We start from the raw sequence: 55,181 nt of genomic DNA on the forward strand, positions 1-55,181 counted from the left end.
ATCCGGTGCAGGTGCTGCGCGTCGGAGAATCGCAGGCCGAACGGCTCGGGCCGATCCTCGATGAACTCGCCACACTCACCGGCGAAGACCAATCGCCGCGCGGCTACTTCCGTGCGTATGCGCTGCTGTTCACGGTGCTCGCCGCCATCGCGCCGCTGGTTCGTCACGCGCCGGTGGAGGTGCCGCCGCTGACCTCTCGGCAGCGGGCCGTGCGGGTCGCGCCTCCCCGGTGGCGGGAGTTCAAGCCGGTGCGCCGCGAGATTATGCGCACGGCGGCGCTCATGCAGAGCAACATCGCCAGGCAGTGGCCGCTCACCGAACTGGACGCGCACGCCTGCCTGTCGCCGAGTCAGCTCAATCGGGTGTTCAAGGACTCGTTCGGGGTGACGCCGCCGGTGTACCTGTCGATCCTGCGCGTACAGGAGATGGCGCGCCTGATCCGCGAAACCGATCTGCTCATCGGCACGATCACCGAACGGGTCGGCTGGTGCCACCACTGCGGGCAAGCCTCGCGCATCTTCCGCCGCTACATGGGCGTGACCCCCATCGAGTACCGGCGCTACGGCCCACCGTCCGCGAGCCGGGCGGGGCCGGGCGTCGGCATCGCCACCGCACGCGCCGACGACTCCCGTGGGAACGGGTGCGCACCTACCTACTGACACCTGCCCACACGACCGGAGGAACCCGACGATGAGCACCGCCACCACGCGACCGCGATACGCTCCGGCGCGCCTGCATGTCGGGGTGGGGGTGACGGTTCCGGCAAATTGCCGGAACCGTGCGACCAGGGCTTTTACTCCCGGCCGGGGTGGTTCCGTCGAATCGGCGGCACCACACTCGCGGGGCGACGGTCGGGGAAAATTTCCCACACCGTCCAGCCTGCGACCTCGGCCCGCTGTGCTGCTCGTTGTGGTTCTCGTGACGGTGGTGGCAAATTGGCACCACCGTCCGACCAGGAGTTTCGCCGTTGCCCCCGCGAACCAAGCCGCATCCGCTGCGACCTCACCGCGACCGTTCACGGTGGTGTCGAATCGCCACCACCGTCGGACCTGCGCTTTCGCTCCGCTCGGCTGGCCGTCACGGGCGCGAACGGTGCCGCAAAATTTGCGGCACCGTTGAGCCGGTTCACGAGGGTACCGAATCGGCACCCCCGTGACATACCCCGTTTGGGGTCGGTCGCAGGTAGCTCCCTGTGGATAAGTCTGCATATAGTACCTCAACTCGATGCCAGGTACTAGATGTACCCGGCCATGAGGTTGGTGGCGTTTCCGGTCTTGTGAAAGGGGAGAACCTCCGGGCTTAGTGGAGATGTCTGACGTCTTCACGAACTCGGAGGTTCTCGTGTCCCACCGTAATGCCCGCTTGACCGTGCACGGCAGGCTGCTCATCGTCCATCGTGCCGGTGCCGGGTGGAAGCAGGCGCATATCGCCGCGGCAATGGGCGTGTCCCGACGCTGCGTGAAGCGGTGGCTGGACCGCTACCGCGCCGAGGGTGAAGCCGGTCTCTACGATCGCTCCTCGCGGCCTCACCACGTCGCCAACCGCACCCCCGATGCCAGGGCCGCGGCGGTGGTCGCGATCCGGAAGAAGGAACGAGTCGGCCGTGACGAGGTCGCGGCCCGCACCGGGGTGCCGGCGCGGACGGTGTCGCGCATCATCGCCCGGTCCGGGCTGCCTCGTCTGGTCGATCTGGACCCGATGACCGGGGAGCGGATCCGCGCGTCGAAGACCACAGCGGTCCGCTATGAACGCGAGCAGCCCGGCGAGCTGGTGCACATGGACGTGAAGAAGCTCGGTCGCATCCCCGACGGCGGCGGGTGGAAGGCGCACGGCAGAGCGATGGGCTCCACAGCCGCCCGGAAACAGACCGTCGTCGGCTACGACTACGTGCACTCCGTCGTCGACGACCACTCCCGGCTCGCATACTCCGAGGTCCTCCCCGACGAGAAGGGCCCGACCTGCGCCGCGTTCCTCGAACGCGCCATCGGCTACTTCGCCGCGCACGGCATCCCCCGCATCGAGCGGCTGATCACCGACAACGCCTGGGCCTACCGATGGTCGCTGCGCGGCGTCTGCGGCGCGCACGGCATCCGGCAGAAGTTCATCAAACCGCACTGCCCGTGGCAGAACGGCAAGGTGGAGAGGTTCAACCGGACCCTGCAAACCGAATGGGCCTACCGGCAACCGTTCACCTCGAACGACGACCGCACCGCAGCACTTGACCCCTGGCTCGAGCACTACAACACTGGACGACGCCACTCAGCCCTCGGAGGCAACCCCCCGATCAGCCGACTGCAACCAACGTCCTGACCCCGTACAACTAGATGTTGTGGTTTGCCTGTCGTACCTGTCTACATGGATACCTCGACGCAGACCACCACAACCACGCCCGAACCAGCCTCGACCGATGCCCCCGAACCACTCGGCGCACGCCTCGCGCGGGAGAGCCGCGCAGCGCAGGGCCTGCCTCCGGTCATCGCTGACCCACGGGTGCGTGAGCAACTGCAAGCCCTCTGCGGCCTGCCGAAGGCGCGGGGGCGTTAGGCGCGCCAGACGAACTCGACCCGATGTGCGAGAATCCCCGCCCGGTACACCTCACGGCGGGCATGAAACGCTTCGACGGTCTCATTGCGCCGCCTCGCCGGTGTCGCGCCGTTCATCCCCCTGGGCAGGGCGTGAACGAGGACGGCTTCAAGGACGAGACTGGCGGCCTGGTGCTGCCACATCGGGGTACGGTCGGCCCACTCCTGTGCGACGGTCGTCATATCAATCGACGGGCCAGTGTGCTCCGGCACCGTGGCGGCGTACTCGCGGCGGGTGCGTTCGATGCGTTCGGCGATCCGTGAGCGTTGCCGCACCCACATCGACTTGTCGATCAACCCGTCGTAGTAGTCATCATCGAGCCGGGCGAGGCGTTCCCGGTCGGCATCGAGCGTCGCGGCAAGCCCCACTCGTGCGGCCTGATCCGCGCCCGGAGACTGGCGCTTGGCGGGGTTGAGGGTGATCTGCTCGAACGTCGCGAGCACGGCTTCCTCCACGAGTTTGGTGAGGTCGCCGGAACGGATCGAGCGGTTGCACCCGCCCGGCACCTGTTGCACACACTGATACACCTGGCCGCGATGCAGCATGGCGCGTCCGCAGGTCGAGCAGCGGATCAGACCCGAGAACGGATACAGCCGTTTCGCCGCCCCACTGCCGGGCTGATGGAAGTTTCGGGCCTGCTTGCGGGCATCGAGCACATCGGAGACCTGCTGCCAGGTGTCCTCGTCCAAGATCGCGGGCCACGCGGCGGTCGTCTGCATCAGGGAGGTTTTCGACCGGGTGCCGTCCGGCAACAACGGTCGATACTCCCGTACCCCCTTGATCGAGGGGTTGCGCAGCACCAGTTTGAGTGTCCGATCCGACCACCGGCACCCGTGCGTCGTACGGATACCCCGCCGGTTCCAGTCGGTGAGAATCCGGTACAACGTCTCTCCGGCCAGCACCCGCCGCGCGGCTTCCCGCACCAACTCGGCAGCCTCGGGGTCGATCACGAGCGTGTGGTTCTCGGCGCGGTAGCCGAACGGCACCTGCCCACCATGCCAAGTGCCCTCGATGGCCTGCTGCTTCGCCGCCCGAGCGACACGGCGGGCGGTGTCGGCTGAGGACTTGTTCGCCATCGCGACCAGCACCCGCGCCATCGCCACATCAGAATCCGTATCCAACCTCAGCGAGCCGGTCACGGAGCGGACGCTGAAGCCGTTGAGTACCTTGGCGTCGATCAGGTCTTCCAAGTCTCTCGGGTCGCGCACCGCCCGATCCAGGTCGTAGGCGATCATCACCCCGGCGCGCTGCTCGCTGAGGTGCTTCAACATCGCGCGGAACTCCGGGCGCACCACGCGCCGCACCCGCTCACCCGTCGGGAGTGTGATCGTGCGCTGCTTGAACGCCGACGTGTCGTTCTCCCGGTACACCTGGGCGACTTCCCACCCGTGCGCTGCCGCATACGCCCGGCAGTCAGCTTCCTGCCGGTCAACACCGCGCTCGGTGCCCTCGGGATCATCACTGATCCGCACATACACCACCGCCCGCAACGACGGCGACGCCTGCGCCGTCGCCTGGTCGTTCGGCTCATTGCCTGCGGTTCGTTCCTGCTGATCGTGGCTCATCTCAGCCACCGCCTTCCTAGCTCTCATCGAGAGGTAGGTGCGTTTACAGAACCTCGGCTACGCCGTGACCGCCTATCGGGCGCAAGGGATCACGGCCGACACCGCCCACGCCGTCATCGAGCCAGGAACAACGCGCGAGAACCTGTACGTCGCGATGACGCGGGGGAGAGCGTCGAACACCGCGTACGTGGTCGTGTCGCGCCCCGACGACAATCACTCCGCTCGACATCCAGGGGAGCGTCCGAATGCCACGGCCCGCGACATCCTCGCGGGCGTGCTCGGGCACGTCGGCGCCGAGCTGTCGGCGCATGAGACGATCGTCGCCGAGCAGGAGAGCTGGGGATCGATCGCGCAGCTCGCGGCCGAGTACGACACGATCGCGTCGTCCGCCCAGCGGCCACGGTGGACGAACCTCGTGTACGCGTGCGGACTGCCCGCCGAAGTGGCCGATGCAACGATCACGTCGGACGCATTCGGTGTCCTCACCGCGGGTCTCCGGCGCGCCGAAGCGCTCGGATACGACGTCGATTCCCTTCTCGCTCGGCTCGCCGCTTCGCGCGGATTCGAAGACGCGCAGGATGCCGCGGCTGTGCTCCACGAGCGCCTCGAGCGTGTCCTCGCTCAGCCATCGAGCGGCAGCTCGCGGGGGAGTGGACGCCGGATGATCGCCGGTCTCATTCCCGCGGCGATGGGGGAGATGGATGCCGAGATGCGGCGCGCGCTCGATGAACGCGCACTTCTGATCGAGGAGCGCGCGGCGGCGCTCGTCGACTCCGCTCTGGCGTCGGGCGCGATGTGGATCAGTTCGCTCGGGCACATGCCGGCCGACCCGGTGCGCGCGGATGTTTGGCGTCGCCATGCGCACATCGTCGCTGCCTACCGAGACCGGTACGGCGTGTTCGAGGATGACGCACTTGGTGCGCCTGCCGCCTCGCCAAACCAGCGGATGGATGCCGCGACCGCAGCCGTGGCGCGGGATCGCGCGATCAGGCTGTCGCGAGCCGACGCTCCTGCACAGCCGCGACAAGCGCCCAACCGCAGTCGGTCTGTCCACAGCCTGTGACCGACGGTCCTACCCGCTCGCGCGACGCGGGCGTACCCTGAGCGCAACCGCAAGCCCCACGCCTGAAGGAGAGGCATGGTCGATGTTCCAACTGCTGATCGTCTTCGTGAGTCGCATCTACGCCTTCTTCCAGCGGACGATGCCGACGAACATCCTGATCCGCGCCACGCACACCCGCCGCGGACTCAAGTGGGGCGTCCCCGTGATGCTCCTCGCCGTCGTTTACCTCGTGATCGCCGCCGGCCTCGCGCAGCGGGTCGCCGGCGGTGCGCCGGGATGGATCAACCTGCTCGTGTTGGTGTGCCTGTGGAACGCGCTCAAGTTCGTGGTAAACGGGCCGATCACGGTCGGGCGGCTCTTGCGGGTGCGAGCGTTTGAGCGGCGCAATCGCGATGCGGCTACAGACGAATCGATGTCGGTGGGCTAAGGCCACGACGTCCAGCCGCGAGCGGCCGCCTTTCCGTTTGAAAGCTTCGAGCGCCATCCGCTCACCGCGCATCCGTGTGCACCGGTCATGCAAGCGTCGTCGCGGTCGCCGCAATGGCGACTGTCGAGGTCTTCGCTACTGTGCGCTCGAGGACCGGCTAGATCGCGCTGGGACCAGTTCGCCAGCTACATGAACGGCAGCGTCCGCGGGATCCTCGACGACAGATCAAGACCGTTGGAGCACGGCGAGCAGGTCTGACAGCCGAATCGCGCGTTCGCGATCTTTGATCACCCGAGGGACTACTTCCACCCCAGCGCGTAGCGAATGTAGTCGTACGCCACGACGCCCTTCGAGTAGTAGCTCTGCCAGTAGGCGGGTTCGGTTTCCAGCTTTCCGGCGTTGTCTATCAGGTAGGAGCGCAGGTCGCTCGCGAGTTCGATGTGAGACGGCACTTCCAGGAAGTTCAGGAACATCCAACGCCAGTCGTGCTTAGCCTCCAACGCGGCTATCGTGGAGCGGCGGCGGTAGCGGAACTTGGTGATTACCTCGGTCCGGTTCCGCTGGGCGAGCTTGACCACCTGAGATGGCAGTACCGTCTCGTCGATGATGTTGCCGCCGGCGTCCAGATGCCCGGCTTCACGCAGATACTTGAAGACGGGGTACCACCAGTTGCTCGGAATCTTCGAGATGTGCAACTGAAGGATGTCGTCGGCAGGAAGCCCACCAGGAGGGTTTTCGAGAACATCAGCGATGATGTCGCTTCGATTCATGCCAACGATTCCAGTCGCCGCGATCTTCGCACCCACGCCGAAGACAATCGAGATGTCCTCCGCCTTGGCTGAGTCAATGTCGGCGTAGGCGAAGAGCCGGTCCTTCGGATCGTTGGACTTGACGATCTCGTAGACCTGCTCTTTCAGGACACGCAGAGTCCGAGCGGGGAGCGCGTGCTTCCGGGAGCCCAGGGCCTCGAAGACCTCGGTCCAGTCCGGCGTCCTGATGCGAGTGATCGGCAGCAGGTGGCCGCTGATGTTGACGTCAGTCACTTCAACCGTGGCGTCGCCGTCGGCGCGCCACTCGACAAAGATAAGTCGGTCGCGCAACTTGTCAATACTGTGGTTCTCGAGTCCCTGCACGATGGCAGTCAGCATCCGCTGAACGTTAGCGTCATTGAAGCTGTATCCGAGGAACACCACCGGGTGCTCCACGAAGATCGTGATCAGCTTCGCCGCGAGGTAAGCGTTTCGGGCGTCAAATCTTTCGTAATCGGACTGCGTAAGCACCAGCGACATTGGGTCGCGCGTCGAACCGTGGATCGCGTAGGTTTCGGCGATGCCCTGGGTGTCCGAGAACAGCATGCCGTCCTGCCCGACGTATTCGAGGTAAGAAGGGAAGGCCTCGGCCAGGACGCGGTCGTAGTTCGTCGTCACGATGCCGTCGACGGTCGCGGCCTTAAGCAGCTCCCACTCGCCCTCAAGGGTCTGCGGAATCGTCATCGCCGCCACGCGCTCCTCGAGGAGCTTCGCGATCTCGATCTTCAGCGGGCCAGCCTGGTCGACCACCTTCGACTGCCACGTCGTGCGACTGTCCTCGTACTCGGGGGCGCTGAACCAGACACCGTGAAACGCCTCGGCGATCTTGGTTGCTGCCAAGGGCAGGTCGCCGTCCGCCGCCGACAGGTAGAACTCGTAGGGCTGGCCTGTCTTGTCCGCAAACAAGCGCAGCAGCTCGGACCACGAGGGGAGCGCCGCGTACCGGCGTGAGAGTCCAGCTCCGACGAATAGATACGGCGTCGCGAGCGGCGCAAGGTGCGGAATCAAGAAGTCTTTGACTGCACCCATGGTTGAAGAATATTGCCAATGCTCGAGCGCACCTCGACACTCCGTGAGCGAGTCTTCGCCAGTAGACAGTGAGGACGAGGGTGGCAATGGTGGCGAGTCAGATACCGGCGGCTGCGAGCAGGTTGGTCTCTCCGATCGGACGGAAGCACACCACGCTGGCAAGGCGTTGAGCACGGTTCCGACGACGCGAATCGCCATTGCGCGCTCGGCGAAACGCGTGGCGCAACTACCTGGCAAAACCTGCGTATGCTATTCTCACTTGCGGAGGTGAGAGATGGCGGATGCGACGGTCTCGATCATCGCGCTGCTGCGCGAGGCGCGCGGGTGGAATCAGACGGAGTTGGCGAAGGAGGCCCACATGTCGCAGGCCGTCGTTTCGCGCCTGGAGTCCCACAGCCTCGAGCTGACCGACGAGCGCATCGACGCCCTTGCGGACGCGCTCGATTGCCCGCCGGGCCTTCTGCGCGCAGATCCCTCGGTTACCGGCCTGTCGATCAGCTGCCTGCATCACCGTCGTCGGTCAAGCACGATGACCGTGCGCACGATGCGCCGTGTCGAAGCCGTCACCCACCTCACCCGACTGTCGCTGGAGGGCTTGCTCACGGGGCTGGACCCGCAGCCGCAGCGCTCTCTGCAGCGAGACCCGATCGATCTGGACGGCGACGCGGGTGTGGTTGCGAAGCGGTTGCGGGAACGGTGGGGGCTGGGCGATGGTCCGCTGCCCAACTTGGTCGGCGTGGTCGAGTCCGCGGGGATCATCGTGGTTCGACGCCCGCTGTCCACCCCCGGGCAGGATGCAGTGTCGACGTGGCCCGAGGACCGGTCACGGTTCCCGATGATGCTGGTCAGCGAAGGCCTGCCCGCCGACCGGCAGCGTTTCACGATTGCCCACGAGCTCGGTCACCTGCTGATGCACGATGCGCCCGGGCCGCAGCAGGAAGCGCAGGCGAACGCGTTCGCGAGCGAACTGCTCGCCCCCGCCGTCACCATCCGCCCCGACCTGGAGGGGCTGCGCACCGGGGATTTCCGGCGCCTGCTGCAGCTGAAGGAAAAGTGGGGACTGTCGATCTCGGCATTGATCCGCCGCGCCTTCGACCTCGATCAGATCACCGACCGGCAGTATCGCGAGTTCAACATGCGTCTGGGCCAGCTCGGCTGGCGCAAGAGCGAGCCCGGAGACGTCGCAGCCGAGACCCCCACCACGATCTCCCAGATCCTGGACATCCACCAGCACGTCCGCAATCTCTCGATCGCCGATATCGCCGACCTCGCCAGGATGACCGAATCGGCCTTCCGTCACCACTACCTCGGCGAGAACCCGCAACCCGAGGCGCTCGTCCCGCTCACGATGGGAGCACCACTTCATGACTGACCTCGACCTGACTACGCCGACGCCCCGCCGCCATGAGCCCCAGACCCGGGTTCTGGGGGGCATCGACAATGCCATCCTCATCCACGCGCCGCACACCGATGTGCGGCGCGTCGCCGCATTCAGCGGCAGCAGCACCCTCAACACCGTCTACACGATCGGCAAAGGCAACCTCACCGCCGCCGCGGACCGGCTGCTCACCCGACACCGTGAAGTCGCCGGCGACCAGTCCCGCATCCTGTTCGACGCGAACCGCTACGCCGGAAAGAACCGCAAGACCGCCGCCGAACCCCTCAACGCGGACTGGGTGACGTGGCAGCTCGACCACGGCGTACCGATCGCGCTCACCGACAGCGGCTACCTCAGCCTGGAACGCTTCGACGACGTCTACGGCCTGCTCGCCGGCGCAGCACAGCTCGCCGCCCGCGCCCGCGGCCCGGTGATGGCGGTGCTGCCTATCGACTACCTCATCCTGAAGAACCGCGCCGCGGACCTGCTCGCCGCCATCACCACTGCTGGGATTCCTGTCGCCCTCGCTGTCGGTCACACCACCGACCCGTTCGGGTCCGCGGCTGCTGTTGCGGGTCTGCTCACGGTCCTCACCGCGCCGGTCCCGATCGCGCTGCTGCGCTCGGACCTGTCCGCTGTCGGCGCGGTCGCCGGCGGTGCCATCTTCGGCGCGGTCGGAACCGCCAGCTCGCTGCGACACATCTGGACCTCCACCGGGGGCGGCGGAGGTCGCGGCGGCCGCGTCGTGTCCGTATATGTGCCGCGGCTGATGTCCTACCACCACCTCGAGCGGTTGCCGCTGGTGGCCGCGCAGATGCCCGCCGACTACTTCTGGTGCTTCTGCGAGATCTGCCAGGGCGATCCGGTATTCGACCGGGTGGGTGATCACGCCGCGTTCGCGCACAGCATCGGCAGCATCGCAGCCGCAGCTCGCGAAGTGCTCGACGGTCCCCGCGAAGACCGCCTCGTCTCGTTCCGGTCGCGAGCAGTAAGCGCGCAGATGATGCACATGGACATCGCCCTGCAGATGGAGGATGCGCACTGGGACGCGCCCAGCTCGCTCAACGCGTGGGTGAAGGCCGTCGTTCCGCGCTGAACGCGACCGGGAGTGCGTTGGACCGCAGCGCCCAGTCGAAGAGCCGCTCCTCGTACACGCGCCGCCACAGGGGACTCAGCGCGGCGCCGGACATCGGGCCTGGATCGCCAGGGGCATAAACGACGACACCATCGCCGCCACTGACGACCAGGGCGGTTCCCTGGGCATCGAACTCCTCGACCACGAGCGGCGAGCGAGCCGGGAACTGGGCGAACGCGGCAACTGTTCGGCACAGCGAACGCAATGGTTTCAGCGACCTTCGGACCGCGGTCGGACGGCCCACACCGATCATCCCGGCGGCCCGCAACGGGGACTCGACATCCAGGTAGATCAGCCGACTGACCGCGTCCGGTGAGGTCGCCGGTGCGACCGACGCGTGCAGACGGTTCGCGAGCACCCTGCGGTCCCACACCACGACCGGGTGCACATGCGCCCGGCAAAAGGTCGTCAACGGCAGTCCTGCCGCGCCCGGGAACAACTGCGCCGTGATCGCTGCGACTGCGGCTTGCCTGCCGGCCGGTCCCGCCCACGGTGCGTCGAGGTCACGGTGGAGAGGTGCGCTGAGCGACACGTCCAAGCTCATGCGTTCTCCATCCCCTCGACCCTAACCCGCCCTGCGGGGAGCAGTTCTACCGCGTCATCATGCCGGCGCACATACAGGGGATCACCCGCCGCAGCGCCAAGCTCCGACACCACCCACGACGGCGCGATCACCTGCGCCTGCGCGGACATCATCCGGAAAGCCTCATCCTCCGCCCGCGCAGCCCGCAACACCACTCGCCCTTGCGTTCGTTCGAAGCTCACCCGGCCAGGCACCGCGATCCCCGCAGCCGCCAGCAGTGCCCGCGGCACCGAAAACTGACGGCGGCGATCCAATTTCCGTGGCCCATGCACATCGCTCAACATCCCTTCATCTTACTTTTAAGATGCACGTGCGAACAGAGGTCCGCGCGCTGACCGCGCTCCTGGACTCACCTTGTGCTCTCAGAGCGCAAGACCTGTCGCTCGTCGGCAGCGGGTGAACTGCGGCGAGTGATCGAACGCGCGCCGAGGATTCGGTGCCGTTGACTCGAGCAGCTCACGGATCTCGTTGGCGTTGGTGACGACGGTTGCGATGCGCTCGCGCAAGAGTCGGTGGCATCCTGTGCTCGCGGCGCTCGTGACCGGGCCGGGCACTGCACCGACAGGTCGTCCGAGCGTGTGGGCTCGAACGCGAGCCAGCTTCAACGACGACGGTCGCCCCGGCGAGGGTGGCCAATAGCCGGTTGCGTTGAATGAAACGCCACTTAGTCGGTGCCGCGCCAGGAGGTAGCTCACTGATTAGGGCGCCGCAGCTCTCAACGATGCGGTCGAACAGACTCGCGTTGCCGGCCGGATACGGACGGTCGAGCCCTCCAGCGAGAACCGCGACGGTGGCTGCCGGGTGTGCGCTTATCGCGGCGCGGTGTGCGGCACCGTCGATGCCGTACGCACCGCCCGAGACGAGGCTCACTCCGCTGCCCGCGAGCTCGCTCGCAAGCTCAGTTGCGACATGCTCGCCGTAGCTGGTCGCGGCGCGCGCACCGACGATCGCGACCCGCCGTGGCGTATGCGCTGCAAGTACACTGCAATTGCCGGCGATCCAGAGAGCGATGGGTTCGTGGATGCCGAGCTCCCTGAGCTCAGTCGGCCACCGCGAATCGCCTGGAGTGAGGATGGTGAAGCCACGTCGCTCCGTGTCGGCGAGCACCCGATCGACGTCGGCATCCCGCAGTCGTGCACGCAATCGGTCTCGCCATAGGGCCCCGTCGGTGTTGTCGATCGCGTCGGGCACCGGCTCTCGCGTCTTGATCAATCGGACTGTTTCGGACGCGCCCAGCGAGCGGAGCAACGTGCCCGTGACCCCGTCTCCTGGTTCTGAGACTGCGGCAAGCACAACACGAGCGATCTGTTCGTCCGTGAGATGTGGAGTCATCGTCGCTCCTTCCTCGTGATGGCGGATGGGGGAGTTTGGCCGGTGATCGGCAGCTCGCACCACACGGGTCGGATCAGAGCGTGAGGCCGCGTCGACGCGGCGCGGTGGCACGCCCGGCGAGTGCGAACCACGGAGTCTGCGGTGATGTTGGGCGGTCCGCGTCCTCCGCCTGCGGTGTGAAGGTGCGCAAGAGGGAGACGTAGCCGAACTGGCGGTTGTACGTCAGCGCGTACACGGCGTTGTCGTCGTGGACGACGCCGTCGGTCGGACTCTGGGGAACCTCGTTGTACACGTAGCCGTTGACGAGGGCGGAGTCTCGGGTCTCATCGCCGAAGTCCCATTGCGACAGGTGACGGATTACCCGCTGGGGACCGCTCCTGTCGATCATGTCGAGCACGCGATCGGCTTCGTCGCCCTGCAGGAAGACAACGCTCATCCAGCGATGTTCGGGGACCGGCGGTGAGACCGGCGACTCCGACGAGATGGACGACGTCGTGGTGGTGGTGGTGCTGCTGTGGTTCATGCTGAGCTCCCTTCTCTAACTGGAGGTGCGCTGCGACTCACCTGCGCGAGTGGGAGAGGGCATTGATTGATCGCGGCCGAGCGAGCCCCACTACCCTCGGGTGAATCCCGGCTGTGTGCATCGACGTCGGTGGCGATCTCGCCCACATCCGCCCGACCGAGACTTTGGAGCGCCCCGAGCACTCGATTGCTGCCGAGCAACGGCAGGGGGCAGGTCTACTGAGCTGCGGCCGCGGCTGCTCCAGAAGCGGCGCTGCGCGCCGCGCTCGTAGACTCGGCGCGGAGGATGGCGACGATGGCGGTGGAGTTCGATTGCCCGGAGTGCGGTCGGCGTGCGCGGATCGTCACCGGCGGATACGTCGAGGCGCACGAGGCTAGTGCTGGCGTCGTGTGCTCGTTCACGCGGACGGCGCGCTCGGGGGAGCGCCCGACGTTTGTGGAGCCGACCCCCGAGACGGTGGCGCGAATAGCAGCGTTGCGGGAGCAGCGGGAGGCGGCCAAGCTCGAGCGGGCCGAGCGCAGACGGCGCGCGCAGGCGAAGGAGCAGGGGTCGACCTCTCCGCGCGGCAAGATGGTCTGCCCGAGGTGCGACGCTTTGGTCGCTCGGTCGCAAGCGTCGCCGACGCGACTCGTAGCGCACAAGCGCCCCTCGGGACATTGGTGCAAGGGCGGCGCCGAGCCGACGGCGAAGCAACGGACGAAGACGCAGAAGCGGCGGAGTGTGCGGACGGTCTCGGGGGGTTTGCCCTCGCTCGGGAAGCGTGGGTAGCGGGGTAGCGGGCCGAAAGCCCCCGCCCCCGAGCGCGAGGGGTTGGGGCGGCATCACTGGATCGTCAGTGGCGGCCGCGGGGGGAGCGGCCATCACTTTGCCACCTCAATCACCCAGGGACGACCCGAGTCGACCGGATACAATCGGAGCATTCGAACCGTCCGGTTCCCTGTCAACACAAGGGAACGCGAGGGTTCTCAAGACATCCGGTGGGATTCGGAAATCGCCCGAACTCTCCAAGGGGTCGCAGGTTCAAATCCTGTCATCCCGACGGTCTGAAGCCCTGATGAGGAATTGTTTCTCGTCGGGGCTTCGTCGTGTCTGAGGGTGAGCACTGGGTTGTCCAACCGCTCGATCTGCTCGATCCGTCCGCGGATGGAATACACCGCTCCGCTTCCGTGTCGTCGGCCACGAAGCGCACCAGAATGCGTTGAACGGGTGTCGCGCTTCTGCCTGGAAGGGGAGATTTGGGGCCTCCTCCAATCTGACGTATGGTTTTCGCGGCAACACCCGGTACGCAAATCTCCACGTGATCCACCCGAGGATGTTCTGACATGGAACTAACGAATAGCTTCTGGGGTCATCAGGGCCGAATAGGGCGCGTGACATCCGGCCCTTGGGTCGGCCGCCTTCTGTTCGTCTACCCGGACACCATGATCGAGTGGTGGACGTTGGTGGTGGACCCACCGCCCGTGGCCGGAGTTCCGGGTGACATGTATTTCAAAGGCAACGATGAGGTCGCATCGCTGCTCGATGAGTGGGGTGTCGAGTGGCTGCCCCGCGACTCCGACGAAGTTGAGTTGGAGCGAGCTCGGTTCGGGTGGAGGCCTCTCCGCGGCGGGGTGGAATGGCTACCCAGCTGAACGCGGCTCGCTGCGCATGAGTGCGGCTGATTCGGCTTGCCTTCCGGGACACCTCCGTCGAACGTGCCTGGAATGGACGAGCGCTCCCAGCCTGCCACCGGTACAGGCGGCGGCGTCGTCGTGATGCCGGAATCCGCTCACCGTTGCCGCGTACCGAGATCGATCTCCCTCCCGGTGGTGATTCACCACAATCGTGAGAATCCACGAGACCCTCGGGCTAGAACGGCTTGCTCGAAACTGCGTCACCTGTCCGGGCACGCGTGGGCAGTCACGGCCGGCAGGTTCGCCGAGTGATTCACCTGGAGCCAACCGCTTCCGACTCTGGTCCAGTCGACAGCGCTCCAATACACCGTCCGCTCGGACTGCCCGTCGACGAGAAGGGTGTACTCCTGACCGCTTTGGGCGGAGAGCTGCGCGCTATGGGTCAGCTGCATGCCGGCGACTGGTTCGCCGAGGTCAACCTCCTCTCCACGTGTGAACGTGTGCTTCCCTTCGTACTCCGCGACGGTCGTCCACTCCTTCGACGTGGTGAGGTCGCGGACGCTGAAACTCAATCTGCTTGCGTCTGTCGGGGCACATATGGCGACTCGGATTGAGCCGCCGCTCGCCTGGCGCAGAGCAGCGACTCCATAACCCGCACCCGTCTCGCACCCTGTCAGGACAATTGCTCCAGCGGTACAGACCACCGCCGCGGCCAGGAATCTGTTCAGCATCGGTAGCTTCCGTACTCGACGTTCGCGGCCACCTCGAGGTCGTTGAGACACTGCCTTCCTCCATCCAGAGGGTAGTTTGCCCGAGGAGGTCACCTCTGCCCAGGGCTGTACGGCACGGTGTCGGTATCATGGCGCATCTCACTGACGCGATGGGCGACCGGCGCCGCGCGAACTGAGCGGCCTGAAACGTGTTCCGTGGATAGCGATGCGCGGGTGAGTGGGGGGAGGATGCCGGTGCCACGCCCCAGTCTGTGGTTGATCGCGGTGGTCGCGTTCGTGGTCTTCGCGGCGATCTTCGTGCTCCAAGGAGTTCCCGATCAGTTCCTCGTCCTTCGCAATGCAGCGACCTTCTCCGCCAGCCAGCGGGAGTACCTGGCCGGGCAGGTTGCGCTCGTCGCCGTCTTCCAGGCTTCCGTCATCGGTGTTCTGCACTGGCATCTGCACGTTCTCGACCGACGCGTGCGCGGGGATCACGTGACCTTTCTCGTGCTCTTCGTGTGGGGCTCGTTGGTGTGGCCGGTGACGGCGTTTGCTGATGCGTACTGGGACTACGAGTATTGGGGGCAGGGGAGCTGGCGAGCTTCCTTCGATCTCGCGTTCTTTTCGGTGCCGCTGAGTCTCGTGGCGCTCATCGTGATGATCGTACGAGGGTCCCTGATCGGAAGAAGGGCCCGTGCGTGACTCCTGTCCTTTGGAGGATGGGAGTCACGGTCGCCTACGCGCGGACGCCGCCCTGTCTTCCCTCACAGAGGAGCACCAGATGACCACCTACGCCCAGAACCTGAACGAGATCCTCGACCGCGAGGCTCTTCCCGCGGGCGGGGTCGTCTCCGGCGACGTCGACTACGTCGCGCACGGTGTCGCTTTTCGTGGGTACCAGGCCCGTCCCGCCGGGGGCGGCCCCTACCCAGGCATTCTCGTCGTACACGATTGGCTCGGTGTGACCGACTACGTCCGGATGCGCTGCGACATGCTGGCCCGTCTCGGCTACGCGGCGTTCGCCGCGGACGTCTACGGGGCGGACGTCCGCCCCGCACCTCAGGATGCCGCCGCCGTCGCAAGTGGCTTCTACCAGGATCGCGCGCTGTGGCGACAGCGGCTCGCGGCCGCGTTCGAGCGGCTGCTCGCCGAGCCGTCCGTCGACCCCGCGCGCACCGCGGCGATCGGCTACTGCTTCGGCGGAACCTCCGTGATGGAGCTGGCCCGGACAGGCGCCCCCGTCGACGCCGTCGTGAGCTTCCACGGCGGCCTGCTCACCGGTCCGGAGGGGGAGGCGAAGCGAATCACAGCCAAGGTGCTCGTCCTCCACGGGGCGGCCGACCCCGTCGCCCCGGACGATGCGCTGCTCGCCTTCGAGAACGACCTGCGGACGGCTCCCGAGATCGACTGGCAGGTCGTCACGTACGCCAATGCGATGCACGCCTTCACCCTCCCCGACGCGAACGCACCCGAGCACGGCGCCCTCTTCGACGCCACCGCCGAGCGCCGCAGTTGGACGGCGATGAAGACCTTCCTGAACGAGGTCTTCGACTGAGAGGCCCGGGTCGCGTCACTCCCGGGCGTCTTCACGTCGATCCGGCGTGACGACTGAGGTGACCATGGACCCCGGCCGCATCCGATCCTCGGCGCCCGCGATCGAGTTCATGACGGCGGTCAACGAGGCGGTGAGCACAGACCGGTCCTTGCCGGCGACCCATGCGGTACGTGAGCCGCGGCGGTATTCGATGAGGGTGAGGGCTTCGCTGTCTGCTCCGGTGCCGATGCTGGTCTGGGAGAGGCTCAGGATCTCGATCGCGAACCCGTGTCGTGCAAGCGCCGTGGTGAGTGCGTCGACGGGTCCGTTGCCGTCGTGGGTGGTGGTGTCCTCGATGCCGCCGGCGCGGAGGGTGATGCGGGTGTTCGTGTCGGTCGTCACGACGTCGACGAGCTCGATCGGAGCGTCGACGGGGGTGGTGAGGTAGGTGGAGCAGAAGACATCCCAGAGCTGTTCGGCGGTGACCTCGCCGCCGGTGGTGTCGGTGTGATGCTGCACATGGCGGGCGAAGTCGATCTGGAGCCGGCGGGGGAGCTCGATGCCGAACTCGGTCTGGAGCAGGTAGGCGATGCCGCCCTTGCCCGACTGGGAGTTCACGCGGATGACGGCGTCGTAGCTACGGCCGATGTCGGCCGGGTCGATGGGCAGGTAGGGAACCCGCCAGGCGATCTCGCTCTCGTCGCGCCCTTCCGCTGCAGCGCGGGCGCGATGCTCGGCGAAGCCCTTCTTGATGGCGTCCTGATGGGTGCCGCTGAACGCGGTGTGCACGAGATCGCCGACATAGGGGTGTCGAGGGTGCACGTCGATGCGGTTGCAGTACTCGACGGTACGGCGGATCTCGTCGATGTCGGAGAAGTCGATCATCGGGTCGACGCCCTGCGCGTGCAGGTTGAGGGCGAGGGTGGCGAGGTCGACATTGCCGGTGCGTTCGCCGTTGCCGAAGATGCAGCCCTCGACCCGCTGGGCGCCGGCGAGGACGGCGAGCTCGGCGCAGACGATCCCCGTGCCGCGGTCGTTGTGAGGATGGACGGAGAGGATGACGCCGTCGCGGCGGGCGAGGTGGGTGTGCATGTACTCGATCTGGTCGGCGTACACGTTGGGGGTGGCGATCTCGACGGTGGCGGGGAGATTCAGGATCACGGGGCGCTCGGGCCTGGCATCCCACAACTCCGTCATCGCGTCACAGATCTCGATGACGTAGTCGGGCTCGGTCAGGTTGAACACCTCGGGGCTGAACTCGAACCGCACGTTCGGCAGGTCGCCGGCGAACTGGAGCACGTCCCGTCCGCCGGCGAGGATCAGCTCCCGCAGCTCGTCGCGGTCCTTGCCGAGCACGGTGTCGCGCCAGGTCGGGGCGGTCGCGGTGTACATGTGGATGACGACGTCGTTGCGGATGCCGCGGATCGATTCCACGGTCCGCTCGATCAGGTCGCGGCGCGCAGGGGTGAACACGACGATCGTGACGTCGTCGGGGGCGATGTCGGTCTCGGCGATGAGGCGGACGAAGTCGTAGTCGGTCTGCGACGCGGAGGGGTAGCCGACCTCGATCTCGGTGTAGCCCATCCGCACCATCAACTCGAAGAACCGGCGCTTGCGGGTGGGGTCCATGGGCTCCGCGAGGGCCTGGTTGCCGTCGCGCAGATCGACGGGGACCCACAACGGCGCCTGGGTGAGCCGTCGGTTCGGCCATTGCCGGTCTGCGCCCAGGGGCACGTCGACACGGGAGTAGGCGTCGGTGTAGCGGTGCGAGGGCATGCCGGAGGGGCGCTGCCGATTCCAGGAGGGGGCGATCGTGGTGGTCATGACAAGGAGTCCTTCAGGGTCTCGTGGGGAAGACCGGGGCAGTGTTCAGCCCCACGGCGGGGAGCCGGTCCGGCTACGCCCCGCCGTGGCGGCGAAGAAGAAGGAGGTTTGCGGTGAGCACGGGTAGAATCTAGCAGAAGTCCTCAGACAAGTAGAGGAGACGAGATGACTCAACTCAGACGTGTCCCCTTGGCGGACCAGGCCGCCGACGCGCTGTTCGCGCGCATCCGCGCGGGGGAGTGGGCGCTCGGCGCCAAGCTCCCCGGCGAGACGACGCTGGCGCCGCAGCTCGGAGTCGGACGGTCAACCGTGCGGGAGGCGATTCGCCAGCTCGCCGGCCGCGGCATCCTCGATTCCCGTCATGGGTCGGGGGTGTATGTGACGGCGTTGGAGGCGCCCGACGACTGGGAGCAGGTGCTGCGCCGCACCGACATCGTCACCGTGCTCGAGGCCCGCACCGCGATCGAGGTCGAGGCGGCGAGCCTCGCAGCGACGCGCCGCACGCCGTCCGATCTGCGCGCGATCCGACGGGCACTGGACCTGCGCACGGTTCCTGGGCAGAGCGTCGAGGAGCATGTGGATGCCGATATGGCGCTGCACCGCGCGATCGTGGTCGCCGCGCACAACGAGGTGCTGACCGAGCTGTTCGACGGGTTCGTGCCGCGGGTGCGGCGCGCGATGGTCGACATGCTCCGCCTCCGCACCGTGCCCGACGCGCACGCGGATCACGACGCGCACGTCGTCGTGGTCGACGCGGTCGCCGACCGGATGCCGGATGTCGCGGCCCGCGCCAGCCGCGCCCATCTCGATGCCCTCAAGGCGGGTTTCGCGTGAGTGCGGCGGTCGTCGAGCCCGTCGTGGTGCTTGACGAGGTGACGTTCCGCAGGGCCGGGAGAAGCATCCTGAACCGCGTCTCGCTGCGGATCGCGCCGGGCGAGCACTGGGTGCTGATCGGCCCGAACGGGGCAGGCAAGAGCACGATCCTCGGCCTTCTCGGCGCGCGCTCCTTCCCCACCACCGGCACCGTCGATGTGCTCGGCCATCGTGTGGGTCGTGTCGAACTGCTCGCATTGCGTCGCCGCATCGGGCACGTCGACCCGCGGCATCCGCTCGACTCGCCGCTCACGATCACCGACGTCGTCCTCACCGGGGTCACCGGCACCACCGAGCTCATGATGCGCTGGCAGCCCACCGCCGCCGAGCGCCGCCGAGCCGCCGAGCTGATCGACCTGCTCGGCCTCGGCGGGAAGGCCGAAGAACGATGGCCGACCCTCTCCCAGGGCGAGCGGGGGCGGGCGCTCATCGCCCGCGCGCTGATGAGCGAGCCCGCGCTCCTGCTGCTCGACGAGCCGTCGACCGGACTCGATGTCGCCGCCAGGGAGCAGCTGCTGGAGACGGTCGACCGACTCGCCGCGAGCGATCCCGATCTCGCGTCCGTGCTGGTCACCCACCACCTCGAAGAGATCCCCGAAGCCGCCACCCACGCCCTCCTGATCGCCCGTGGCGCCGTCGTCGCCGCCGGTCCCGTGCACGACACGCTCACCACCGACCTCGTGAGTCAGACCTTCGAGCACCCCATCGCCGTCGACCACAGTGACGGGCGATGGCGTGCCCGCAGCCTCCGCACGGTTCGCAGCGACTCGCGACGGCCGGCGACGCGCACGACGCGGGAGCGCCTCACAGAGAGCGGCGACGGATGGATACTCCCTCGTGATCGATGACGACGAGCAGCCGACTGTTCTCGCCAGTGCGATGTGGTGGTCGGAAGACCACGCTGTCGTCGCCGTCGTCTCCGATGCGCTCGCCGGCAGAGTGCTCACGCGGGGTTCGTGGCAGGGGGTCGTCGTGAGGTCGGCGCGCATCGTCGAAGACGACGCGGTCGCGCGGCAGGCTGCGTTCGAAGCCTTCCTCCGCGGCGTCGCGAGTGCCCTGACCCGCATCCGGGTGCCAGGGCGCCCGGGAGGCGTGCTCGGCGTCGGAGAACTTCGCCTCCATCTGGCGCTCTCGGGCCCAGAACTCGCGCGGGGAGTGCTCTTCGATCCGGACTCGCTCGCCGTGCTCCTGCCGTTCGGACTGTCGCTCTACGTGGATTGAGGCTTCGTCACGGTGAGGACGAGGCGATCGGTGATGGTGAGTCGGTTGCCGCTCATCGCCCGCTCGCCTTCTCCGGGAGGAGGCTTCCGCCGCGGCACGGGTGGTTGACCGCTCGTCCGGGAGCGGTGCGGGCGACGGACGGCGGAACCGGTCGGAGGCGACGAGGACGATCACGAGGGCGAGGGGCACGATCCAGCCGCTCCAGCCGAGGACGGTCGCCTGCGTGGTGTCGATGCGCTCACCGGCCATCGCGAACAGGAGGTAGGTGCCGCCGGCGCCGTTGAATGCGGCGTGGGCGAGAGCGGCGGGCCAGACGGAATCGGATCGGAGGCGAAGCCAGCCGAAGATCGCGCCGAAGACGATGCACATCTCGGTCATCGCGGTGAGACCGAGCCACCCCGGAACGCCCGGGTAGTTGTATCCGAGAAGGATGAGCGGCGCGTGCCACAGTCCCCAGATGACGCCCGAGATGAGGATCGCGGGGATCGCCCCGAGAGGCATGAGCTTCGGAAGAAGCCATCCGCGCCAGCCGAGCTCTTCGCCGAGCGCCGGGACCAGGTTGATGAACGCTGCCATCGGCAGTGCGAGGAGCTGCAGCAAGACGAGCACGCCGATCGGGAGCGGCAGCTCGTTTCTGCCGAGCGCCTGCAGTTGCGCGGTGATGGTCTGCTGGCCCGAGGGCTCGGGCTTTGCACGGCGGCCGTTCGACGAAGACCACCACGGTGAGCGCCGCGAGGGTGGCTGTCGCCATCATGGCGACCGCGATGATCGGGAACGCCGGGCTTGCGAGTCCGTCGCCGAGCCAGAGCGGAAGCGCCACGAGCCAGGCGAGGGCGAAGGCGATCACGACGAAGATCACGATGGAACGGATGTCGGTTCCACGGAGCCGGCCCGTTCCGCCCGCGTCGGTCACGAGATCGCTTCGGGAGGTTCGGCCGGTCATGGCGTGGGCTCGGTGAGGATGTGGAGTCCCGCGATGGTCCGGTCGTCGCGGAACGCGATGCGGGCGGTGTAATCGCCGGCTTCCATCGAGAGAGGGGTGTTCGTGATCGTGACGTCGGCGGCTCGCGTCACGACGGGATCGCCGTGGCTTTCGAAGGCGCCCGAGGTGGCCGCGATCTGCGCCCAGGCTGCCGCGAGCGCGTCGTCTGACAGGTTCTTGCGCATCGTCGGATCGAAGCGCGCGGACACGAGCTGCCATCGGCCCGCGACGAGGTCGTCGATGACGGATCGAGCCAGCTCCGCGCCGTCGCTCAAAGGTGTCGTGTTCATGAGTTCTCCCGTCCTGGGGTCGATGGGCTTGCCGAACCGCTGGAACGCCGCCTGCCGGCTCACGCCCAAGGCGCCGCCGATCGCCTGCCAGGTCGCGCCGCGCTCGCGTTGCGCGACCGCGACATCCTCAGCATCCGGCCGGCTCCGACAGCGTTTTACATCACGGAAACACGGCGGTCATTGTTGCGAAAGCGCACCCGGTATACAGTGTGCTTACTCAGCGTAAACATGCTGTTTAGTGACGAGAGGATCGCCGTGGACGACAGCAATCTCGGTGCCCGGGTGCGTGAACTGCGCATGCTGCGCCAGATGTCGACGCGCGAGCTGGCGCGGCGCGCGTCGATCAGCGCGGGCTATGTCAGTCAGATCGAGAACGGCCAGGCCAACACGAGCCTGGACGTCGTCCGACGGATCGCCGCCGCGTTCGGCGTTCCGTGGACCGAGCTCTTCAGCGCGCAACCCGCGCTGGGCACCGTCCTCCGTCGCGCCGAGCGACCGATGCTCGCGGCAGGCAACTCCGTGCGGCACTTCCGCATCACCCAACCGCCGCTCGGCAACGTCGAAGTGCTCGTGTCGGAGTATGAACCCGGTCACGGCGAGGGGAGCGAGAGCTACACCCACGGCGACTCGCAGGAAGTCTGCGTGATCCTGCGCGGTCGCTTCCGCTTCCACCTCGGCGACCAGGACTACATCCTCGAGACGGGCGACAGCCTGGACTACCGATCCTCGACGCCGCACAGCATCGTCAACATCGGCGACGTTCCCGGCGAGGCCCTGTGGGTGGTCACCCCGCCCTCTGACGCCCCCCTTCCCGCCGTGGACTGAACCACGTCCTCAGACTCCCGGCGCCGACGCGATGTTCGCACGGCACCGGTGATCGGCGATGCCGAAAACAGCACCGCCACCCGCTTCACCTGCTCCACTACGCACCGCCCCGTCCGAGTTCCATTCCCTCCCCGGATTCCCGGATCCGCGCACCACCCGTCCCGCGCTAGGAGAACATCATGCACGTCCGCCGTACCGCCGCCCTGCTCGCCACCGCAGCCCTCGCCGCCGCCCTCGCCGGGTGTGCGAGTGCATCGCCCGGCGCCGAAAGCGCCTCCACGACGATCCAGTTCGGCCTACCCACCAACATGGGGGCCAACAACTCGCCGATGGCCGTCGCCGAGGCGATGGGATACTTCGCCGACGAGGGGCTCAAGGTCGAGATCGTCGTCACCGGCGACTCGACGTCGATCGTCCAGGGGATCGACGCCGGGTCGCTCGACGTCGGCAGCACGCCTCCCGAGCCGATCCTGCAGGCCATGACCAAGGGCAGTGACCTGCAGCTGGTCTACAACTACATCCGCAAGCAGACCGGATCACTCGCGGTGCTCGACGACAGCCCCATCCAGTCGCTCGAGGACTTCCGCGGGGCCGTGATCGGCCAGGCCAGCCTCGGCACCTCGAACATGCTCCTGTCGGAGGGCATCCTCGCCTCGGTCGGGCTCGCTCCCGACGTCGACTACTCGCACCTCGCGGTCGGCACCGGCGCGGCGGCCCTGCAGGCCCTGAAGACGGGACAGGTCGACGCGCTGTCGCTCTGGGACACCGAGTACGCCGCCTTCGAGGCCCAGGGGACGCCGCTGCGCTACTTCACGACGGATGAGGTGGCCTCGCTCTTCTCGACGACCTACTTCACGAGCACCGACTATGCGGGAAAGAACGCTGCGGCGATCGAAGGGTTCGGTCGCGCCATGGCCAAGGCCACCCTGTTCACCGCGACGAACCCCGAAGCAGCGCTGCGCATCATGTACGACAAGTACCCCGACACCCTCGTGGCCGGCAACTCCATCGATGACCAGCTCGCGATCGACCTGGTGGCGCTGAAGCGTCGCATCGAACTGCTCACGGCCGGCGACCCGGAGGGCTCTCGCACCTGGGGCGCCTACGACGAGTCGGCGCTGAAGGCCTGGGCGAGCTTCGCCCTCGACGCGGGGATCATCGACTCCGCCGTCGACGCCGTCGCCGCCGCGCCGAACACCTTCGTCGAGGCCTACAACGACTTCGACGGCGACGCCGTCATCGCCGAGGCGAAGAACTGGAGCGCTGCCGGATGACGACCCTGACCTACACCGCGGGGGTCCCCGCGATCGACCACCACTCCCACGCCGGCTACGTCCGGCCCGGCGAGGAGCTGGAGGGGATCGACGCCCTCGAACGCGAGAACGCGATGGGACACGTGGAGGCGCAGCTTCCGGTCGACGTGTTCGACGCCTTCGTCGCCGCGCGCGGTCGCCACGACGGGGAGGAACTCGACCGGCTCGACCGGGAACACGGCATCCGGGCGCTGTTCGAGGAGAGCATCGCCTTCCAGGCCACGACCGTGCACGCGGTCGCCCTGGCCGACGGAGGCCGGGCGCTCTACGGCGACATTCCCCACGCGGAGCAGGTGCGCATGAGCGCGGAGCGCCGCCGGGCCGACTTCCCGGGGCTCTACGGGCAGGCGCTGGAGCTCTCTCACACGGCGGCGGTGCTCACCGACATCCCCTGGATCGATTCCGCGCTGTGGCCCCACGCGCAGTACAAGCCGGTCGCCCGCATCGATCCCTACCTCTACCCGTTCGGGCACCCGCCCTTCCGGCGCCGGGGTTCGGACAGCCCGCGCTTCCAGCGCGTGTTCGCGTCGATCCTCGCAGATCTGCTCAGCGCACATGGCCTCGCGTCGCCACCGGCGACGCTGGGGGAGTACGTGGCGTTCGTCCGGTCCTCGATCATCCGCCGGCAGGAGAGCGGTTTCGTCGGGCTCAAGATCGCCTCGGCCTACGTGCGCTCCCTCCACTTCGTCCGGCGGTCGCGGGAGGAGGCTACGGCGGCTTACGAGCAGCTGCGCACCGACCCGGCCGCGCTGCAGGGCGAGGCCCACACGATCGTCGCCGACTTCCTCGTCTTCGCGATCGCCGAGCTGGCCGTCGAACGCGAGCTGCCGGTGCAGATCCACACCGGCATGGGTCACGCCGAGCCCGGACTGCTGCTCACGGGCGCCGACCCGCGCAACCTCGAGCCGCTGCTGTCCGACCCGGCGCTCAACCGGCTGCGGGTGATCCTCATCCACGGCGGTTACCCGTACACCTCCTACCTGGCGGCGATCGCGCAGGCGCACGGCAACGTGTACGTCGACTATTCGTGGATGCCGTACCTCCACCATCACGCTCTCGAGCGGATGCTGCAGGAGTGGCTGGAGCTGCTGCCCGCCAACAAGATCATGTTCGGCACCGATACCGGCCAGCCCGAGTTCCACGTCGCGGCCACCGCGCGCGGGCGGCTGCTTCTGGATCGCGCGCTCGCCGCCGGGGTGTCCGACCGCCTGTGGAGCACCACGCAGGCCGAGTGGCTGGCGGGCCGCGTGCTCAACGAGAACCTTTGTCGTGTCTATGGGTTGGAGGCTCCGTGAACGACCTCATCGAGATCACTGATCTGTCGAAGGTCTATCAGACCCGCACCGGCACGGTCACGGCTCTCTCGCACGTCGACCTCAGCATCGGGGAGGGCGAGTTCGTCTCCATCCTCGGTCCGAGCGGATGCGGCAAGACGACGCTGCTGAGGATCCTTGCCGGGCTGGAAGGCCACACCGAGGGTGAGGCCACGATCTCCGGAACGCCCATCGGAGCGCCGCGGGGCGAGGCGGGCATGGTGTTCCAGAAGGCGACGCTGCTGCCGTGGCTGAACATCCTCGACAACGTGCTGCTTCCGCTGAGCCTGAAGCGACGCGTGACGGCATCCGATCGTCGCCATGCCACCGCGCTGCTGACGATGGTGGGGCTCGAGGACTTTCTCCGTAAGCACCCGCACGAGCTCTCCGGGGGCATGCAGCAGCGCGCCGCCATCTGTCGCGCACTCGTGCACGACCCCGCCGTGCTTCTCATGGACGAACCGTTCGGAGCACTGGACGCGATGACCCGCGACGCCCTGAACGTCGAAGTCAATCGGATCTGGCGGGAGACCGGCACCACCGCGGTGCTGATCACCCACAGCATCGCCGAGGCCGTCTTCCTCGCCGAGAGAGTGGTGGTGATGACTCCCCGGCCCGGCCGGATCGCGGAGATCGTCGAGGTGCCGTTCGGCAAGGAGCGTACCCCCGACCTGCTCGGCGACCCCGAGTTCGCCGCTCTGACCTCCCACATCCGACGCCACTTCGAGGTGAACTCATGACCGTCAACACTCAGATCGTGACGACGAGGCGTCGCGCGGTGAACACGCCGACGAAGCGCGCTGTCGGCTCGCTCGGCCTGTTGGCTCTGCTGCTCCTGGTCTGGCAGTTCGTGCCCGGCTGGACGAACACCCCCGAGTACGTGGTGCCGCCGCTGAGCGATGTGCTCTCCGCCCTCTTCGACCCGAGGGCGTTCCCCCGCTATGTGGAGAACGCCGCCTCGACGATGACGATCGTCCTGACGGGGCTCGCGATCGGCGTCGCAGCGGGCCTGGCGTTGGCGGTCGTGTTGGCGCAGTTCCCCACGGTGTACGCCGTGGTGTTCCCCTACATCGTGGCGATCGAGTCCATTCCGAAGGTCGCGATCGCTCCGCTGTTCATCATCTGGTTCGGCTTCGGGATGCCCTCGAAGGTCGTCGTGGTCGTGCTGCTCGCCTTCTTCCCGATGCTCGTCAACGCGCTGCACGGCTTCCGCGGGGTGGATCGCGACCAGGTCGACCTCTTCCGGGTGAACGGTGCCACGCGTTGGCAGATCCAGACGCGTCTCATGCTCCCCGCTGCCCTCCCGCAGATCTTCTCGGGCCTGGAGCTGGCCGTCGCCAACTCGATGATCGGCGCGATCGTCGCCGAGTTCGTCGGCGCGCAGAAGGGCCTGGGCGTGCTGATTCTGCAAGCGCAGGGTCGGATGGAGACGGCGGCCGTGTTCGCGCTCCTCATCATTCTGTCGGTGCTCGGCATCGTGCTGAACCTCATCGTGCGGGTGCTCCGCAAGGTCGTCGTACGATGGGAGATCACGTCGAAATGACCTTCAGCATCGTCGCTCGAGACCCGCTGACCGGCGCGGTCGGCGTCTGCCAGGGCACGGGGTCCATCGCACTCGCATCGCGGTGCCCGCAGGTATCGGGGGAGGCGGCGGTGACGAGCCAGTGGCACTCCGACTGGAGGCTGGGGCTCCGGGCGCTGGACCGAGGGCGTGCGGGCCTGGATCCCGTGCTGATCCTCGCGGGGCTGGCCGAAACCGATCCGCACTTCCACTACCGTCAGATCGGCGTCGTCCTCGACGACGGCCGCGTCGCCGCCCACACCGGGGATCACGTCGAGCCCGGCCTGTACGCGGGTCACCGCGTGGGGGAGGGTTATGCCGTCCTCGGGAACGGGCTGGTCGGCCCCGAAGTCCTCGTGGCGATGGAGGAATCGTTCGGAGAGTGCACCGACGTGCCGTTCGAAGAGCGGCTGATGCGCGCCCTGGAGGCGGGACTCGGCGCGGGTGGGGAAGGGCGCCAGCACCTGTCGTCGTCGATGATCACAGCCGTCCGCGGACAGCGTCGGCATCGTCTGGATCTCCGCGTCGATCTCGCTCCGCAGGGGCTCGATGCCGTCGCCGAGCTTCGCCGCATCCTCGACGGGTACGCGCCGTTCATCGACTACTACGGGAGCTATTGGCTCGATCATCCCGAGGTCACGGGCGAGCAATGGCTGGCGATGGGATCGCCCACGTCGTGAGCGTCGTTCGGGGCGGGCGGGCTCACGGGGCGGACGGCGTCCGCGGTCCCGTCTCCGGATTGCGAGGAAATATATAGACTGGTCTATTATCGAGACGTGACGACCAAAGGCACCCGCACGAGAGCCCGACTCTCGGAATCCATGCTCGAACTGATCCAGACCCACGGCTACAGCGGCACCGGCGTCAACGCCGTGATCGCACACTCCTCGGCCCCCAAAGGCTCCGTGTACTTTCACTTTCCGGACGGTAAGGAAGGGCTCGGTGCGGCGGCGATCGAACTCGCGGCCGCGCAGTTCGAGACGTTGATCACGGATGCCGCCGCATCCGGAGCCGGAGCTGCCGAGGCCGCCCGCACCGTCATCGCGGGGGTGGCTGATCTCGTCGCAGGCAGCGACTTCCAGCTGGGGTGTCCGGTGTCGGTCGTCACCCTGGAGATGGGAGCGCACAACGAGCGACTGCGCCGCGCCTGTGCCGACGCCTTCGAGTCGTGGATCGCGTCGGCGGCGGCGCTCCTGGAGGCCGACGGGCTCTCCCCGACCGAGGCGCGGGGAATGGCCACCGTCGTCGTGTCGATGATCGAGGGGGCCGTGATCGTCTCGCGCGCCCTGCGCAGCACGGGGCCGCTGGTGGATGCGGCCGACGGCATAGCGGCGTTCATCGCTCAGCGCGTCTCGGCGTCGACCTCGTGAGCGTCCCCGACCACGGTCGACACGCGCTGGTCCTCGGCGCATCCGGGTTCGTCGGCCGCCACCTCCTGCGTGCCCTTGCGGGTGCCGGGGGAGAGGTCACGGCGGCCGTGCGCACGCCCGCGTCGGCAGCTCGCCTGCAGCACTGGCTCCGCGAGCACGGCGTGACACGACCGGTGGCGACCGTCATCGTCGACTTCGCCTCCGCGGAGCTCGTGCCCGGTGACCGGTCGGCTCTCGCCACGGTCACCGAGATCCACAACTGCGCGGGCTCCTACCGATTCGGCATGTCCGCGCAGGAGGCGCGCGAGGCCAACGTCGGCATCGTCGAGAGGCTGATCGACGTCGCCGCGGGGCTTCCCGAGCTGCGCCGCGTCGTCCACGTGTCCGGCTACCGTGTCGGCGGCCAGGATCCCGTGACGGTGCCGTGGTCGGACGACCATCGCGCAGCGGTCTATGCACGCCTCGGCGCCTACGAAGCGTCCAAGGTCGAATCCGACGCGGTCTTCCAGGCGCGCGCGAGCGCGCGTGGGATCCCGTGGACGATCGTCAATCCCGCCAGCGTGATCGGCGACAGCGTCACGGGCGAATCCGACCAGCAGATCGGCCTCGCCGACACGATCCAGCAGCTCTGGCGCGGCAGGATGGCCGCCCTGCCGGGAGGGGACGCGACCTTCCTCCCCGTCGTCACCGTCGACCACCTCGCCGCGTTCATGGAACGCGTGGCCGTCGATCCGGCGGCGGAGAGCCGGGCCTACTGGCTCCTCGACGACGACACCCCGCCGCTCAGAGATCTGCTCTCGACGGTCGGGCGCCACCTGGGCGTGCCGATACCGCGGCTCACGGTCCCGGTCGGTGTCATCCGGCGTCTCCCGGCGCGCGTGACCCGCGTCGACCCCGAGACGTTGTCCTTCATGTCTTCCGACCGCTATCCGACGGGGTCCGCGGACGCGCTCGCCGCCGCCCACGGGATCTCGACGCCCGACGTGCGGCTGTCGCTTCACCGGTGGGCGGATCACCTGGTCGCGCACCGGTTCGGCGACGCGCCCGGCGGCGACCGGCGATTCGTCGACCACGGCGGCATCCGCACGTTCGAGATCGGACGCGCGGGTTCGCGTCGGGTGATCCTGCCGGGCCTGCCCGTGAACGCCGACACCTGGGCGCGGGTCGCCGCAGGCACGGGGGCTCGCGCGGTCGACCTTCCCGGACTGGGCCTGTCCGGCGGTACCGGTCTTCGGGACTGGACCCGGTGGCTGGCGGGTCTGACGAGCGGGGAGCCGCTCGAGCTCATCGGCCACTCTCTGGGCGCCGCCGCCGCGCTCGCGGTCGCCCGGCGATTCCCCGGGCGTCTCCGGTCGCTCACGCTCGTGTCGCCGTTCTTCCTGCAGGTCCCGCCACGCGGTGCGGCACGGATCTCGCCGGTCGTGCGCGCGTTCCTGAGGCACGCCGACGCGGTGTGGCTGTCGCGCCGGCTGACCGGGACCGACGCGGGGGCGGCGGCGCTGGAGTCGAGCGTGAGCGACCTGAGGCGCACCGGCGCGAAGCACGCCGCGGCCCAGCTGTCGCGCGCGGGCTCGGCGAGGTGGCGGGCGCAGCTGCGGGACGCGCTGAGGGGGTTCGACGGGCCCGTGCGTATCGTCGTCGGCAGCGAGGATCCGCTGGATGCACGCTTCCGGGACGACCTCGGTCCCCGAGTGGAGATCGTGTCGCTTCCGGGTGCCGGTCACCACCCGCAGCTGACCCATGCGGAGGCCCTCACCGAGGTCCTGTCACGCCCGGTCGCCTGACCTCGGCATCCGCACTCTCGGGATACCGCTACATCCGTTCCAACGGGTTGGCGGCCAGCTTGGCGACGATGCCGCCGTCGAGCAGGCGCCGCGCGGCCGTGTCGGGCTTGCGCGCGGCCTGGTCCGCGACGCACGCGCCGAACTCCGCCGCGAGTCGCCCGCGGGGGTACACCGCGAGCACCTCGCGCACGAACGACTCCGGAAGGGCGTCGGGTCGCGCGCCGGAGATGTCGAGGCCCGTGGCGATCTCGAGGAGGTGGCCCTCGGCATCCATCGCCGGGTCGACCTGCGGCCAGTTGTGCCGCACGATGACCTCGAGCACCCGGGTGCGTCGCTCGGCGGGCCAGCCGGCCCCCGCGGTGAGCGCGACGCCCACGTGTCCGCCGGCGTGCTCGTATGAGACGGTGTGGTTGTCGAACGCGGTCACGGTGCCGATGTCGTGCAGCACCGCCGCGACGTAGAGCAGCTCGTGGTCGACCTCGGCGATGCCGTCGACGCGCGCGAACGCTTCGGCCCAGAGCCACGAGCGCAGCGCGTGGGCCGTGATCGCGGGGGACTGGTACTGGCGGGCGAGCTCGAGCGCTCCTCGCGCGGCGAGGGTGTCGGGTGCGCGGAAGTCGGTGGGGTGCATGCCTCCAGTCTCCGCGCGCCCGATGCGCACCGACCGCCGCGTGGGCGTCGAGCCTCGTCGCATTCCTGCCAGATCGGTGCGCGACGCGCGTGCCTCGCTCTCCGTGCCGGCGTCGGAGATATCGTCGACGCCGTGAGCGTGGGAGCGCGAGTCGGATTCATCGGCCTCGGGATCATGGGGGAGCCCATGGCGCTCAACCTGGTGCGCACTGGCGTGGCGCTGACGGTGTGGAACCGGTCGGAGCGCGCCCGAAGGGTGCTGGTGGATGCCGGGGCGACGGCCGCGGCGGAACCGGCGGAGGTGTTCGCGCGGTCGGAGATCGTCATCCTCATGCTGGCCGGCACGTCGGCGATCGACGACGTGCTGGGTCCCGACGGCGCCCGGCGCGCGGAGATGCTCACCGGGCGCACGGTGGTCAACATGGGCACCGTGCCGCCGGAGTACTCCGCCCGGCTGGCCGCCGAGATCACCGGCGCCGGCGGCGTCTTCGTGGAGGCGCCCGTGTCGGGGTCGCGACGCCCGGCGGAGGAGGGGACTCTCGTCGGCATGCTCGCCGGGCCCGAGGATGCGGTGGCCCGCGTCAAACCGATCCTGGAGCCCCTGTGCGGCGCGCTCACCTTCTGCGGGGACGTCCCGTCGGCGTTGACGATGAAGCTCTCCGTCAACGTCTTCCTCATCGCGGTGGTCACGGGGCTGGCCGAGTCCTTCCATTTCGCCGCCCAGCACGGCGTGCCCGCGACCCTGTTGCGGCAGGTGCTCGATGCCGGGCAGATGTCCTCGCCCATCTCTCGCGTGAAGACCGCCAAGCTCGCGGCGGAAGACTGGACGCCGCAGGCATCCATCCGTGACGTGCTGATGAACAACGAGCTGATCACCGAGTCCGCGCGCACCGCCGGCATCGCGAGCCCGCTCCTCGACGTGACTCGGGAGTTGTACGCCGACGCCGTCGCGCGCGGTGACGGCGACCTCGACATGGCGGCCGTCGTGCGGGCGATCTCCGATCGGTCGGCGGGCGGCGCCTCGCCGGAACTCACAGCCGGCGTCCAGCCTGGCGGGACCAAATCGGGCGCATCCTCTGTTTGATCAGGTGACGCCGCAGCCAGCGGTGTCGCAGAGGAGACATCATGTCGAAGGACTACCGCAAGACCCCCGAGGCGCTCGGCCGCCTCACCGATCAGCAGTACGCCGTGACACAGGAAGAGGGCACCGAGCCCCCGTTCCGCAACGCTTACTGGGACCTGCACGACGACGGCATCTACGTCGATGTCGTCTCGGGCCAGCCCCTGTTCGCATCGACCGACAAGTTCGACAGCGGCACCGGATGGCCGAGCTTCACCCGCCCGATCGAGCCGGATGCCGTGGTCACCACGACCGACCGCACGCTGTGGATGACGCGCACCGAGGTGCGCTCGTCGGGCGCCGAGAGCCACCTCGGCCATGTGTTCGACGACGGCCCCCGCGCGGAGGGCGGCCTGCGCTACTGCATGAACTCGGCCGCGCTGAGGTTCGTGCCCGTCGAGGACCTCGCCGCCCAGGGTTACGGTGAGTACCTCGACCGTTTCCCGAACGCCCCCACCACCGACCCCACCCCTCAGGAGGATGCAGCATGACCAGCGGACCGAGCGACACCGGAGCCATCACCCAGCCGGCCGGCACCGAGACGGCCATCCTCGCGGGCGGCTGTTTCTGGGGCATGGAGGATCTGATCCGCCGTCAGCCCGGCGTGATCAGCACCCGCGTCGGCTACACGGGCGGTCAGAACGATCACGCGACCTACCGTCATCACCCGGGGCACGCCGAGGCGGTCGAGATCGTCTTCGACCCGAATGCGACCAGCTATCGCGACATCCTGGCGTTCTTCTTCCAGATCCATGATCCGTCGACGCTGAACCGCCAGGGCAACGACATCGGCACGAGCTACCGCTCCGCCATCTTCCCCGTCACGCCCGACCAGGAGCACGTCGCGCGCGAGACCATCGCCGACGTCGATGCGTCGGGGCTGTGGCCGGCGCCGGCCGTGACCACGATCGAGCCGCTGGGTGCGTTCTGGGAGGCCGAGCCGGAGCACCAGGACTACCTGCTGCGCTACCCCAACGGCTACACGTGCCACTTCCCGCGTGCGGGGTGGGTCCTGCCGTCCCGCGCCGACGCCTGAGCGACGCGCGGGAGTACGCCCCGAAGCTGTGAGGCGCACATCTTCGGGGCGTACCGTCAGGTCATGAGTACACAGAGCACGACGAAGAGCCCGTCCGACAGCGCCGCCCTCGGCCTCGGATCGGTGCTGGCGGGCTCACTGCCGTCCGCATTGATGACAGCGGACGCCCCGGCCCGCTACACCGTCGAGGCGGTGTTCACCCGTCGGCCGCAGCGCGAGGAGATCGCCGATCTGCTGAGCGACGAGACGCGCGAGATGCTGATCCGCAACGGATACCCCGTGGTCGAGCTGACGGTGTCCGATCGCCGCCTGGAGATCGCGAACACCAACCTCGAGGAGCTGCGCGACGGTCTCGGAACGGTGCTCGCCGACCGGCTCGCGGAGATCAGCGACCGCGCCGTCGAGCGCCGCGACGCGGCCGCCCTGCGCGACGAGAAGACGGCCGAGGGAGAGCGCGAGCGCGCCGCCGCCGTCGTGGCCCTCGCCGCGTCGGTCAGCTTCGAGCGCGCCGTGCCCGCTGCCGGATGATGCCGAACACGACGGTGGCGACGGTCCGATCGACCCGGGACTGAGGCGGTCAGCACTCCCACAGTCCGGTGTGAGACGCTGGACACATGCTCCACTGCGGTGATGGCATACCGACCCGAAAGGAAGGTGCCATGCCAGCGTGGTGGGAAGAAGTGCTCCATGTCGTGACCGGTCGTGTCAGCCGGCACGACGATCTCCCCGATCTGCGCGGGCTCGAGACGCGGCGGGTCGCTCTCGAGAAGACGCACTTCCTCGTCAACGACCGTGAGCGTCGCGGTGAGGAGCGGCGCACCTACGTGATGCGCCACGTCGCCTCGACCCGGCACGACACGACCACGGTGGCCGTGACCTCCAACGGCCGCGGCGTCGGCTCGCTTCCGCGCGAGGTCGCCGCGTCCATCGCTCCGCTCCTGCGCCGTATCGGCGGCGCGGCGATCATCAACGGCGCCGGAGCGCGCCCCGGCAGCCTCCGGCTGTGGGTCGATCTGCCCACCTCCGCCGCCCTCGGCGACTTCGCGCTTCAGCGGGACGGGGCGGCCACGCAGGACTCGTGACGCGTCGCGCCGGGCGCCGGCCCCGCCGCGGAGCACAATGTCCTCATGGCCGACCCCATCTGGAAGAACGACCCCGACGAGCATGACTTCCCCGCGGCGGAGGACTACCTCCGCCTCGTCGCCGATCCCGAGCGGGCCCGTTCTCTCGTCGCGGCCCTGCGCACGCGGGCGACGGTGGTGAAGAAGGCGAAGGACATCCTGCGGGCGGCGAACCTGCCGCTGCTTCCGATCGACAACCCGCACGTCGCCGATGACCTCCGCAAGGTGCGCGCGGGCAAGCCGCTGTCGCCCGTGCTCATCGTCCACGGCGACCTCACGCGCGGGCTGCCCGCGCAGATCGCCGACGGCTATCACCGCGTCTGCGCCAGCTGGTACCTCGACGAGAACACGGAGATCCCGTGCCGCATCGTCGGGCCGGACGCCGCCGCGGCGTGAACGCATGAACCTGCAGACGCTCGCGCTGGTGGGTGCGGTCGCGCTGCTCGGTCCGCTGCTGTCCGCCGGCAGTCGGTGGCGCGTGCCGGTCGTGATCGGCGAGCTCGTCGCGGGCATGGTGATCGGCGTCTCCGGGCTGCACCTGGTCGACCCCACCGACCGCACGTTCAGCTTCCTCGCGACGCTCGGCTTCGGTCTCACGATGTTCGTCGCGGGCACCCACGTGCCGCTTCGCGACGCGCGCCTGCGCCCGGCGCTCGGCCGGGGCGCGCTACAGGCCGTCGTGGTCGGCGTGGTCGCCGCCTTCGCCGGCTGGGGACTCGCGACGCTGTTCGACACGGGTCACGCCGCCGTCTACGCCGTGGTCATGGCGTCGTCCTCCGCCGCGCTCGTGCTACCCGCCGTCCAGCAGACGCGTCTCGGAGGTCCGCCGCTGCTGGCCACCATCGCGCAGGTCGCGATCGCCGACACGGCCTGCATCGTCGCGCTGCCCCTCGCGATGGACCCGGAGCGTGCACCGGTCGCGGCCCTCGGCGCGCTCGGCATCGCCGCCGTGGCGCTGCTGCTGGCGCTGGGGCTGCGGTGGGGCGCGCGCGGCGACCGGTGGAAGCGCCTGCGCGAGACCAGCAAGACGCACGAGCTCGCGATCGAGCTGCGCGTCAGCCTCATCCTCGTCTGCGCACTCGGCGCCCTCGCCACCGTCTCGCACGTCTCCGTGCTGCTCGCCGGTTTCGCCGGCGGCCTGGCGGTCGCCAGCGCCGGGGAGCCGCGGCGGCTCGCCCGACAGCTGTTCGCGGTGACGGAGGGCTTCCTCTCGCCCCTCTACTTCGTGTGGCTCGGCGCGTCGCTCTCGCTCGGCAGCCTCGTCGACGCGCCCGCGTACCTCTGGCTCGGTGTGCTGCTCGGGGCGGGTGCGCTCCTCGCGCACCTGTCCGGGGTGCTGCTGCGGCAGCGTCCGCTGTGGGCCGTGATCGCCGCCGCCCAACTCGGCGTCCCGATCGCCGCCGCCACGATCGGAGCCGAGACGGGAGCGCTCACCGCGGGGGAGCAGGCGGCGCTCGTGCTCGGGGCGATCGTGACGATCGCGGCGCTGGCGGCATCCACCGCGGTCGCCTCCCGGCGCACGGCGGTTCGTGCCGAGGGCGCGGATGCCGCCGACGGCACGGATGCCGCGTCGAACGTCAGCCCGCCATCGCGCTGACCGCGCCCGCGACGTAGGGGATCAGCCAGATCGCCCAGACGACGATGCTGAAGCGGTGGAACGCGCGCTTCTCGTTCTCGCGGCCCCGCACCAGCACGATGATCGCCCAGATCAGGTGGATCGCCATGAGGACGATCGCGGCGGTGCCGGTCCAGGCCATGAGGGTTCCCGCGGCCGTCTCGGCGACGCCGTCCGCGCGCCGGTCAGCCGCGATCTGCGTCATGAGCAGGGTGCCGGTGGTGTCGGCGGCGAGGCCGAGGGCGAACATGCCGGCGTGCCACCAGCGCAGCGTGCGCTGGATCCGCTCCGCCCAGACGCCGACGCTGTAGAAGACGAGGGCGGCGGTGATGATGACGATGGAAAGTGGAAGCATGCCGCCACTCTACGCCGAATCCTTCAGTTGTGTTGAAGGTTTTCGGGGGCGCGCCACAGCTGCTCGATCGGCACGCCCGTGCCGAGCACGTTCTGCGCGGCGCGGTGCCCCGAGCACAGCGCCGCCGTGACGGTCGCCGGGTCGTCGGTCCACGTCGCCTCGCCGGCCAGGTGCAGCACACCGCCGACCGGTGTGGCCAGGGTGTCGTGGTCGTCGGTCGTCGACCCCGGACGCATGTAGGCGTACGAGCCGCGCGCGTAGGGGTCGTCCTGCCATGCGGTGCGCTGGACGGCCACCGGATCGGGGACGTCGCTCCCGTACAGGCGTCGCAGCTGCGCCATCACGGAGGCGACGACCTCCGCATCCGTCTCGTGCCGCGTCGCGACCGCCGCCGGTCCGGCGGCGAAGGTCAGCAGCGTCGGCTCGCCGTGCAGCGCGGTCAGGTCGTACCAGGAGTGCCACCACCGCCCCTGGGGCCCCTGCTGGCGGACGGCGTACACGTCGGAGTCCCAGAACCGCTCCGGGAAGCGCAGGAACAGCTTCTCGAACGCGTTCATGCGCAGCCGGCCGAGCGCGCCGGCCACCGGCTCGGGCAGGGGCGGCTCGATCGCGAACGAGGCCGATTGCAGCACGCCGACCGGCACGGTCACCACGACATCCCGGCTGGTGAACGCGCCCCGGTCGGTCGTCACCGTCACGCCGTCGACGCCCCATCCCACGCGGGAGACGACGTGGGCGAGCCGGATGTCGAGCCCGCGCGCCAGGCCCGTGGCGAGGGCGTCGTAGCCGTCGGGGAAGACGACCTCGTCGCCGTCGATCTGGTCGTCGTCGAGGCCGTGGGCCGCGAGATCGCCGATCGCCGCGCCGTACTGCTCTTCGCTGCGGTGCGCCAGGTACTCGCGCACGCGCTCGGCCCGTTCCGCCTCCCAGCCCTGGGCGGCGAGGGCCGCCTCGGTCACGTCGCGGTACGTGGCGTCGGGCGCGGATGCCGCGATCAGCGGAACCAGGGCGGCATCCACGGCCCGGATGTCGGCCACGTACGCGGCCGCTTCGTCGGTGCTCAATCGCCGCCCGTCGGGGGAGTAGTGCGCGATCGGTCGACTGTCGGGCTGGTAGCCGCCGACCGTGAACTCCACGGTGCGCATGCCGAATGCGCTCGCCGCGGCGGCCACCGGGCTGTCGGTGATCCCGTGGATCCACGAGGCGCCCCGGTCGGTGACGCGCCCGTCGGACCGATCGGTCCAGACGCGGCCGCCGATGCGATCGCGCGCCTCGAGGACGACGGTGCGCCGTCCGGCATCCGTCAGCAGGCGCGCCGCGGCGAGCCCCGAGATCCCGGCACCGATGACGATCGAATCGAATGCGGCCACGGCGCGTCCCTTCCTCCCGGCGGCGCCTCCCTCGGCGTCGTAGGAGCGACGTTAGCGCGCAGGCCCGCTCATCCGGTGCTGCGTACGTCGTCGAGGGCCGCGTCGAGGGTCGCGAGGATCGCCGCGCACCGCTCGACGTCCTCCCGCGTGCCCGACAGCTCGAACTCGAACAGCACGGGCCGGCCCGACGTCTGCGACAGCTGGCGGGCGGCGGCCTGGTAGTAGTCGCCGAAGTTGCGGTTGCCCGATCCGATGATCCCGACCATTCGTCGGCGCGTCATGGGCGAGCGCAGGAACGCCCGCACCCCCGCGGGCAGGGTCACCTCTTCGGCGTTGCCCGCCTTGTACGACGGCGTCAGCAGCACCCACGGTCCGGTCGGCTCCGTGCGACGCACGTCCGAGCGTGCGAGGTTGAGCACCCGTCGGCCGTCGATCCGCGCGAGCGCCTCGGCGAACCGGCCGGTCAGGTTCGACGACGAGGAATAGTAGTACACGGGGATCTTCCGCATGCCGACAGTCTGATCGGACGGGATGGCGCGCGCTCGCCGCATCGGCGTGACAAACCCGATGCGCTCACAGGCGGTGGGCGTCGAGCCACTCCAGGAGCGCCGGGAGCGCGAGGTAGGCGATCGTGCCGTGGTCGGCGTCGCGGACGGGGTGGAACTCCACGTCGATCCCGAGCGCCCTCTCGTGGGCCACGAACGCCTCCGTCGCGGAGGGCACGACCAGCGTGTCGTCGAGCCCCTGCGCGACGAACAGGGGAGCGGCGAAGGCCGCCCCGCCGGCCGAGTTCTCGGCCAGGATGCCGGCCCAGGGCTGCACCGTGGCCGGGTCGGCCGTGACGAACCGCCCCACCACCGGCTGGCCGATCCGGTGCAGGCGCGAGATGTCGGTCAGCAGGCACAGTCCGTTCATCTCGGGGAGGATCTCCTGCGCCGCGGGGGTGAGGATGCCGTCCAGGTCGGCGCCGCGGTCGGCGTACACCCCGGCATACGCCGTGAAGGCGTACGCGCCGATCGTCACCCCCGAGATGTCGTCGAGGTGGGCGCTGAGCAGCGAGGTGAGATCCGCCGCGGGTGCGGCGACGGCGACGGCCTCGATCGTGAGCTCGGGCGCGTAGGCCGCCGCGCGTTGCGCCGCGAACAGCACGGCCTGGCCGCCTTGCGAGTGGCCCCACAGCACGACCCGGTTGGATGCCTGGGCGTCGGAGAGCTCCCGCGCCGCCCGCACGGCGTCGAGCACGGCGTTGCCGCCGGTGTCGCCGACGAGATAGGAGTCGGGACCCGCGGTGCCCATGCCGACGTAGTCGGTCGCGGCGATCGTGTAGCCCCGGTCGAGCAGCGCGCGCATCCCTTCGATCAGCTCGAACGGGTCGAACGCGCGAGAGGGTGCGCAGTCCGCGGCGGCGCCGGTGGTGGGATGCCCCCAGGCGAGCACCGTCCGCCCCTCGCGAGGCGCTCCCTCGCGCGGGGAGACGACGATGCCGGTGGACAGGACGGGGGCGCCGTGCACATCGGTCGTGCGGTACATCACCCGCCAGGCGCGGGCGTCGAACGGCACCCCCACCAGCTCCGCCGCTCGCACGAGCGTGCCCGCAGGGCCGTCCGTCGCCCCCGCCGGCGCGGCGTAGAACGCGGCCTCGTCGCGGCGCTCGATGTCGTCGCCGATGAGCCGCGCGCCGACCACGGCGGCCACGCACGCGAGCACGAGGGCCGTCACGACGAGGATCGCGCGCGCGATCGGGTGGCGCCGGCGGACACGGGCGCGATCATTTCTCATGGCCGGAGCCTAGTGGCCGAGCGGCGCGGGTCTTGTGTGGTCAGACCACATCTGCCATACTGATCGCAGACAGGCCCGAGAGCCCTCGGACCCGGAAAGCGATGACGCGGACACCGTGTCCGCGCCGGGTAGGAGACCCACAATGTCCACCTCGATCGATGCTCTGGTCGAAGGCGCACAAGCCGCGCTCGCAGAGTACGCATCTTTCACCCAGGAGCAGGTCGACCAGATCGTTCGCAAGGCGAGCGTCGCGGCCCTGCACTTCCACGGCGAACTCGCCCTCATGGCTGTCGAAGAGACCGGTCGCGGTCTGTTCGAGGACAAGGCCGTGAAGAACATGTTCGCTTGCGAGCACGTGACGAACTCGATCATCAACCAGAAGACCGTCGGCGTCATCTCGCACGACGAGATCACCGGCATCACCGAGATCGCCGACCCCGTGGGCGTCATCTGCGCGCTGACGCCGGTCACCAACCCGACCTCGACCGCGATCTTCAAGTCGCTCATCGCGCTGAAGACCCGCAACCCCATCGTCTTCGGCTTCCACCCCGCCGCCCAGAAGTGTTCCGTGGCCGCGGCGAAGATCGTCCGGGACGCCGCGGTCGCCGCCGGCGCCCCCGAGAACTGCATCCAGTGGATCGAGGAGCCCTCCATGGAGGCCTCCGGCGAGCTCATGAACCACCCGGGTGTGGCGCTCATCCTCGCCACCGGCGGCAACGCGATGGTCCGCGCCGCCTACTCTTGCGGAAAGCCCGCCCTCGGCGTCGGCGCCGGCAACGTGCCCGCCTTCATCGAGCGCACCGCCAAGGTGGGTCGCGCCGTCAACGACATCGTCCTGTCGAAGTCGTTCGACATGGGCATGGTCTGCGCCAGCGAGCAGGCGGTCATCCTCGACGAGCCGATCGCCGCCGAGGCGCTCGCCGAGTTCGCCCGTCTGCACGCCTACATGGCGACCGCGGACGAGAAGCGGATGCTGGAGGAGTTCATCTTCGGCGTCACCGCCGGCAGCGAGAACTGCGCCGGCGCGAAGCTCAACCCCACCGTCGTCGGCCAGTCGCCGCAGTGGATCGCCGAGCACGCCGGCTTCACGGTGCCCGAGAACACGTCGATCATCCTCGCCGAGGTCTCCGGGGTCGGTCCCCACGAGCCCCTGACGCGGGAGAAGCTCGCACCCGTGCTCGCCGTGCTGCGCGCCTCGAGCCCCGCCGAGGGCATCGATCTGGCCCGCCAGATGGTCGACTTCGACGGTCTCGGCCACTCCGGCGCCATCCACTCCAACGACCAGGACGTCATCGCCGAGTTCGGCAAGGTCGTCAAGGCCGTCCGCATCATCGAGAACAGCCCGTCGGCACTCGGCGGCATCGGTGACATCTACAACGCCTTCATGCCGTCGCTCACCCTCGGCTGCGGCTCCTACGGTCACAACTCGGTCTCCAACAACGTCTCGGCGGTGAACCTCTTGAACGTCAAGCGCATCGGTCGTCGCAACAACAACCTCCAGTGGTTCAAGATCCCCGCGAAGACCTACTTCGAGCCGAACGCGATCCGCTACCTCGCCGACATGCGCGGTGTCGAGCGCGTCACGATCGTGACCGACGAGACCATGACCAAGCTCGGCTACGTCGACAAGATCATGGATGTGCTGAACCGTCGCGAGAACCGCGTGCAGGTGCAGCTCATCAACACGGTCAAGCCGGAGCCCAAGGTCTCCGAGGTGCGTGCCGGCGCCGACCTGATGCGTCAGTTCCAGCCCGACACGATCATCGCCCTCGGCGGCGGGTCGCCGATGGACGCCTCCAAGGTGATGTGGCTGCTCTACGAGAACCCCGAGGTGGAGTTCTCCGACATGTGCGAGAAGTTCTTCGACGTGCGCAAGCGCGCGTTCAAGTTCCCCGAGCTCGGCAAGAAGGCGAAGCTCGTCTGCATCCCGACCACGTCGGGCACGGGCAGCGAGATGACCCCGTTCGCCGTCATCACCGACGACGAGAGCGGCATGAAGTACCCGCTCGCCGACTACGCGCTGACCCCGTCGGTCGCGATCATCGACCCCGTGCTCACCAAGGTGCTGCCCGGCTTCCTGGTCGCCGACGCCGGCTTCGACGCCCTGACCCACGCCACCGAGGCGTTCGTCTCCGTCTACGCCAACGACTACACCGACGGCCTGTGCCTGCACGCGATCAAGCTCATCTTCGAGAACATCGAGCGCAGCACGAAGGCCCAGCCGAACTCGACGGATGCCGAGGACATCAAGGCCCGCGAGAAGATGCACAACGCGGCATCCATCTCGGGCATGGCCTTCGGCAACGCGTTCCTCGGGATCGTGCACGCGATGGCGCACGTCACCGGTGCGACGTACCACCTGGTGCACGGCCGCACGAACGCGGTCTACCTGCCGCACGTCATCCGGTACAACGGCACCGTCCCGACGAAGCTCACCAGCTGGCCGAAGTACGAGCGCTACATCGCCCCCGAGCGGTTCCAGGAGATCGCCAAGCACCTGGGCCTGCCGGCATCCACCCCGGAGGAGGGCGTCGAGAGCTACGCCCGCGCCGTCGAGGAGCTGCGCGACCGGGTCGGCATCGAGCGCTCGTTCCAGCAGCAGGGCGTCGACGAGACCACCTTCATCTCGGGCCTGCAGGATCTCGCCCTGGCCGCCTACCGCGACCAGTGCGCCCCGGCGAACCCGCGGATGCCGATGATCGAGGACATGAAGACCCTCATGGAGGCGGCGTACTACGGCAAGTCGTTCGCCGAAGTCCGCGCCGCGCGGAAGGTCGCGCACGCGGAGAGCGAGGCCGTGACGGGAACCGTCCGCACGGCGCCCGCCAAGGGAGCGGCCAAGAAGGCCAAGGCCAGCGCCTGATCGACGCTGCGGAACGAGGGGGGTCGGGGGAGCATACCCGGCCCCCTTCTCCGTGCCCGCACGATCTCCGTACCCTGGACCCATGCACAGGCCGCGCCGCGTACGGGTCGGGGACATCGCCCCCTGGGTCGTGACGGCGCTCGCGGTGGTCGGCGGCATCGCCGTCGCGACCGCCGTCGCGGTGGCGGGGACGGCCGGCGAGGACCCGCGCCCCACCGCGGACGCCGCTCCACCCGCGGCGACGGCGCCGGCCGGGACGGCGGCGGGCACAGCGGCGACGGATGCTCCCGCGGACGCCCCGGAGAACACGACCGCCTACGACATCGCCGCCCTGCCCCAGATCGACGTGTGGTCGGTGACGCCCGGCATCCCCGTCGACGATGCGCCCTTCGCGCCGATGACCGGAGAGCTCGCGCGCCCCGTGACGGCGGCGCCGATCTTCGCCGATCCCGCCGGCGAGCCGCTGGGATACCTCCCGCGCGACGCCGCCTACGGCGGGACGACGGTGCCGGTCGTCGTCCGCCAGCAGCACTGGGTCAAGGTCCTGCTCGCGGGCCGGCAGGGCGTTCCACCGGACGGCAACCCCGCGCAGACGGTCGGCTGGCTGCGCGCCGCGGATGTCGAGCTCACGCCCGTGACCGCGTACGTGGAGGTGCACCTGGCGCAGCACACGATCGACATCGTCTCGGCATCCGGTGTCGAGCGGGTCGCCGACGACTTCGCGTGGGGTAAGCCGTCGACGCCCACGCCGGTGGGCCGCACGTTCGTGATGCTGACGCGCGTCGTGCCGGAGTTCGCGTACACCCAGGGCCATCCGCTCGTCTACCTGGGCGTGCAGTCGTCGTCGATGGCCGGATTCGACGGCGGCACGGTCGCGGTGACCGCGTTCCACTACTACCGGGAGCGCTCGGGAGCGACGTCGTTCGGCTGCATCTATCTGGACGGGGCCGCGACCGATCGGCTCGCGCAGCTGCCGCCGGGAACACCCGTCATCGTCTCCCCGTAGGATGCCTCGCGCGCGCTGCCGTGTGCGGGCCCGCCGGGTTGTGCACAGGCGGACGGAGACCCCGAGGCGAGGTCGCTACGATGACCGCGTGCGCTTCGACTTCGACGGTGAGATCTTCCGCTGGTCCGCCCGACGGGAGGACTGGTACTTCGTCGAGCTGCCCGCCGCCGTCAGCGCCGACATCCGCGAGCTCCCGCGTCCGCCGCGCGGATTCGGCGCCGTGCGCGTCGACGTGGTCATCGGCGGCTCGCAGTGGCGCACCTCCGTCTTCCCCGACGCGGAGCGCGGACGCTACGTGCTGCCGCTGAAGCGAGCGGTGCGTGAGGCGGAGGGCATCGACACCGCGGGCAGCGTGCGTGTCCGACTCGACGTGCTCCATGGCTGACGCGGCCGTGGTCCTCGTCGCGGCGGCCTACCTCGGGGCGGCCGTCGTCGGCGTGGTCCTCGCCGTCGTCGACCTGCGCACGCATCGCCTGCCGAACGCCATCGTCCTTCCCGCGCTCGCCGTCACCGTCGCGCTGCTCGCGGCATCCTGCCTGCTCGGCGCGCCCTGGAGCGCGCTCCTGCGTGCGCTCACGGCCGGCGCCGTGCTGTTCGTGCTCTTCCTCCTCCTGCGGATGCTCGGCGGCGGGGCGATGGGCGGAGGCGACGTCAAGCTCGCCGCGCTGGTCGGCGTCCTCCTCGGCTGGGCCGGGTGGTCGGCGGTCGTGCTGGGCGTCCTCGCGGCCTTCCTGCTGGGCGGCGTCGTCGCCGTCGCGCTGCTGGTGACCCGCCGGGCGAGCCGATCGACGCGCATCCCCTTCGGGCCCTTCCTCGTCGCCGGAACCTGGATCGGGGTCCTCGCCGAAGGGGTGTGACCCCGGCCGGTCGCTGTCAAGGCCCCGCGGCCGGCGGAGGTCGCCGCCTATCCTGGCGGGATGGACATCTCCCGCGTCATCGCCCGCGCGCTGTCGCTGACGCCCGTCCGCGCGTTCCTGCGCTACGGCGAGCGGCGCGGCGCGATGCTGGCCGACAGCGTCACCTATCGGACGCTCTTCAGCGTCTTCGCGGCGGCGCTGCTGGGCTTCTCCGTCGCGGCCCTGTGGCTCTCCGGCGACCCGCAGGCGTGGCAGGCGCTCATCGCGGCGGTCGACCGGGCCATCCCCGGCCTCGTGGGCGAGAACGGCCTCATCAAGGTGGACGAGATCGACCTGTCGGTCGGCCTCTCGGTGGCCGGCGTGCTCTCCCTCATCGGTCTCGTGGGCGCGGCGATCGGTGCCATCGGGTCGCTGCGCACGGCGATGCGCGTCGTGTGCGACAAGCTCACCGATGACGTGCCCATCTGGATCGTGCTCCTCCGAAACGTCGGTCTCGCCGTGGCCGTCGGCGGCGCCCTGCTCGCCTCCGCGGTCGTCACGATGCTGGGGACCGCCGGCCTGGACGTCGTGGCGCAGTGGCTCGGTCTCACACGCGAGGACCCCGCCATCGCCTGGGGCACGCGGGTGCTCGCGATCGTGGTGACCTTCGTGCTGGATGCCGCGGCGGTGGCGGTCCTTTTCCGCGTGCTCTCGGGTGTGCGCGCCCCCGCGAAGGCGCTCTGGACGGGCGCCCTTCTGGCCGCGGTGGGGCTCACGGTCCTCCAGCAGCTGTCCGGGCTGTTCGTCGGCGGCGCCGCGTCCAACCCGCTTCTCGCGTCCTTCGCGGCGCTGATCGCGCTGCTGCTGTGGATCAACCTCTCGGCGCAGGTGATCCTGATCGCCACGGCGTACATCTTCACGCTCGTCGAGGAAGGCGACGACCGCGTACGTGCGCGCCACGGCGCCGCGACGTTCGCTCAGCGACGCGTGCGCTCCGCGGAGAACGTCCTCGCTCTCGCGGCCGCCGAACTCGAGGAGGCCCGGCGGGCGGAGCAGAAGGAACGTGACGGCGCCGGGGCGTCCTGACGGTCGCGTGTAACGGCCAGGTAAGAGCCGCGTGAAAAGACCCCCGCCGATGTGCATCGGGCGGGGGTGCACGTTAGCGTGTGAACTGTGTCAGAACCCGAATCTGTGACCGGTCCCACCTCCGTGCCCCACCCGCTCCACGCGACGCACCCGCTGGCTCTCGCGCCGGTGACCGGTCCGGCGAGCTCGGTCGACGGATTCGTCCGCCAGTTCCTGCGGAACCTCAACTACGAGCGGGGCGTGCCGCTGTCGGCATCCAGCCCGAACGACCGCTACTTCGCCTTCGCGATGACCGTGCGCGACTACCTCATGGCGCGCTGGCTCGAAGACCTGCGCCGTCAGCGCGTCGCGCAGGCGAAGGGCGTGTGCTACCTCTCGGCGGAGTACCTGCTCGGCCGCCAGCTCGACAACAACCTGCTCGCGAGCGGTCTGACCGAGATCGCCACCGAGGCGATGGCCGCCTGCGGCATCGACATCGACGAGCTGCGCGCGCAGGAGGTGGAGCCGGGCCTCGGAAACGGCGGTCTGGGACGCCTCGCCGCGTGCTTCATCGACTCGCTCGCGACGATGGGCGTGCCGAACGTCGGCTACGGCATCCGCTACGAGTACGGGATCTTCCGCCAGACCTTCGTCGGCGGTCAGCAGGTCGAGCAGCCCGACGCGTGGCTCACCCTCGGCTCCCCGTGGGAGTTCCCGCACCCCGAGGCCGCTCGCCGCATCTCCTTCGGCGGACACACCGAGACCTACGACGACGACGGCGTCATCCGCAACCGCTGGGTTCCGGGCTGGCACGTTCAGGCGGTGCCCTACAACTACATGGTGCCCGGATACCTCAACGGCCGCGTCAACACCCTGCGGCTGTGGAGCGCGAAGGCCACGGACTCGTTCGACCTGCGCGTCTTCAACTCCGGCGACTACGAGGAGGCCGTGCGCGCCCAGACGTTCGCCGAGAACATCTCCAAGGTCCTCTACCCGGAGGACTCCACCCCGCAGGGCAAGGAGCTGCGCCTCCAGCAGCAGTACTTCTTCGTCGCGGCATCCATCGGCGACTTCCTGGAGAACACGCTGCCGGACGACTTCGACCTCGAGAAGCTGCCCGATCGTGTGATCTTCCAGCTCAACGACACCCACCCCGTCATCGGCGTGCCCGAGCTCATGCGCGTGCTCATCGACGAGAGGAAGCTCGAGTGGGATGCCGCGTGGGCGATCACGCAGCAGTGCTTCGCGTACACGTGCCACACGCTGCTGCCCGAGGCGCTCGAGGTGTGGTCGGTCGACCTGCTCGGCCGCCTGCTGCCGCGGCATCTGGAGATCATCTACCGCATCAACGAGGAGTTCCTCGACGCGGTGCGCGAACGCTACGGCGACGACGAGATGCGCATCCGCAACATGTCGATCATCTCCGAGTTCCCCGAGCGGAGCGTCCGGATGGCGTACCTGGCGACCGTCGCGGGCGCCAAGGTCAACGGCGTGGCCGAGCTGCACTCGCAGCTGCTGCGCGACAAGGTGCTGCCCGACTTCAACGACTTCTTCCCGGGCAAGTTCACCAACGTCACCAACGGCATCACGCCGCGCCGTTTCGTGCGGCTCGCGAACCCGGGGCTCTCCGAGCTGATCACCGAGGCCATCGGTACCGGCTGGCTCACCGATCTCGAGCGCTTGCGTGAGCTCGAGACCTACGCGGAGGATCCGCAGTTCCGTCAGGCCTTCGCCGACGTGAAGGCGGCGAACAAGCGGCGCCTCGGCGAGGTGCTGCGCGCCCGCGACGGCTTCGAGATCAGCGACGGCCACATGCTCGACGTCATGGTCAAGCGCCTGCACGAGTACAAGCGCCAGATGCTGAAGCTGCTCCACGTCGTCACGCAGTACGAGAGCATCGTGTCGGGCCGGGTCGCGGCATCCGAGATCCTCCCGCGCACCGTGATCTTCGGGGCGAAGGCGGCTCCGGGCTACGTGATGGCCAAGCGCATCATCCACCTCATCAACGCCGTCGGCGAGGTCGTGAACGCCGACCCGCGGGTCGAGGGGCGCCTGAAGGTGCTCTTCCCGCCGAACTACAACGTCACCCTCGCCGAGCGGCTGATCCCGGCTGCCGATCTGTCCGAGCAGATCTCGCTGGCCGGCAAGGAGGCCTCGGGTACCGGCAACATGAAGTTCGCGCTCAACGGCGCGCTGACGATCGGCACCGACGACGGCGCGAACGTCGAGATCCGCGAGCTGGTCGGCGACGACAACTTCTTCCTCTTCGGCATGAGCGAGCCCGAGGTGGAAGCGCTGTGGGCCCGCGGCTACAAGCCGGCGGACTTCTACCAGCGGGACGAGAACCTCCGCCGGGCGATGGATCTCATCGCCTCCGGCGCGTTCTCGGGCGGCGACCGCAGCGTGTTCGAGCCGATCGTGTCGAACCTGCTCTACGACGACCGCTTCATGGTGCTCGCGGACTACTCCTCCTACGTGGCCGCGCAGGCGCGGGTGGATGCCGCCTACACGGATCAGGATGCCTGGACGCGCTCGGCGATCCTGAACGTCGCCCGCTGCGGGTTCTTCTCGTCCGATCGCTCGATGCGCGACTACATCGAGCGCATCTGGCACACCCCGCCGATCCTCTGACGCGGGCGCGTCTCGACTCGCTGCGCTCGCTCGACGACCGGCCCGCTCCGCGTCCCGGTCGTTGAGCAGGAGCGCAGCGAGTCGAAACGCGCCGCCGCGCGCCTTGCCTGCCCGCAACTGCAAGGCGCGCTGACCGACACGCCGTGTGCGCGGGGGGATGCGGCGGCGTGTCGCGCGGCATCCCTTGCATTTCGGCTCGCGACGGGGCCACGGCACACAGCCGCGGCCACGCGCCGCGCCGCGCCCCGCCCCGCGTCCCGGTCGTTGAGCGAGGAGCGCAGCGACGAGTCGAAACGCCCCGCCGCGCTGCGCGCGCCCCGCCCGTCCTCAACTGCAAGGCGCGCTGACCGACACGCCGCCTCCGCGATGGTTGCGGCGGCGTGTCGCCCGGCATCCCTTGCATTTCGGCTCGCGGCCGGGCCGCGGCACACAGCCGCGGCCACGCCCCCGCCCCCGCCCCGGTCGTTGAGCGAGGAGCGCAGCGACGCGTCGAAACGCCCCGCCCTGTCCGCAACTGCAAGGCGGGCTGCCCGGCACGCCGTGTCCGCGGGGGATGCGGCGGCGTGTCGCGCGGCATCCCTTGCATTTCGGCTCGCGGCCGTGCCACGGCAAACAGCCGCGGCCGTTCCGCGCCGCGCCACACCCCCCGCCCCGGTCGTTGAGCGAGGAGCGCAGCGACGAGTCGAAACGCGGTGTCAGCGGGCGTAGCGCTCGACGAACGCGCGCAGGAGGGCGCCCGTGTGCACGACGGGCAGCCGCCGCACGGCCGCGAGCGTGAGGTCGAGCTCGCCGGGGCCGAAGTAGCCGTAGTCCGCGTAGGCGCGGATGCGTGTCGAGATGCCCTCGACGTCGCATTCCGGGTGGAACTGGGTGGCGTACACGTTCCGGCCCACCCGGAACATCTGCACGGGGCACGCCTCGCCGCGCACGAGCAGGGTGGCCGACTCCGGCAGTCGCGAGATCGCCTCCTTGTGCCCGACGAACGCGGTGAACCCGTCGGGCAGCGTCGCCAGCAGCGGGTCGTCGCGCCCGGCATCCGTCTTCTCCACCTCGATCACGCTGATCGGCTCACGGTAGGTGCCGTCGATCACCGCCCCCTGGTGCGCGCCGACCGTGCCCACGCCGTAGCAGGCGCCGAAGAACGGGAAGTCGCGGGCCACGACCTCGTCGAGGAGCCCCGCGATCTCCGCTTCGACCCGCCGCTGCACGGCGGACTTCTTCTCGATCGGGTCGGAGGCGTTGAAGGGGCCGCCGCCGACGAAGACGCCCGAATACTCGTCCAGATCGACCTCGCCGAGGGGCCCCGCCTCCATCCGCACCCGCACCAGCTCGTTCGCCGACAGGCCCGTGAAGCGGAGGAAGAGGGCGTACTCCTCGTCGGCGGGCAGATCCTCCGCCCGCGTCGCCAGCAGCAGGAACGGCTTCATCGCCGGCCCTGCTCGATGTAGGCCGTGATCGCCGCGAGCGTCGCCGCGACGGCGGGGTTGCGCGGGCCCTCGTCGCGCGCCACGGCCCAGTACGCGAGCGGGTGCGCGTAGGCGCCGTCGAGCACGCGCACGAGGCGCGGGTCCGCATCGCCGAGGAAGTCGGGCAGGATGCCGACGCCCGCCCCGGCCGCGGTCGCCTCGACATGCGCGAAGACGCTTGTCGAGCGCACCGACGCGGGGGAGTCGGGCAGCTCCTGGAGGGCGCGATCGAGCTCATCGACCTGCAGCGAGCTCTCCACGTAGTACACGAGCGGGTGGGCGGAGAGGTCGGCGACGGCGGCGGGGGTGCCCTGGGCGGCGAGGTAGTCGGGGGCGGCGTACAGACGCAACGCGTAGGAGCACACCGGCGTCGCGTACGCGCGCAGCACCTGCGGCCGGCCGACGACGATCTCCAGGTCGACGCCGGAACGGTTCTGGCGCACGCGCTGCGTCGCCGACAGCAGCTCCACCGCCAGCTGGGGGTGCTCGCGTCGGAGCGCGGTCATCGCGGGCGCCAGGAACACCGACGTGAAGGCGTCGGGGGCGGAGATGCGCACCATGCCGTGCACGGCGTCGGCGTCGTCGCCGTCGACGAGCTCCCGCAGCGAGGCCTCGATGCGCTCGGCGATGGTCACCGCGCGGTGACCGAGGTCGGTGACCTCCCATCCGCCCACCGTCCGCACGAGCACGCGCCCGCCCATCGCGCTCTCCAGCGCCGCGATCCTGCGGGAGACGGTCGAGTGGTTGACGCCGAGCACCTCGGCGGCGGCGGTGTAGCGGCCGAGGCGCGCGACCGAGAGGAAGGTCATCAGCGCATCCAGGGGCGGGTCGGGGGGAGCGAGGGGCATGCCGACGAGTGTGCACCAATGCACACCAGTGGTGCAAGTTTGCCGCCGACGTGTGCATTGATCGATGACTCGTGGCTGCCTACGCTGGCGGTGGCGGCCCTCGAGGACGACGGCCGCCGCCCGCGACGATGACCGTCGCCGGTCGAAGGGAGCTGTCATGTCCACGATCGCCTTCATCGGACTCGGCCATATGGGCGCCCCCATGTCGGCCCACCTGGTCGCCGCGGGTCACACCGTGCGCGGCGTCGATCTCAACCCCGCGGCCGCGGCGTCCGCCGCCGGGCGCGGGGTGCAGATCGTCGCGTCCGTGGCCGCGGCGCTCGACGGCGCGGATGCCGTGATCACGTCCCTCCCCAAGCCGGAGCACGTCCGTGCCGTGTACGGGGGAGCCGACGGCATCCTCGCGCACGCGGCGGCATCCACTCTTCTGCTGGACACCTCCACGGTCGATGTGGAGACCTCCCGCTGGTGTCACCGCGAAGCTGCGGACCGCGGTCTCGCTTTCGTGGACGCGCCGATCTCCGGCGGCACCGCGGGAGCCGAGGCGCACACGCTGACCTTCATGCTCGGGGGCGACGCCGCCGACGTGGAGCGGGCCCGGGGGATCGTGGCGCCGATGGCCGGCAACGTCATCGCCTGCGGCGAGGCCGGTGCGGGCATCGCCGCGAAGCTCGTGAACAACATGATGCTCTTCATCTCGGTCATGGCGGTGTCGGAGGGTTCTCAGCTCGCCGAGCAGCTGGGGCTCGACCCGCAGGTGTTCTGGGACGTCGCCCGCGTCTCGTCCGCCGACTCGTGGGCGCTGCGCACCTGGTACCCGGTGCCGGGCATCGTGGAGAAGGCGGCCGCGAACAAGAACTTCGACGCCACGTTCTCGGTCGACCTCGCCCGCAAGGACTGCGGCCTGGCCGTGCAGGCCGGCGACGACACCGGCGTGCACCTGCCGGCGGCGCGTCTCGCGCTGAGCCAGCTCGACGAGCTCATCGCCGAAGGACTCGGAGGCAAGGACTGCACGCTCGTCGCGCGCTTCGCCTCGCCGGACGGCACCCTCCGCGGCTACGACCCGGCGCGCGACGGCGCGGCCGCCGTGGCCTGACCCCCGTACCTGCCCGCCACCGATCCCGAGAGAGCATCCTCATGAGCATCGCCTCCACCGCCTCGTCCACCGCCTCGTCCACCGCCGGGACTCTCACCGCCATCCCGCACGTCGTCGGCGGCGCGCGCGTCACCGGCGACGGTCGGACCGGTCCCGTCTTCAACCCCGCCACCGGCCGGCAGACCGGAGAGGTCGCCCTGGCCTCGGCCGCCTTCGTGCACGAAGCGGCGCGCGTCGCCGCGGCCGCGCAGCGCGGATGGCGCGACACCGGTCTCGGCAAGCGCCAGCAGGTGATGTTCCGCCTCCGCGAGATCGTCGCGGCACGCGCCGAAGAGCTGGCGCGCCTCATCACCGCCGAGCACGGCAAGACGGTCGACGACGCGCTCGGCGAGGTCGCGCGCGGACTCGAGAACGTCGAGTTCTGCACGAGCCTCATGCATCACCTCAAGGGCGACTACTCCGAACAGGTCGCCTCCGGCGTCGACGTCCATCAGGTGCGCCAGCCCGTCGGGGTCGTCGCGTGCATCACGCCGTTCAACTTCCCGGCGATGGTTCCGCTGTGGATGGTGACGACGGCGATCGCCGCCGGCAACGCGGTCATCCTCAAGCCCAGCGAGCGCGACCCCTCGGCCGCCGTCTGGCTGGCCGACGCGTTCGCGGAAGCCGGTCTTCCCGCCGGCATCCTCAACGTCGTCCACGGCGACAAGGAAGCCGTGGACGCCATCCTGGACGATCCGATCGTGCGCGCCGTGTCGTTCGTCGGCTCGACGCCGATCGCGAAGTACATCTACGCGCGGGCCGCCGAGAACGGCAAGCGCGTGCAGGCGCTCGGCGGGGCGAAGAACCACATGATCGTCATGCCGGATGCCGACCTCGACGCCGCCGCGGATGCCGCGGTGTCCGCCGCCTACGGCTCGGCGGGGGAGCGTTGCATGGCGGTCTCGGTCGTCGTGGCGGTCGGCGACGTCGCCGACCCGCTGATCGCGAAGGTCGCCGAGCGCATCGGCGGACTCGTCGTCGGCGACGGCACCGACCCCGACAGCGACATGGGGCCGCTGATCACGCGCGACGCCCTCGACCGCGTGAGCGGGTTCGTGGCGGGCGCCGCCGGCGAGGGCGCGCGCGTCGTGGTCGACGGCCGCGACCTCTCCGTCGACGCGGACGGGTTCTTCATCGGCCCCTCGCTCGTCGACGGCGTCACGCCCGGGATGCGCGTCTACGACGAGGAGATCTTCGGCCCGGTGCTGTCGGTGGTTCGCGTCGCGAGCTACGACGAGGCGGTCGCCCTGGTCAACGGCAACCGCTACGCGAACGGCACGGCGGTGTTCACCCGCGACGGCAAGACGGCGCGACAGTTCGAGTACGACATCGAGGTGGGCATGGTCGGGGTGAACGTCCCGATCCCGGTCCCGATCGGCGCCTTCTCGTTCGGCGGCTGGAAGGATTCGCTCTTCGGCGACACGCACATGTACGGGCCGGAGGCGTTCAACTTCTACACGCGTCGCAAGGTCGTCACCACGCGCTGGCCCGACCCGAGCGAGAGCCAGATCAGCCTCGGCTTCCCGACGCACTGAGCCCCCGGCGATAGGCTGGGAGTCCACATTCCGCTTCATCGTCGGAGGTACACCATGGCGATCGCACGACTGCACGGAGGCCCGCTCGACGGGCAGGTCCTTCCCCTGGACGACGAGAGCCAGGACCGCCTGATCATGCCCTACAGCGAGACCCAGATCGTCTACGAGCGCGCCGGGGCCGCGGAGAACACGGGCGAGGGCGACGGCCCGACGTCGGCCGACTTCCACTTCGTCGAGGCCGAGGACGACATCGATCCCGACCCCGACGGCCGGGACGAGTGAGCACGGAGCCCTCCCGCTCGCTCGAGATCGAGCTCACCTTCGACGTCCACGGCGACACCCCACTGCCCGACCTGTCGGGTCTGCCGGGTGTCGCCGTCGTCGACGGTCCGGATCGGCGCGAGCTCGACGCCCGCTACCTCGACGTCGACGGCTACGCGCTCGGTCGCGCCGGCTATGCCGTCCGTCGCCGCACGGGAGGTCCCGACGCCGGCTGGCACATCAAGGGACCGAAGGGGGCCGACGGCGGCCGCATCGAGACGCACTGGCCGCTGGACGGCGCCGGCCTCGACGACATCGCGGTTCCGGATGCCGTGGCATCCGCCGTCGCACACCTCGTCCCGGGGGCTCTCGCGCCCATCGCGCGGATCCGCAACGACCGCCACGCCTATCTGCTGCGCGACGCCGACGGCGGCGTCGTCGCCGAGTTCGTCGACGACCACGTGATCGCCACCGATGAGCGCCGGCGCGTGGAGACCACGTGGCGCGAATGGGAGTTCGAGCTCGGCCCCGCGGCGCCGACGGCACCCGCCGCCCGCGCCGCCCTGCTCGCTGCTGCCGCCGCCGCGGTCACCGCCGCGGGCGGCCGCCCCGCGGCATCCGACTCGAAACTCGCCCGCGCGCTGGGTCTCTGACGCGCCTTCGTCCGTCCCGTGTGGGCGGTATCGCGCCGCGATCGCGACATCGCGGGACGGACGAACGCGCACGGATGCCGGAAACCACTGACGCCGCCCCCGGCTTCGGATGGGGCGGCGTCAGTCGCAGTAGTCAGCGTACTCCTGGGCTCACAGGTTGATCATGTGACCGGCGAGGCCGTGGAAGGCCTCCTGGAGCGCCTCCGACAGGGTCGGGTGGGTGTGCACGTTGCGCGCGAGCTCGAGGGCCGTGAGGTCCCACTTCTGCGCCAGCGTCAGCTCGGGCAGCAGCTCCGACACGTCGGGGCCGATGAGGTGGCCGCCGACGAGCTCGAGGTGCTCGGCATCCGCGATGAGCTTCACGAAGCCGACCGGCTCGCCCAGGCCGTGGGCCTTGCCGTTGGCCATGAAGGGGAACGTCGCGACCTTGTACTCGCGGCCGGTCTCCTTGTACTGCGCCTCGGTGTAGCCGAACGAGGCCACCTGCGGCGAGCAGAAGGTCGCGCGCGGCATCATGCGGTAGTCGCCGAGCGCCATGGTCTCGGCGCCGCCGATCGTCTCCGCGGCCACGACGCCCTGCGCCTCCGCGACGTGCGCGAGCTGCAGCTTCGCGGTGACGTCGCCGATCGCGTAGATGCCCTCGACGTTGGTGCGCATGAAGTCGTCGATCTCGATGGCGCCGCGATCCGTGAGCTTCACGCCCGTGTTCTCCAGGCCGAAGCCCTCCACGCGGGGGGCGAAGCCGATCGACATGAGCACCTTGTCGGCCTCGATCGAGCCCTGCGCACCGCTCTTGTTGTCGGTGTAGGTGACCGTGACCTTGTCGCCGCTGTCGACGACCGACTCGACCTTGGTGGACACGAGGATGTCCACGCCCAGGTTCTTGTACTGCTTCGCGATCTCCTTCGAGACGTCCGCGTCCTCGTTCGGGAGGGCGCGGTCGAGGAACTCGATGATCGTGACCTTCACGCCGTAGTTGGTGAGGACGTAGGCGAACTCCATGCCGATGGCACCGGCGCCGACGATGACGATCGATCCCGGCAGGTCGCGGGTGAGGATCTGCTCCTCGTACGTCACGACGTTCTCGCTCAGCGTCACGCCGGGCAGCAGGCGCACGGTGGAGCCGGTCGCGATGATCACGTTGTCGAAGGTGACCTCTTCGGTCGACCCGTCCGACTTCGTCACGGTGATGGCCTTGGGGCCCGTGAAGGAGCCGCGACCCTCGAACTCGGTGACCTTGTTCTTCTTCATCAGGTAGTGGATGCCCTTGACGCGGCCGTCGGCCACGACGCGCGAGCGATCCCACGCCTTGCCGAAGTCGAGCGTGAACTCACCCGAGATGCCGAAGAACTCGGACTTGTGCTTCAGGGTGTGGGCGATCTCGGCGTTCTTCAGGAGCGCCTTCGAGGGGATGCAGCCGACGTTGAGGCAGACACCGCCCCAGTACTTCTCTTCGATGATGGCGACGGACTGGCCGAGCTGAGCGGCGCGGACCGCCGCGACATAGCCACCAGGGCCGGCACCGAGGACGACGACGTTGAAATGAGGCATGGTTCCAGCCTAGTCCTCGGGGGTGGGCGCGGACCGCCGCAGGAGCACCGCCACGAGCGCTCCGAGCGCCGCCGCCACGGCGATGCCGAGGACGATCCAGACCAGCACGGGAACGCCCCCGTCCGCCTCCGCCGACACCGCCGTGGAGGGCGAGGCTGCGGGAGTGCTCGGTGCCGTCTCCGACCCCACCCCGGCGGTGCCGACCGTGAAGCTGTACTGGCCCGAGACGGGATGGCCGTCGCTGGACACGACGCGCCAGATCACGGTGACGGCACCGCTGGCCGTGCCGGTCAGCGGCTGCGTCAGTCGCGTGCCGTCGAGGCGGGGGTCGCCGTCGGTGAGCGAGGAGCCCGCGGCATCCGTCACGACGACCTCGGTCGCTCCCGGCTCGTCCAGCAGCACCCCGCTGAAGGTCATCGTGAGCTCGTCCGGCATCGCGTCCACCTGGGCGCCCGCGGCGGGGGAGGAACCGATGAGCTCGTCGTGCGCCCAGGCGGGCGTGGCGACGGCGAGCGACAACAGGCCCGCGAGCAGCGCGGAGAACGCGAGGGCGAGCGGGCGGAACGTGTGAACTCTGTGTGACATCACCCTCCCGAGCCTATCCGCGGGTGTCGCCGGGGCGCCCCGCGTCCTAGCATGGCGGCAGGCGGGCACGCCGCTCGCCG

54 protein-coding genes and 1 pseudogene (1 of these 55 cut by a window edge) are annotated in these 55,181 nt (G+C 69.4%); 35 read left to right on the forward strand and 20 right to left on the reverse strand.

What is annotated here, in order from left to right; all coding sequences use genetic code 11:
- Together MHO01S_RS00285 and MHO01S_RS00290 are read left to right on the forward strand one after the other, a co-directional pair.
- Positions 1–659: the 3' portion of a helix-turn-helix transcriptional regulator gene (locus MHO01S_RS00285; RefSeq protein ID WP_157553712.1), read on the forward strand. The gene continues 52 nt to the left of window position 1, outside the view; only the last 659 of its 711 coding nucleotides appear in the window; its start codon lies off the left edge, out of view; the stop codon is at positions 657–659.
- A gap of 682 nt (positions 660–1,341) precedes the next feature.
- On the forward strand, positions 1,342–2,310 hold the full coding sequence (locus MHO01S_RS00290) for an IS481 family transposase (RefSeq protein ID WP_101852925.1): 969 nt from the start codon (positions 1,342–1,344) through the stop codon (positions 2,308–2,310).
- 230 nt (positions 2,311–2,540) lie between these two features.
- On the opposite strand, the gene MHO01S_RS00295 is transcribed toward MHO01S_RS00290, so the two are convergent.
- Positions 2,541–4,148 carry a recombinase family protein gene (locus MHO01S_RS00295; protein ID WP_024476692.1) on the reverse strand — a complete coding sequence of 536 codons (1,608 nt, stop codon included), beginning with the start codon at positions 4,146–4,148 and terminating at the stop codon, positions 2,541–2,543.
- A gap of 37 nt (positions 4,149–4,185) precedes the next feature.
- Here MHO01S_RS00295 and MHO01S_RS00300 point away from each other — a divergent pair, with 37 nt between their 5' ends.
- Together MHO01S_RS00300 and MHO01S_RS00305 are read left to right on the forward strand one after the other, a co-directional pair.
- The gene (locus MHO01S_RS00300) at positions 4,186–5,211 is read left to right on the forward strand and encodes a helicase C-terminal domain-containing protein (RefSeq protein WP_060958819.1); all 1,026 of its coding nucleotides are present in this window, start codon (positions 4,186–4,188) and stop codon (positions 5,209–5,211) included.
- An 82-nt stretch (positions 5,212–5,293) separates the two neighbouring features.
- Positions 5,294–5,638 carry a hypothetical protein gene (locus MHO01S_RS00305; protein ID WP_060958818.1) on the forward strand — a complete coding sequence of 115 codons (345 nt, stop codon included), beginning with the start codon at positions 5,294–5,296 and terminating at the stop codon, positions 5,636–5,638.
- 299 nt (positions 5,639–5,937) lie between these two features.
- Here the strand turns inward: MHO01S_RS00305 and MHO01S_RS00310 are convergent, their stop codons facing one another.
- Positions 5,938–7,476 carry an SIR2 family protein gene (locus MHO01S_RS00310; RefSeq protein ID WP_060958817.1) on the reverse strand — a complete coding sequence of 513 codons (1,539 nt, stop codon included), beginning with the start codon at positions 7,474–7,476 and terminating at the stop codon, positions 5,938–5,940.
- Between the two features lie 274 nt (positions 7,477–7,750).
- Here MHO01S_RS00310 and MHO01S_RS00315 point away from each other — a divergent pair, with 274 nt between their 5' ends.
- Together MHO01S_RS00315 and MHO01S_RS00320 are read left to right on the forward strand one after the other, a co-directional pair.
- Complete coding sequence (locus tag MHO01S_RS00315; protein WP_060958816.1) at positions 7,751–8,848, forward strand: helix-turn-helix domain-containing protein; 1,098 nt, start codon at positions 7,751–7,753, stop codon at positions 8,846–8,848.
- Positions 8,841–9,950, forward strand: coding sequence for a hypothetical protein (locus MHO01S_RS00320; RefSeq protein WP_060958815.1), 1,110 nt, complete (start codon positions 8,841–8,843; stop codon positions 9,948–9,950). The genes MHO01S_RS00315 and MHO01S_RS00320 overlap by 8 nt, the downstream gene beginning before the upstream one ends.
- On the opposite strand, the gene MHO01S_RS00325 is transcribed toward MHO01S_RS00320, so the two are convergent.
- The 6 genes and pseudogenes from MHO01S_RS00325 to MHO01S_RS00350 all read right to left on the reverse strand — a co-directional run bounded on the left by MHO01S_RS00325 (position 9,916) and on the right by MHO01S_RS00350 (position 14,612).
- Positions 9,916–10,533 (reverse strand): hypothetical protein, encoded by a 618-nt coding sequence (locus MHO01S_RS00325; protein ID WP_061781698.1) that lies wholly within the window; start codon positions 10,531–10,533, stop codon positions 9,916–9,918. The two genes, MHO01S_RS00320 and MHO01S_RS00325, sit on opposite strands and share 35 nt — an antisense overlap.
- Positions 10,530–10,856 (reverse strand): hypothetical protein, encoded by a 327-nt coding sequence (locus MHO01S_RS16415; RefSeq protein ID WP_157553713.1) that lies wholly within the window; start codon positions 10,854–10,856, stop codon positions 10,530–10,532. The genes MHO01S_RS00325 and MHO01S_RS16415 overlap by 4 nt, the downstream gene beginning before the upstream one ends.
- Before the next feature lie 78 nt (positions 10,857–10,934).
- Positions 10,935–11,267: a DNA-processing protein DprA gene (locus MHO01S_RS17050; RefSeq protein ID WP_503826001.1), complete on the reverse strand. Its 333-nt coding sequence runs from the start codon at positions 11,265–11,267 to the stop codon at positions 10,935–10,937.
- Positions 11,218–11,904: pseudogene (locus MHO01S_RS16180) on the reverse strand (DNA-processing protein DprA); the annotation flags it as partial. The pseudogene MHO01S_RS16180 and the gene MHO01S_RS17050, both read right to left, overlap by 50 nt.
- A 73-nt stretch (positions 11,905–11,977) precedes the next feature.
- Complete coding sequence (locus MHO01S_RS00335; protein WP_157553714.1) at positions 11,978–12,340, reverse strand: hypothetical protein; 363 nt, start codon at positions 12,338–12,340, stop codon at positions 11,978–11,980.
- 1,960 nt (positions 12,341–14,300) lie between these two features.
- Positions 14,301–14,612 (reverse strand): hypothetical protein, encoded by a 312-nt coding sequence (locus MHO01S_RS00350; protein ID WP_060958810.1) that lies wholly within the window; start codon positions 14,610–14,612, stop codon positions 14,301–14,303.
- 414 nt (positions 14,613–15,026) lie between these two features.
- Here MHO01S_RS00350 and MHO01S_RS00355 point away from each other — a divergent pair, with 414 nt between their 5' ends.
- Together MHO01S_RS00355 and MHO01S_RS00360 are read left to right on the forward strand one after the other, a co-directional pair.
- A complete protein-coding gene (locus MHO01S_RS00355; RefSeq protein WP_157553715.1) occupies positions 15,027–15,452 on the forward strand; it encodes a hypothetical protein in 426 nt (141 codons plus the stop codon).
- A gap of 79 nt (positions 15,453–15,531) precedes the next feature.
- Entirely contained in the window at positions 15,532–16,305 is a 774-nt protein-coding gene (locus MHO01S_RS00360; protein ID WP_060958808.1) for a dienelactone hydrolase family protein, read from the forward strand.
- A gap of 15 nt (positions 16,306–16,320) precedes the next feature.
- On the opposite strand, the gene MHO01S_RS00365 is transcribed toward MHO01S_RS00360, so the two are convergent.
- Positions 16,321–18,108, reverse strand: a complete 1,788-nt coding sequence (locus MHO01S_RS00365; protein ID WP_060958807.1) for a 2-isopropylmalate synthase — start codon at positions 18,106–18,108, stop codon at positions 16,321–16,323.
- 165 nt (positions 18,109–18,273) lie between these two features.
- Here MHO01S_RS00365 and MHO01S_RS00370 point away from each other — a divergent pair, with 165 nt between their 5' ends.
- Together MHO01S_RS00370 and MHO01S_RS00375 are read left to right on the forward strand one after the other, a co-directional pair.
- A complete protein-coding gene (locus MHO01S_RS00370) occupies positions 18,274–18,942 on the forward strand; it encodes a FadR/GntR family transcriptional regulator (RefSeq protein ID WP_060958806.1) in 669 nt (222 codons plus the stop codon).
- Entirely contained in the window at positions 18,939–19,829 is an 891-nt protein-coding gene (locus MHO01S_RS00375; RefSeq protein ID WP_082734075.1) for an ABC transporter ATP-binding protein, read from the forward strand. The genes MHO01S_RS00370 and MHO01S_RS00375 overlap by 4 nt, the downstream gene beginning before the upstream one ends.
- On the opposite strand, the gene MHO01S_RS16185 is transcribed toward MHO01S_RS00375, so the two are convergent.
- Positions 19,786–20,778, reverse strand: coding sequence for a CPBP family glutamic-type intramembrane protease (locus MHO01S_RS16185; RefSeq protein ID WP_255266051.1), 993 nt, complete (start codon positions 20,776–20,778; stop codon positions 19,786–19,788). The genes MHO01S_RS00375 and MHO01S_RS16185 overlap by 44 nt on opposite strands.
- A gap of 363 nt (positions 20,779–21,141) precedes the next feature.
- Entirely contained in the window at positions 21,142–21,474 is a 333-nt protein-coding gene (locus tag MHO01S_RS00385; protein WP_218016043.1) for a DUF3887 domain-containing protein, read from the reverse strand.
- Between the two features lie 255 nt (positions 21,475–21,729).
- Here MHO01S_RS00385 and MHO01S_RS00390 point away from each other — a divergent pair, with 255 nt between their 5' ends.
- From MHO01S_RS00390 to MHO01S_RS00425, 8 genes are all read left to right on the forward strand, one after another.
- Positions 21,730–22,299, forward strand: coding sequence for a helix-turn-helix domain-containing protein (locus tag MHO01S_RS00390; RefSeq protein WP_060958805.1), 570 nt, complete (start codon positions 21,730–21,732; stop codon positions 22,297–22,299).
- 179 nt (positions 22,300–22,478) lie between these two features.
- On the forward strand, positions 22,479–23,573 hold the full coding sequence (locus MHO01S_RS00395) for an ABC transporter substrate-binding protein (RefSeq protein ID WP_060958804.1): 1,095 nt from the start codon (positions 22,479–22,481) through the stop codon (positions 23,571–23,573).
- On the forward strand, positions 23,570–24,907 hold the full coding sequence (locus MHO01S_RS00400) for an amidohydrolase family protein (RefSeq protein ID WP_060958803.1): 1,338 nt from the start codon (positions 23,570–23,572) through the stop codon (positions 24,905–24,907). Before MHO01S_RS00395 ends, MHO01S_RS00400 begins: the two co-directional genes overlap by 4 nt.
- A complete protein-coding gene (locus tag MHO01S_RS00405; RefSeq protein ID WP_197425746.1) occupies positions 24,904–25,665 on the forward strand; it encodes an ABC transporter ATP-binding protein in 762 nt (253 codons plus the stop codon). The genes MHO01S_RS00400 and MHO01S_RS00405 overlap by 4 nt, the downstream gene beginning before the upstream one ends.
- Complete coding sequence (locus tag MHO01S_RS00410) at positions 25,662–26,468, forward strand: ABC transporter permease (protein WP_060958801.1); 807 nt, start codon at positions 25,662–25,664, stop codon at positions 26,466–26,468. The genes MHO01S_RS00405 and MHO01S_RS00410 overlap by 4 nt, the downstream gene beginning before the upstream one ends.
- Positions 26,465–27,166: a DUF1028 domain-containing protein gene (locus tag MHO01S_RS00415; RefSeq protein ID WP_060958800.1), complete on the forward strand. Its 702-nt coding sequence runs from the start codon at positions 26,465–26,467 to the stop codon at positions 27,164–27,166. The genes MHO01S_RS00410 and MHO01S_RS00415 overlap by 4 nt, the downstream gene beginning before the upstream one ends.
- 141 nt (positions 27,167–27,307) lie before the next feature.
- Positions 27,308–27,856 (forward strand): TetR/AcrR family transcriptional regulator, encoded by a 549-nt coding sequence (locus tag MHO01S_RS00420; RefSeq protein ID WP_060958799.1) that lies wholly within the window; start codon positions 27,308–27,310, stop codon positions 27,854–27,856.
- Positions 27,853–29,640, forward strand: a complete 1,788-nt coding sequence (locus MHO01S_RS00425; protein WP_060958798.1) for an alpha/beta fold hydrolase — start codon at positions 27,853–27,855, stop codon at positions 29,638–29,640. The genes MHO01S_RS00420 and MHO01S_RS00425 overlap by 4 nt, the downstream gene beginning before the upstream one ends.
- Positions 29,641–29,668: 28 nt before the next feature.
- On the opposite strand, the gene MHO01S_RS00430 is transcribed toward MHO01S_RS00425, so the two are convergent.
- Complete coding sequence (locus MHO01S_RS00430; protein WP_060958797.1) at positions 29,669–30,271, reverse strand: HD domain-containing protein; 603 nt, start codon at positions 30,269–30,271, stop codon at positions 29,669–29,671.
- Between the two features lie 132 nt (positions 30,272–30,403).
- Here MHO01S_RS00430 and MHO01S_RS00435 point away from each other — a divergent pair, with 132 nt between their 5' ends.
- The 7 genes from MHO01S_RS00435 (at position 30,404) to MHO01S_RS00465 (ending at position 35,144) form a co-directional block, all read left to right on the forward strand.
- On the forward strand, positions 30,404–31,354 hold the full coding sequence (locus MHO01S_RS00435; protein ID WP_231734883.1) for an NAD(P)-dependent oxidoreductase: 951 nt from the start codon (positions 30,404–30,406) through the stop codon (positions 31,352–31,354).
- 41 nt (positions 31,355–31,395) lie between these two features.
- A complete protein-coding gene (gene msrB / locus MHO01S_RS00440) occupies positions 31,396–31,881 on the forward strand; it encodes a peptide-methionine (R)-S-oxide reductase MsrB (protein WP_060958796.1) in 486 nt (161 codons plus the stop codon).
- Positions 31,878–32,426 (forward strand): peptide-methionine (S)-S-oxide reductase MsrA, encoded by a 549-nt coding sequence (gene msrA / locus MHO01S_RS00445; RefSeq protein ID WP_060958795.1) that lies wholly within the window; start codon positions 31,878–31,880, stop codon positions 32,424–32,426. The genes msrB and msrA overlap by 4 nt, the downstream gene beginning before the upstream one ends.
- Positions 32,427–32,489: 63 nt before the next feature.
- Positions 32,490–32,954: a hypothetical protein gene (locus MHO01S_RS00450; protein WP_060958794.1), complete on the forward strand. Its 465-nt coding sequence runs from the start codon at positions 32,490–32,492 to the stop codon at positions 32,952–32,954.
- Between the two features lie 131 nt (positions 32,955–33,085).
- Positions 33,086–33,508 (forward strand): hypothetical protein, encoded by a 423-nt coding sequence (locus tag MHO01S_RS00455; RefSeq protein ID WP_036321705.1) that lies wholly within the window; start codon positions 33,086–33,088, stop codon positions 33,506–33,508.
- Positions 33,509–33,553: 45 nt separating this feature from the next.
- Positions 33,554–33,943: a hypothetical protein gene (locus MHO01S_RS00460; RefSeq protein WP_060958793.1), complete on the forward strand. Its 390-nt coding sequence runs from the start codon at positions 33,554–33,556 to the stop codon at positions 33,941–33,943.
- 4 nt (positions 33,944–33,947) lie between these two features.
- Positions 33,948–35,144, forward strand: coding sequence for a cation:proton antiporter (locus MHO01S_RS00465; RefSeq protein ID WP_061781699.1), 1,197 nt, complete (start codon positions 33,948–33,950; stop codon positions 35,142–35,144).
- Here MHO01S_RS00465 and MHO01S_RS00470 read toward each other — a convergent pair.
- From MHO01S_RS00470 to MHO01S_RS00485, 4 genes are all read right to left on the reverse strand, one after another.
- The gene (locus MHO01S_RS00470; RefSeq protein WP_036321710.1) at positions 35,125–35,517 is read right to left on the reverse strand and encodes an HsmA family protein; all 393 of its coding nucleotides are present in this window, start codon (positions 35,515–35,517) and stop codon (positions 35,125–35,127) included. The genes MHO01S_RS00465 and MHO01S_RS00470 overlap by 20 nt on opposite strands.
- 23 nt (positions 35,518–35,540) lie before the next feature.
- Positions 35,541–36,887, reverse strand: a complete 1,347-nt coding sequence (locus tag MHO01S_RS00475; RefSeq protein ID WP_060958791.1) for a flavin monoamine oxidase family protein — start codon at positions 36,885–36,887, stop codon at positions 35,541–35,543.
- 68 nt (positions 36,888–36,955) lie between these two features.
- The gene (gene nrdI, locus MHO01S_RS00480; protein WP_060958790.1) at positions 36,956–37,396 is read right to left on the reverse strand and encodes a class Ib ribonucleoside-diphosphate reductase assembly flavoprotein NrdI; all 441 of its coding nucleotides are present in this window, start codon (positions 37,394–37,396) and stop codon (positions 36,956–36,958) included.
- Positions 37,397–37,460: 64 nt separating this feature from the next.
- Positions 37,461–38,666: a lipase family protein gene (locus tag MHO01S_RS00485; RefSeq protein ID WP_082808011.1), complete on the reverse strand. Its 1,206-nt coding sequence runs from the start codon at positions 38,664–38,666 to the stop codon at positions 37,461–37,463.
- Between the two features lie 142 nt (positions 38,667–38,808).
- On the opposite strand from MHO01S_RS00485, the gene adhE reads away from it, so the two are divergent.
- The 6 genes from adhE (at position 38,809) to MHO01S_RS00515 (ending at position 47,067) form a co-directional block, all read left to right on the forward strand.
- Positions 38,809–41,529 (forward strand): bifunctional acetaldehyde-CoA/alcohol dehydrogenase, encoded by a 2,721-nt coding sequence (gene adhE / locus MHO01S_RS00490; RefSeq protein ID WP_060958788.1) that lies wholly within the window; start codon positions 38,809–38,811, stop codon positions 41,527–41,529.
- An 82-nt stretch (positions 41,530–41,611) separates the two neighbouring features.
- Positions 41,612–42,535, forward strand: a complete 924-nt coding sequence (locus MHO01S_RS00495) for a L,D-transpeptidase family protein (protein ID WP_061781700.1) — start codon at positions 41,612–41,614, stop codon at positions 42,533–42,535.
- Positions 42,536–42,623: 88 nt separating this feature from the next.
- A complete protein-coding gene (locus MHO01S_RS00500) occupies positions 42,624–42,920 on the forward strand; it encodes a DUF1905 domain-containing protein (protein WP_060958786.1) in 297 nt (98 codons plus the stop codon).
- Complete coding sequence (locus MHO01S_RS00505; RefSeq protein WP_060958785.1) at positions 42,913–43,392, forward strand: prepilin peptidase; 480 nt, start codon at positions 42,913–42,915, stop codon at positions 43,390–43,392. The genes MHO01S_RS00500 and MHO01S_RS00505 overlap by 8 nt, the downstream gene beginning before the upstream one ends.
- A gap of 60 nt (positions 43,393–43,452) precedes the next feature.
- Positions 43,453–44,457: a YihY/virulence factor BrkB family protein gene (locus tag MHO01S_RS00510; protein ID WP_060958784.1), complete on the forward strand. Its 1,005-nt coding sequence runs from the start codon at positions 43,453–43,455 to the stop codon at positions 44,455–44,457.
- A gap of 105 nt (positions 44,458–44,562) precedes the next feature.
- Positions 44,563–47,067: a glycogen/starch/alpha-glucan phosphorylase gene (locus MHO01S_RS00515; RefSeq protein WP_231734880.1), complete on the forward strand. Its 2,505-nt coding sequence runs from the start codon at positions 44,563–44,565 to the stop codon at positions 47,065–47,067.
- A 695-nt stretch (positions 47,068–47,762) separates the two neighbouring features.
- On the opposite strand, the gene MHO01S_RS00520 is transcribed toward MHO01S_RS00515, so the two are convergent.
- Together MHO01S_RS00520 and MHO01S_RS00525 are read right to left on the reverse strand one after the other, a co-directional pair.
- A complete protein-coding gene (locus MHO01S_RS00520; protein ID WP_060958783.1) occupies positions 47,763–48,494 on the reverse strand; it encodes a glutamine amidotransferase in 732 nt (243 codons plus the stop codon).
- On the reverse strand, positions 48,491–49,342 hold the full coding sequence (locus tag MHO01S_RS00525; protein ID WP_060958782.1) for a LysR family transcriptional regulator: 852 nt from the start codon (positions 49,340–49,342) through the stop codon (positions 48,491–48,493). Before MHO01S_RS00525 ends, MHO01S_RS00520 begins: the two co-directional genes overlap by 4 nt.
- A gap of 196 nt (positions 49,343–49,538) precedes the next feature.
- On the opposite strand from MHO01S_RS00525, the gene MHO01S_RS00530 reads away from it, so the two are divergent.
- Genes MHO01S_RS00530 through MHO01S_RS00545 form a run of 4 tightly spaced genes read left to right on the forward strand, consistent with a single transcriptional unit; the run spans position 49,539 to position 52,965 of the window.
- Positions 49,539–50,477, forward strand: coding sequence for an NAD(P)-dependent oxidoreductase (locus MHO01S_RS00530; protein ID WP_060958781.1), 939 nt, complete (start codon positions 49,539–49,541; stop codon positions 50,475–50,477).
- Between the two features lie 41 nt (positions 50,478–50,518).
- On the forward strand, positions 50,519–52,051 hold the full coding sequence (locus MHO01S_RS00535; RefSeq protein WP_061781701.1) for a CoA-acylating methylmalonate-semialdehyde dehydrogenase: 1,533 nt from the start codon (positions 50,519–50,521) through the stop codon (positions 52,049–52,051).
- A 54-nt stretch (positions 52,052–52,105) separates the two neighbouring features.
- Complete coding sequence (locus MHO01S_RS00540) at positions 52,106–52,333, forward strand: hypothetical protein (RefSeq protein ID WP_060958779.1); 228 nt, start codon at positions 52,106–52,108, stop codon at positions 52,331–52,333.
- A complete protein-coding gene (locus MHO01S_RS00545; RefSeq protein WP_061781702.1) occupies positions 52,330–52,965 on the forward strand; it encodes a CYTH domain-containing protein in 636 nt (211 codons plus the stop codon). The genes MHO01S_RS00540 and MHO01S_RS00545 overlap by 4 nt, the downstream gene beginning before the upstream one ends.
- 150 nt (positions 52,966–53,115) lie before the next feature.
- On the opposite strand, the gene lpdA is transcribed toward MHO01S_RS00545, so the two are convergent.
- Both lpdA and MHO01S_RS00555 read right to left on the reverse strand, forming a co-directional pair.
- Positions 53,116–54,516: a dihydrolipoyl dehydrogenase gene (gene lpdA, locus MHO01S_RS00550; protein WP_060958777.1), complete on the reverse strand. Its 1,401-nt coding sequence runs from the start codon at positions 54,514–54,516 to the stop codon at positions 53,116–53,118.
- Positions 54,517–54,525: 9 nt separating this feature from the next.
- A complete protein-coding gene (locus MHO01S_RS00555; RefSeq protein ID WP_060958776.1) occupies positions 54,526–55,101 on the reverse strand; it encodes a copper resistance CopC family protein in 576 nt (191 codons plus the stop codon).
- Between the last annotated feature and the right edge of the window lie 80 nt (positions 55,102–55,181).

The sequence above is a fragment of the Microbacterium hominis NBRC 15708 genome (assembly GCF_001592125.1).
Lineage (GTDB): Bacteria > Actinomycetota > Actinomycetes > Actinomycetales > Microbacteriaceae > Microbacterium > Microbacterium hominis.

What these genes read in the sequence shown, in the direction of transcription:
- MHO01S_RS00295 (WP_024476692.1), bottom strand. Translation starts at nt 4,148, where the DNA reads ATGAGCCACGATCAGCAGGAACGAACCGCAGGCAATGAGCCGAACGAC.
- MHO01S_RS00305 (WP_060958818.1), top strand. Translation starts at nt 5,294, where the DNA reads ATGTTCCAACTGCTGATCGTCTTCGTGAGTCGCATCTACGCCTTCTTC.
- MHO01S_RS00310 (WP_060958817.1), bottom strand. Translation starts at nt 7,476, where the DNA reads ATGGGTGCAGTCAAAGACTTCTTGATTCCGCACCTTGCGCCGCTCGCG.
- MHO01S_RS00315 (WP_060958816.1), top strand. Translation starts at nt 7,751, where the DNA reads ATGGCGGATGCGACGGTCTCGATCATCGCGCTGCTGCGCGAGGCGCGC.
- MHO01S_RS00320 (WP_060958815.1), top strand. Translation starts at nt 8,841, where the DNA reads ATGACTGACCTCGACCTGACTACGCCGACGCCCCGCCGCCATGAGCCC.
- MHO01S_RS00325 (WP_061781698.1), bottom strand. Translation starts at nt 10,533, where the DNA reads ATGAGCTTGGACGTGTCGCTCAGCGCACCTCTCCACCGTGACCTCGAC.
- MHO01S_RS16415 (WP_157553713.1), bottom strand. Translation starts at nt 10,856, where the DNA reads ATGTTGAGCGATGTGCATGGGCCACGGAAATTGGATCGCCGCCGTCAG.
- MHO01S_RS00335 (WP_157553714.1), bottom strand. Translation starts at nt 12,340, where the DNA reads ATGAGCGTTGTCTTCCTGCAGGGCGACGAAGCCGATCGCGTGCTCGAC.
- MHO01S_RS00360 (WP_060958808.1), top strand. Translation starts at nt 15,532, where the DNA reads ATGACCACCTACGCCCAGAACCTGAACGAGATCCTCGACCGCGAGGCT.
- MHO01S_RS00365 (WP_060958807.1), bottom strand. Translation starts at nt 18,108, where the DNA reads ATGACCACCACGATCGCCCCCTCCTGGAATCGGCAGCGCCCCTCCGGC.
- MHO01S_RS00370 (WP_060958806.1), top strand. Translation starts at nt 18,274, where the DNA reads ATGACTCAACTCAGACGTGTCCCCTTGGCGGACCAGGCCGCCGACGCG.
- MHO01S_RS16185 (WP_255266051.1), bottom strand. Translation starts at nt 20,778, where the DNA reads ATGGCAGCGTTCATCAACCTGGTCCCGGCGCTCGGCGAAGAGCTCGGC.
- MHO01S_RS00385 (WP_218016043.1), bottom strand. Translation starts at nt 21,474, where the DNA reads ATGAACACGACACCTTTGAGCGACGGCGCGGAGCTGGCTCGATCCGTC.
- MHO01S_RS00395 (WP_060958804.1), top strand. Translation starts at nt 22,479, where the DNA reads ATGCACGTCCGCCGTACCGCCGCCCTGCTCGCCACCGCAGCCCTCGCC.
- MHO01S_RS00400 (WP_060958803.1), top strand. Translation starts at nt 23,570, where the DNA reads ATGACGACCCTGACCTACACCGCGGGGGTCCCCGCGATCGACCACCAC.
- MHO01S_RS00410 (WP_060958801.1), top strand. Translation starts at nt 25,662, where the DNA reads ATGACCGTCAACACTCAGATCGTGACGACGAGGCGTCGCGCGGTGAAC.
- MHO01S_RS00415 (WP_060958800.1), top strand. Translation starts at nt 26,465, where the DNA reads ATGACCTTCAGCATCGTCGCTCGAGACCCGCTGACCGGCGCGGTCGGC.
- MHO01S_RS00420 (WP_060958799.1), top strand. Translation starts at nt 27,308, where the DNA reads ATGCTCGAACTGATCCAGACCCACGGCTACAGCGGCACCGGCGTCAAC.
- MHO01S_RS00430 (WP_060958797.1), bottom strand. Translation starts at nt 30,271, where the DNA reads ATGCACCCCACCGACTTCCGCGCACCCGACACCCTCGCCGCGCGAGGA.
- msrB (WP_060958796.1), top strand. Translation starts at nt 31,396, where the DNA reads ATGTCGAAGGACTACCGCAAGACCCCCGAGGCGCTCGGCCGCCTCACC.
- msrA (WP_060958795.1), top strand. Translation starts at nt 31,878, where the DNA reads ATGACCAGCGGACCGAGCGACACCGGAGCCATCACCCAGCCGGCCGGC.
- MHO01S_RS00450 (WP_060958794.1), top strand. Translation starts at nt 32,490, where the DNA reads ATGAGTACACAGAGCACGACGAAGAGCCCGTCCGACAGCGCCGCCCTC.
- MHO01S_RS00455 (WP_036321705.1), top strand. Translation starts at nt 33,086, where the DNA reads ATGCCAGCGTGGTGGGAAGAAGTGCTCCATGTCGTGACCGGTCGTGTC.
- MHO01S_RS00460 (WP_060958793.1), top strand. Translation starts at nt 33,554, where the DNA reads ATGGCCGACCCCATCTGGAAGAACGACCCCGACGAGCATGACTTCCCC.
- MHO01S_RS00465 (WP_061781699.1), top strand. Translation starts at nt 33,948, where the DNA reads ATGAACCTGCAGACGCTCGCGCTGGTGGGTGCGGTCGCGCTGCTCGGT.
- MHO01S_RS00470 (WP_036321710.1), bottom strand. Translation starts at nt 35,517, where the DNA reads ATGCTTCCACTTTCCATCGTCATCATCACCGCCGCCCTCGTCTTCTAC.
- nrdI (WP_060958790.1), bottom strand. Translation starts at nt 37,396, where the DNA reads ATGCGGAAGATCCCCGTGTACTACTATTCCTCGTCGTCGAACCTGACC.
- MHO01S_RS00485 (WP_082808011.1), bottom strand. Translation starts at nt 38,666, where the DNA reads ATGAGAAATGATCGCGCCCGTGTCCGCCGGCGCCACCCGATCGCGCGC.
- adhE (WP_060958788.1), top strand. Translation starts at nt 38,809, where the DNA reads ATGTCCACCTCGATCGATGCTCTGGTCGAAGGCGCACAAGCCGCGCTC.
- MHO01S_RS00495 (WP_061781700.1), top strand. Translation starts at nt 41,612, where the DNA reads ATGCACAGGCCGCGCCGCGTACGGGTCGGGGACATCGCCCCCTGGGTC.
- MHO01S_RS00505 (WP_060958785.1), top strand. Translation starts at nt 42,913, where the DNA reads ATGGCTGACGCGGCCGTGGTCCTCGTCGCGGCGGCCTACCTCGGGGCG.
- MHO01S_RS00510 (WP_060958784.1), top strand. Translation starts at nt 43,453, where the DNA reads ATGGACATCTCCCGCGTCATCGCCCGCGCGCTGTCGCTGACGCCCGTC.
- MHO01S_RS00520 (WP_060958783.1), bottom strand. Translation starts at nt 48,494, where the DNA reads ATGAAGCCGTTCCTGCTGCTGGCGACGCGGGCGGAGGATCTGCCCGCC.
- MHO01S_RS00525 (WP_060958782.1), bottom strand. Translation starts at nt 49,342, where the DNA reads ATGACCTTCCTCTCGGTCGCGCGCCTCGGCCGCTACACCGCCGCCGCC.
- MHO01S_RS00530 (WP_060958781.1), top strand. Translation starts at nt 49,539, where the DNA reads ATGTCCACGATCGCCTTCATCGGACTCGGCCATATGGGCGCCCCCATG.
- MHO01S_RS00535 (WP_061781701.1), top strand. Translation starts at nt 50,519, where the DNA reads ATGAGCATCGCCTCCACCGCCTCGTCCACCGCCTCGTCCACCGCCGGG.
- MHO01S_RS00540 (WP_060958779.1), top strand. Translation starts at nt 52,106, where the DNA reads ATGGCGATCGCACGACTGCACGGAGGCCCGCTCGACGGGCAGGTCCTT.
- lpdA (WP_060958777.1), bottom strand. Translation starts at nt 54,516, where the DNA reads ATGCCTCATTTCAACGTCGTCGTCCTCGGTGCCGGCCCTGGTGGCTAT.
- MHO01S_RS00555 (WP_060958776.1), bottom strand. Translation starts at nt 55,101, where the DNA reads ATGTCACACAGAGTTCACACGTTCCGCCCGCTCGCCCTCGCGTTCTCC.